Here is a 57,016-nt window from a genome sequence, read left to right on the forward strand (position 1 = left end):
CGGTGGACGTGTTTGAGGAGCGCAGCGACGAGTTCGTCCACCGCCCTGGCGGACGAGGCAGATCCGGGAAGTCCGGCCACAGGCCGGACCGCTGGTTGGGGCGCATGTAGCCTGCTGGCTTCCCGGACAGCGTGCTGCCGGAAAATCACCGGACAGCGTGCTGCCCGAAGATCAGTTTTAGCCTAGGCCCACATCATGGCCCGCAGTCGGCTCCGCTGCCGCTTTGAGTTTGCGCAGCAGGATCGGCGCCAGCAGCACCAGCACCGCCAGAACCAGGAAGGTCAGTGACAGGGGGCTCGTGATGAACACGGACGGATCCCCGTTATTGATGGCTAAAGAGCGCCGCAACTGCGTTTCCGCCATCGGGCCCAGAATCAGGCCGATCAGCAGCGGGGCGATCGGAAAATCGTAGACCCGCATCACATAGCCTGTGACCCCGATCACGAACATGATGAGCAGATCCATCCAGGAAGTCGACAGCCCCCAGACGCCGACCATGGTAAAGACCAGGATGCCGGCGTACAGATAGGGGCGGGGGATCAGCAGCAGACGCACCCAGATGCCCACCAGCGGCAGGTTCAGCACCAGCAGCATGACATTGCCGATATACAGCGACGCGATGATCGCCCAGACCAGATCGTGACTGTTGGTGAAGAGGAACGGCCCCGGCTGCAGCCCGTAGCTTTGGAAGGCTGCCAGCAGCACGGCAGCCGTGGCGGAAGTCGGCAGGCCCAGGGTCAGCAGCGGCACCAGAATGCCGGCTGCCGCCGCATTATTGGCGGCTTCGGGGCCGGCCACGCCTTCGATGGCGCCGTGGCCGAATTCATCGGGCTTTTTGCACAATTTGCGTTCCGTCATGTAGGACAGAAACGTCGGGACTTCCGTGCCGCCGGTCGGCAAGGCGCCGATGGGAAAACCGAACAGCGTACCGCGCAGCCAGGGCTTCCAGGATCGCTGCCAGTCTTCCTTGGTCATCCAGGCCTTGCCCGACAAGGGATTGATCTGCGGCGGCATGCTGCGGTAGCGGCTGGCGACGTACATGACTTCGCCTACCGCGAACAGCGACACCAGCACGACGGTCAACTCGATGCCGTCCAGCAGCTCGAACGAGCCGAAGGTCAGGCGCGCCTGACCTGTCTGCGCGTCGATGCCGACCACACCTAGCGCCAGACCAAGCAGCAGGGCGATCAGGCCGCGTACGCGAGAGCTGCCGAGCACCACCGAGACCGACATCAGGGACAGTACCATCAGCGCGAAATAGTCGGCGGCAGTGAAGACAAAGGCCAGTTCAGCCACCAGAGGCGCGAAAAAGGTAATGCCCAGCGTCGCCAGCGTGCCGGCGACGAAGGAACCGATGGCGGCGGTGGCCAGCGCCGCCGCGCCACGCCCGGCCTTGGCCATTTTGTTGCCCTCGAGCGCAGTCATCATGGAACCGCTTTCGCCGGGGGTATTGAGCAGAATCGAGGTGGTGGAACCACCGTACATGGCGCCGTACAGCACCCCGGCAAACATGATGAAGGCAGCCGTGGGGGCGATTTGCACGGTGACCGGCAGCAGCAGGGCGATCGTCAGGGCAGGGCCGATCCCGGGCAGCACGCCCATGGCGGTCCCCAGGATCGAACCCAGAAAGGCCCAGAACAGATTGATGGGTTCCAGCGCGACGCTGAAGCCCGACATCAATGCGGAAAATGAATCCATGAATCACTCGCCCAGAAAGGGAAATACAGGGCCGAGGCTGACGCCTAGCGAAGAAAATCCGTACCAGCAGAGCAGGCCCAGCACCAGACCGATACACGCGTCCATCAGGATGCGGCGTGAGCCGAAGGCGCGTGTGACCAGGGCGAAGCTGATCATGGCCGTCAGGGGGAAGCCCAGCGGCTGCATGGTGAGCAGGGGGACGGCGGCGCCGCTGGCGGCCCAGAGCAGCGCGGGCCAGGACACTTTGGCGTTGGCCTCGGCGTCTTCGGAATCCTGGGGTTCGAAGGACTCGCCGCGCGCAATCTGGATGAGCAAGATGACCCCCAGCAGCACCAGCAAGCCCCCGATCACGATGACGAAGAAACCGGGGCCAATCGCGGCGTAGCCGCCCAGCTGCGGCAGACTGCGCCCCTGGAAAAACCACAACAGGCCGATGGCGACGATGACCAGCCCCAGCCACCAGGGACGCGAAGTCTTGGGTGCCATGATGCTTATTTGATCAGGCCGACGGATTCAAGCACCTTTTTCTGGCGGACTTTTTCCTGGTCCAGGAACGCGGAGAAGTCATTGCCAGCCAGGTAGGCATCGGTCCAGTTGTGGTCGGCCAGGGCTTTTTTCCATGCATCCGTGGCGTGCATCTTGGCGAAACGGTCCAGCCACATCTGCTTGCCCTTGTCGGACATGCCCGGTGCGCCCACGATGCCGCGCCAGTTGCCGATGACCACGTCCACGCCTTGTTCTTTCAGGGTGGGGACGTCGAGATTGGGCAGGCGTTTTTCAGAGGTGACGGCGATCAGGCGCAGGCGGCCTTGTTCGGCGTAGGGGCCGAGCTCGGACAGGCCGGAGATGGCGACTTTGAGCTGGCCGCCAGCCAGCGCCGTGATCATTTCGGCGCCGCCGTCATAGGCCACGTAATTGAGTTTTTTCGGGTCCAGGGGGATGGTCTGGGCCAGCAACGCTGCGGTGACGTGGTCGACCCCGCCGATGGAGCCGCCGCCGATCGGCATGGCGCCCGGATTGGCAGCCAGCGCCTTGGTGACGTCCTGGATGGTCTTGAGGGGCGAGTCCACCGGCACGGCGATGGCGCCTGCGTCATCGGTCAGGCGCACCAGCGGCGTGACGTCGTCCAGCGTGACCGGGGATTTGTTGAGGATGATGGCGCCGACGATGATCGAGCCCAGGGACATGATGCCGTTGTCGTTGCCTTTGGTCGTGCGCACGAATTCGGCCAGACCGATGGTGCCGCCCGCGCCGCCCTTGTTGGTGACCTGCGAACCATCGGTGAAGATGCCGGTTTCCTGCATGACCTGCAGCGGTACGCGCGCAGCGGCGTCGTAGCCCCCGCCTGCGCCGCCTGGCGCCATGACGATCGCAGGGGCGGCCATGGCCATGGATAGCGGCAATGCCGTGGTCGCGATGGCTGTGCAGAATTTTCGTATGAATGTCATCCGTGTCTCCTGGAATGGGGCGCGATTATTGAGGGGCCAGACGTTGGACTCTTGCGGCGCGATCCTGTTCTAGGATACAGCGGGCCATATGTCAAAACATATCGGGGAAATTCCTCGTTATATAAGGTCTGGCCTGGGTTGGCTGCATCCGTGCGGCTTAGCCGGCACGGCCCAGCAGTGCGTCCAGCTTCACCGCATCCGCCGTGAAGATCCGGATGCCTTCCGCCAGTTTTTCCGTCGCCATCGCGTCCTGGTTCAGCTGTGTGCGGAACGTGACTTCGTTGCTGGCCAGCCATTCCGGCGCCTGGGCTTTGGCGTGCGCCACTGTCAGCGCGGCGGGCAGCGGATCCTGGGATGCCGCCAGTTCCCCCAAAAGCGCCGGACTGATTGTCAGCAGGTCGCACCCCGCCAGCGCCCGGATCTGCCCGATGTTGCGGAAACTGGCCCCCATGACCTGCGTGGGGATGTCGTACGCCTTGAAATACTGATAGATCCGGGCAACCGATTGCACACCGGGATCATGCGCCCCTGCGTTTTCCGCCTCGTTCCAATCGGCCCCGGCAGCCTGCTTGTACCAGTCGTAGATGCGGCCCACGAAGGGCGAAATCAGCGTCACCTGCGCCTGGGCGCAGGCGATCGCCTGCGTCAGCGAAAACAGCAGCGTCAGATTGCAGCGGATGCCTTCGGTTTCCAGCACACGCGCCGCCTGGATGCCTTCCCAGGTCGAGGCCAGTTTGATCAGGATGCGTTCGCGGGCGATGCCGGCGGATTCATACAGCGCAATGATCTGCCGGGCGCGTTCGATGCTGGCCTGAGTGTCGAAAGACAGGCGGGCATCGACTTCGGTCGAGACCCGGCCGGGCACGATAGCCAGGATTTCCCGGCCGAAAGCCACCAGCAGCCGGTCCACCTGTTCCGTCAGCGGCGCCGAAGGGTGGTCGCGCAGCACCCGATCCAGCAGCGGGCGGTAAGCATCCTGCTGCACGGCCTTCAGGATCAGCGACGGGTTGGTGGTGGCGTCTGTGGGCTGGTAGGCCCGCATGGTTTCGAAATCCCCTGTGTCGGCCACGACGGTCGTCAGCGCGCGCAGGGCGTCGAGTTGATGGCTCATGAAGGCGGTACTCTCTGGTAGAAACAGTGAAAGACTCTTACTGTAGACCATTTCCGCCGAGCTGCGCCTCGAGCGGGTCAAGGAGAAACCCGTACGAGACTGTATAATAGGAAGGTTTATATATAGACTTTACAACTGGGGTTATCACTTTGCTGCCGTCACTCTTTCCCGAGGGGTCCACAGGACTCGTTCCAGCAATTCTCGCCTTGGCTGACGGTACCGTGTTTCGAGGCGTGTCCATAGGCGCCGATGGGTCCACTGTCGCTGAAATCGTCTTTAATACGGCCATGACCGGCTATCAGGAAATCCTGACCGATCCCAGCTACAGCGGCCAAATCGTTACCCTGACCTATCCGCATATCGGCAACACCGGCGTCAACGCCGAGGACGTCGAATCCAGCCGGGTGCACGCTGCCGGTCTGGTGGTGCGCGACTGCCCGGCTCGTGTCTCGAATTTCCGGGCGACGCAGTCTTTGCCCGACTACCTGAAAGCCCAAGGCATCGTCGCCATTTCGGGCATCGATACGCGCAAGCTGACGCGTATTCTGCGCGAACGCGGCGCCCAAGGCGCCTGCATCCTGGTAGGCGACGACGTCGAACGCGCCGTGGAAATGGCGCGCGGTTTCGGCGGCATGGAAGGCCAGGATCTGGCCCTGAAGGTCACGACGCCGCAGGCCGGCGCCTGGGTGCAGGGCACGTGGCAGCTGGGGCGTGGCTTCAGCCGCCAGGAAAAGACCGATTATCACGTGATCGCCTACGACTACGGCATCAAGACCAATATCCTGCGTCTGCTGGCAGACCGGCATTGCCGCATTACCCTGGTGCCCGCCACCACGCCGGCTGCCGACATCCTGGCGCAAAATCCGGATGGGGTGTTCCTGTCCAATGGGCCGGGCGACCCCGCCGCTTGCCAATATGCCGTCGATACCTGCAAGGCGGTGCTGGAACGCGGCATTCCCCTGTTCGGCATCTGTCTGGGCCAGCAGGTGCTGGGCCTGACCCTGGGCGGGCGCACGGTGAAAATGAAGACCGGCCATCATGGCGCCAATCACCCCGTGCAGGATCTGGACACCAAGCGCGTGTTCATTACCAGCCAGAACCACGGTTTCACGGTGGATGGCGACAGCCTGCCGGCCAATGCCCGCGTGACGCACGTGTCGCTGTTTGACGGCACGCTGCAGGGGTTCGAACTCACCGACAAGCCGGTGTTCTGCTTCCAGGGTCACCCCGAAGCCAGTCCCGGCCCGCACGACATTCTGGTGCTGTTCGATAAATTCATCGACCTGATGGCGCAGCACAAAGCCCAGTCGACCAAATAACCGATACCGTTCTCTCATGCCCAAGCGTTCAGACATCAAAAGCATTCTCATCATCGGGGCAGGTCCGATCATCATCGGTCAGGCCTGCGAATTCGACTACTCCGGCGCCCAGGCCTGCAAGGCCCTGAAGGCCGATGGTTTCCGTACCATTCTGGTCAACAGCAATCCGGCCACCATCATGACGGATCCGGAAACGGCGGACGTCACCTATATCGAACCCATCACCTGGCAGGCCCTGGAAAAGATCATCGAGATCGAAAAACCCGATGCCGTTCTGCCGACCATGGGCGGCCAGACCGCGTTGAACTGCGCGCTGGATCTGGATCGCAACGGTGTGCTGGCCAAGCATGGGGTCGAGCTGATCGGCGCCAATGCAGCCGCCATCGAAAAGGCCGAAGACCGCCTGAAATTCAAGGACGCCATGACCTCCATCGGTCTGGAATCCGCGAAATCCGGCGTCGCCCACAGCATGGACGAAGCCTGGGCCGTGCAGAAACGCATCGCCGCGGAACTCGGCACCTCGGGCTTTCCTGCCGTGATCCGGCCCAGCTTCACGCTGGGCGGCACGGGCGGGGGCATCGCCTACAACGCAGAAGAATTCGAAACCATTTGCCGTCGAGGCCTGGAAGCATCGCCCACGCGTGAATTGCTGATCGAGGAATCCCTGCTGGGCTGGAAGGAATTCGAAATGGAAGTCGTGCGCGACAGCGCCGACAATTGCATCATCGTGTGCGCCATCGAAAACCTGGACCCGATGGGTGTGCATACCGGTGATTCCATCACGGTCGCTCCGGCGCAGACGCTGACCGACAAGGAATACCAGATCATGCGCAACGCATCCATTGCGGTGCTGCGCGAGATCGGTGTGGATACGGGCGGCTCGAATGTGCAGTTCGCCGTCAATCCGGCCAATGGCCGCATGATCGTCATCGAGATGAATCCGCGCGTGTCGCGTTCTTCCGCCCTGGCGTCCAAGGCCACCGGCTTCCCGATTGCCAAGGTCGCGGCCCGTCTGGCCGTGGGCTACACGCTGGACGAACTGCGCAATGAAATCACCGGTGGCGCGACCCCGGCGTCTTTCGAGCCGACCCTGGACTACGTCGTCGTCAAGGTGCCGCGCTTCGCGTTTGAAAAATTCCCGCAAGCCGATTCCCGCCTGACCACGCAGATGAAAGCTGTGGGTGAAGTCATGGCCATCGGTCGCACCTTCCAGGAAGCCTTCCAGAAAGCCCTGCGCGGCCTGGAAGTCGGCGTAGACGGCCTGAACCAGAAAACCACCGACCGCGAGCGCCTGCAGATCGAACTCGGCGAACCCGGCCCGGAACGCATCTGGTACGTGGGCGATGCGTTTGCCCAGGGCTTCAGCCTGGAAGAAGTCCATCAGTTGACGAAGATCGACCCCTGGTTCCTGGATCAGATCAAGGAAATCGTCGACATCGAACTGGCGCTGGAACAGCGCACCCTGTCCGATCTGGATGACGAGACCATGCGCCGCCTGAAGCGCTACGGTTTTTCCGACCGTCGCCTGGCTTTCTTGCTGGACACGACCGAATCGGAAGTGCGCAAACTGCGTCATCAGATGAACGTGCGCCCAGTGTACAAACGCGTGGACACCTGCGCGGCGGAATTCGCCACGACCACGGCCTATATGTATTCGACCTACGAGGAAGAGGACGAGGCCGCGCCCACCGACCGCAAGAAAATCATCGTGCTGGGCGGCGGGCCCAACCGCATCGGTCAGGGGATCGAATTCGACTATTGCTGCGTGCACGCCGCGCTGGCCCTGCGCGAAGACGGCTTCGAGACCATCATGGTCAACTGCAATCCCGAAACCGTCTCCACCGACTACGACACGTCCGATCGTCTGTATTTCGAGCCTTTGACGCTGGAAGACGTGCTGGAAATCGTCCACAAGGAAAACCCGGCGGGCGTCATCGTCCAGTACGGCGGCCAGACGCCCCTGAAGCTGGCCCGCGCCCTGGAAGCCAACGGCGTGCCCATCATCGGCACCAGTCCGGATTCCATCGACGTCGCCGAAGACCGAGAACGCTTCCAGAAACTCCTGACCAAACTGGGCCTGCGCCAGCCGGCCAACCGCACGGCCCGCACCGAAAGCGAAGCCCTGGCCCTGGCCGGGGAAATCGGTTATCCCCTGGTGGTGCGCCCCAGCTATGTGCTGGGCGGTCGCGCCATGGAAATCGTGCACGAACCGCAAGACCTGGAACGCTATATGCGTGAAGCGGTCAAGGTCAGCAATGATTCGCCGGTGCTGCTGGATCACTTCCTGAACAACGCCACCGAAGTCGACGTGGACTGCCTGGCCGACGGCGAACAAGTCGTCGTGGGCGGCGTCATGGAACACATCGAACAGGCCGGTGTGCACTCGGGCGATTCGGCTTGCAGCCTGCCGCCGTATTCGCTGTCCGCAGAGATCGTGGACGAGATCAAGCGTCAGACCGCGCTCATGGCTCGCGCCCTGAACGTCAAGGGTCTGATGAACGTGCAGTTCGCCATCCAGGATGGCGACGTCTACGTGCTGGAAGTCAATCCGCGCGCCTCGCGCACCGTGCCCTATGTGTCCAAGGCCACGGGTCGCCAACTGGCCAAGATCGCCGCCCGCATCATGGCGGGCCGGTCTTTGGCGGCGCAGGGCGTGTCGTCCATTCCGTCGCCGGTGCACTACTGCGTCAAGGAAGCCGTCTTTCCCTTCGTGAAGTTCCCTGGGGTGGATACCATCCTGGGGCCGGAAATGAAGTCCACCGGGGAAGTCATGGGCGTGGGCGAAACGTTTGGCGAGGCCTTCGTCAAATCCCAGATCGCGGCGGGGGCCTGGTTGCCGGAATCGGGCAAGGTCTTCATCAGCGTGCGCGCTCAGGACAAGCCCCGCGCCGTCGAGGTCGCTCGCGGCCTGGCGGCCATGGGCTTCCAGCTGATCGCCACGCGCGGCACGGCGGCGGTCATCGAGGCGGCCGGCCTGGCGGTCGAGATCGTCAACAAAGTCACCGAGGGCCGTCCCAACATCGTGGACATGCTGAAAAACGGCGAGATCGCCATGGTCATCAACACCGTGGAAGAACGGCGCAACGCCATCGCCGATTCGCGCATCATCCGCACCCAGTCGCTGTCCAACCGTGTGACGTTCTTCACGACGATCGCGGGCGCCCGCGCCGCCGTTGAAGGTCTGCAGTACCTGCGTCATGGCGGCGGTCTGAAGGTCTACAGCCTGCAGGCCATGAACGCCGCGACGGTCGGCTGATGCATCGTGGCGGGCGACACCATCACGTCCGCAGGCCCCGAGTCCCCCGCTGTGCCGGGGGGTTCTGAACAACCCGTCCCGGCGCCATCACCAGGGCGGGTTTTCATGACCGGCGCCAGCAGCGGTATTGGCGCGGCGCTGGCGCATCAGTATGCGGCGCGGGGCGCCGTCGTGGGGCTGGTAGGCCGGCGCCAGGACGCGCTGCAGGCGGTCGCGGATGCTTTGCCGGGACAGGGGCACCAGATGTATGTCCTGGATATCCGGGATCGCGCGGCCCTGCAGGCTGCCGCTCAGGACTTCCTGGCGGGCGGCCCGGTGGACCGGGTGATTGCCTGCGCCGGCATCAGCGTCGGCACCCTGACCGATGCGCCCGAAGATTTCGCCGTTTTCCAGGCGATTTTCGACACCAACGTGCTGGCGATGGTGGCGACGTTCGAACCCTTCATTGCGGCGATGCGGGCGCGACGCAGCGGCGTGCTGGTCGGCATCGGCAGCGTGGCGGGGGTGCGAGGCCTGCCAGGCGCGGGCGCCTACAGCGCATCCAAGGCTGCTGTGCGGGCTTATTGCGAAAGCCTGCGGGTGGAACTCCACGGTTCAGGGGTGCAGGTCGTCACCCTGGCGCCTGGTTTCATCGCCACCCCCATGACGGCGCACAATCCCTACCGCATGCCGTTTCTGATGCCGGTGGACCGTTTCGCAGATCAGGCGGTGCGCGCCATCGAGGCGGGTGATCGGTATCGTGTCATTCCCTGGCCCATGGCTTGGGTGGGGCGCCTGCTGCGTCTGGTGCCCGATGCCCTGTATGACGCCGTGGCGGCGCGGCGCAAGCGCAAGCCCCGCATCGGCGAACATCCCTAGGGGGCCTGCCCGCCGGCGCGTCCGCGTCGCCTTCCAGACCGCTGCCGGCGCTCATGTGGGCGGGCCAATCCCATCTTGCGATGTGTGCAGATAGCACCGTACACTTGCGACGAAATTTCAACCTTCCATCTTCCTCTTCCGGACGGCCTTGGGCCGCACATCCATGACCACTTCCTATTTCCCCCGTTGGCGTCGCGTCTCAGGCACCGCTGACGGCGCCGTGGTGCAGCCCGACGAGACCATGCCCCTGCCGCAGACCGTGGCGATGGGCGCCCAGCACGTTGTCGCCATGTTCGGCTCGACCATTCTGGCGCCGCTCATCATGGGCTTTGACCCGAACATGGCCATCCTGATGTCCGGCGTGGGAACTCTGGTGTTCTTCCTGTTTGTCGGCGGTCGCGTGCCCAGCTATCTGGGGTCCAGTTTCGCCTTCATCGGTGGTGTGATCGCCGTCACCGGCTATGCCGGCAGCGGGCCGAATCCGAATATCGGTGTCGCGCTGGGCGCCATCGTGATCTGTGGCCTGATCTATGCCGGCATCGGCTTGTTGACGATGTTCATCAATGCCCGGCAAGGCGGCGCCGCCGACTGGATCGATCGCTGGATGCCGCCCGTGGTGACGGGCGCCGTGGTGGCGGTCATCGGTCTGAATCTGGCGCCGATCGCCGCCAAAGGCGCGATGGGCGGATCGCTGTTCGATTCCCTGATGGCGCTGTTGACGATTCTGTGTGTGGGCGGTGTGGCCGTCTACACGCGCGGCCTGGTGCAGCGTCTGCTGATCCTGGTGGGCCTGTTCCTGGCCTGCGTCCTGTATGCGGTGTTGAGCAATGGCCTGGGCTTTGGCACGCCCATCGATTTTTCCGCCATCGCGGCAGCGTCCTGGCTGGGTATGCCCAAGATGACGGCGCCCGTGTTCGAAGGCCATGCCATCAGCGTCATCGCGCCGGTCGCCATCATTTTGGTTGCGGAAAATCTGGGGCACATCAAGGCCGTCAGCGCCATGACGGGGCAGAACCTGGACCGCTACCTGGGCCGGGCCTTTCTGGGCGACGGCGTGGCCACCATGATCTCCGGCTCCATGGGCGGCACGGGCGTGACGACCTACGCCGAGAACATCGGCGTCATGACCGTCACCAAGATCTATTCCACCCTGGTGTTCGTGGTGGCGGCCCTGGTGGCGCTGCTGCTGGGCTTCTCGCCTAAATTCGGGGCGGTCATCCAGGCCATCCCGGCCCCGGTGCTGGGCGGCATGGCGGTGGTGGTGTTCGGCCTGATCACGATTGCCGGGGCGCGCATCTGGGTGGTCAACCAGGTGGACTTCAGCGACAACCGCAATCTGATCGTGGCGGCGGTCACCCTGATCCTGGGGGCCGGCAATTTCTCGATCGAACTGGGCGGCTTCAAGCTGGACGGCATCGGGACGGCAACCTTTGGCGCGATCATTCTTTATGCTCTGTTGCGAGGACGCAAGTCGGCGGCTTCTGTTGTGTAAAGCTCAGATTCTGGTGTGGGGTTATCAGCTGGCTGCTTCTGCTGTGCAAACCTGGCTTTGAACCGACGCCGTCCTTCGATGGTGCAGGGGTTGCGGCGGGACAGTCGGCCAGCGCCGAATGCTGACGAAGGGAGGGCGGGGGCAGTCGTCGGACGTGTCTGAGGCCGAAGGCCGAGTTCGTCCGACGCCCGCCCGTACGAGGCAGATTCGGGCAGTCCGGCCACAGGCCGGACCGCTGGCTGGGCCCGCCGCAACCCCTGCACCATCGAAGGACTCAGCAGGAACCGGAACGCGGCATCCGGGACGACCACCAGGGCTTGCATTTTCCCGTCAGATTGCCCACAATAGCCACAACACCCCGGTTTCGGCCGGGGTTTTTTACGAGCATGCGGATTTCGTATCTGGGTCAGCGCAGGGATGGATCCCGCCGCCAGTGGCTGTGAACAGCCCACCGTCCAGGCTGCTCGTATTCAGCATCCCGGGTCGAAAGCATATTTCGCACACCTCCGGATACGGCGACGGGTTTCACCCCCGTCTTTACTTTTTCGTGTTGTCAGGCGCCCCCGCGCATGGGGCGTCTTTTTACTTTGAGTCAGAAAACTATGGCTGCGATCCCTTTGACTGCTCGCGGGGCAGAACGTTTACGAGCCGAATTGCACCGTCTGAAGACGGTGGAACGCCCTGAAGTCATCAACGCCATCGCCGAAGCGCGGGCGCAGGGTGATTTGTCTGAAAACGCCGAATACGATGCGGCTCGCGAACGGCAAGGCTTCATCGAAGGCCGCATCCAGGAACTGGAAGGCTCTTTGTCCAATGCGCAGATCATCAATCCTGCGGATTTGGATGTCGAGGGCCAGGCCGTGTTTGGCGCCACGGTTGAAATCGAGGATCTGGAATCGGGCGAACGCCTGACTTACCAGATCGTGGGCGACCTGGAAGCCGACATTCGCGCCAATATGATTTCCGTCTCCAGCCCGGTTGCGCGCGCCCTGATCGGCAAGAGCGAGGGCGACGTGGTTGAAGTCCGCGCCCCCGCCGGCGTGCGTGAATTTGAAGTCTGTTCCGTCAGCTATCAGTAATCGCCTGCGGCCCGGCGCATCAGCGCGGGCTGCGGCTGCGCCGCGCACCGGCGCGCAGTGTCAGGGCGCTGCCGCTGCTGCGACGCGGAATCCCATGTGCTGCCGGGGCTCGGCTGGCGTCCGATGAACGGCTGCGGCGGGCGCTTGGGCGTCCGGCGTCTTCGACCTGGCCGCGACGGCGGGCATCGGCTGCCTTCACGTCGGGTTCGCCCGCTTTGCGCGATGTCTTGGGGGCGGCGGCTTTGCCGGCCCCAGGGTGCGCCGCCTGTTTTTTGGGCACATAAGGGTCGGATTTTTTGCGCACGGCGCGGGTGGCGTTTTCAGCCGCTACCGCTGCTTGTTGCGCAAGCACGTCGGGCCGGTAGATAATCAACGTCTTGCCCAGATGATGCACTGCAGCGCATGACAGGGCGTCACAGATGGCTTCCAGCATGGCGTCGCGATCCGGGCGCTCTGCGCCGGACACGCGGACCTTGATCAGTTCGTGGGCCGTCAGGCTGCGGTCGATTTCACCCAATACGGCATCCGTCAGGCCCTTGTCGCCAATCAGGACGACGGGATGCAGGGGGTGGGCAGCGGCCCGCAAATCGCGTCGCTGCTGGGGGTTTAGTTCAAGTTTCGGCATACTGGAATTGTACGGGAATGGCCAAGAAAAAATTCTCTAAAGCCTGGGTACAGCGTCATATTAACGACCCGTACGTGAAAATGGCGCAACAAAAGGGTTACCGGGCTCGCGCCGCCTTCAAATTGGCGGAAATCCTGGACACGGAAAAGCTATTGCGCCGGGGCGATGTCGTCGTCGATCTGGGCGCGACGCCGGGCAGCTGGTCGCAACTGGTGCGGGAACGCCTGCTGGCGTCCGGCGGGGGCATCGATGGGCGCATTCTGGCCCTGGATCTGCTGCCGATGGAACCCATCGCCGGCGTGGAGTTCATCCTGGGTGATTTTCGCGATGACCAGGTTCTGCATCAATTGCAGGATCGTCTGCAGGGGCAGGCGGTAGACCTTGTGATTTCCGATATGGCTCCCAACCTATCGGGTGTGGCCTTGGCGGATTCCGCCCGAATCGCGCACGTGTGCGAATTGGCGCTGGAATTTTCCTGTAATCATCTGAAACCGGATGGCGCTCTGGTCGTCAAGGCCTTCCACGGCAGCGGCTTTTCCCAGATCGTGCAGCTTTTTAAGCAGCATTTTGTACGAGTGGTGGAACGCAAACCCAAGGCATCGAGGGATGCCTCGTCGGAAACCTTTCTGGTTGCCCGAGGTCTGAAATCACCGCGCTGAGCGGCTGCCGGGGCTGGACACCCGACTGCTGGGGCAGAGGGGTGGATTCAGGTAGAATGAGACATTGACGAATTTGTCAGCTTGTTGTAACCACGCATTCGGGCGGGTGCCGGGCGGGCAAGCAGCAAAACCCAGGAGATTCGCTTTGAACAACTCGTTTTCCAAGATCGCGGTCTGGCTGGTGATCGCGCTCGTGCTCTTTACGGTGTTCAAGCAGTTCGACGGACGCCCGATGGCGGGCAGCGACACTGTCACCTACACGCAGTTCATGAATGACGCGCGCGCCGGCCGGATCAACAAGGTCGACATCCAGGGCGACACGATCTACGTGACGCCGGAATCCGGTCGCGCCTATAGCCTGACCTCGCCAGGCGACCTGTGGATGGTCCCCGAACTGGTGAAAGACGGCGTGCAGGTGTCGGGCAAGGCCCGCGAAGAACCCTCTTTCCTGGCCAGTCTTTTCATTTCCTGGTTCCCGATGCTGTTGCTGATCGGGGTCTGGGTGTTTTTCATGCGTCAGATGCAGGGTGGCGGCAAGGGCGGGGCGTTCAGCTTCGGCAAATCCCGCGCCCGCATGCTGGATGAAAACAACAACAACATTACCTTTGCCGACGTGGCCGGCTGCGACGAAGCCAAAGAAGACGTCCAGGAACTGGTTGATTTTCTGCGCGACCCCACCAAATTCCAGCGTCTGGGCGGTCGCATTCCGCGCGGCGTCCTGATGGTCGGCCCTCCGGGTACCGGTAAGACCCTGCTGGCCAAGGCCATCGCAGGCGAAGCCAAAGTCCCCTTCTTCAGCATTTCCGGTTCCGATTTCGTCGAAATGTTCGTGGGCGTGGGCGCAGCCCGTGTGCGCGACATGTTCGAAAATGCCAAAAAACAATCCCCCTGCATCATCTTCATTGATGAAATCGATGCCGTGGGCCGCCAGCGCGGCGCTGGTCTGGGCGGGGGCAACGACGAACGCGAACAGACCCTGAACCAGCTGCTGGTCGAAATGGACGGTTTTGAAACCGGCCAGGGCGTGCTGGTGGTGGCCGCCACCAACCGGCCCGACGTGCTGGACCCGGCTTTGCTGCGTCCGGGGCGCTTTGACCGCCAGGTGGTGGTGTCGCTGCCCGATATCCGTGGTCGCGAACAGATCCTGAAAGTCCACATGCGCAAGGTCCCCATCGCCCAGGACGTGGACGCCAACGTGCTGGCGCGGGGCACGCCTGGGTTTTCCGGCGCCGATCTGGCCAACCTGATCAACGAGGCTGCGCTGTTTGCCGCCCGACGCAATGGCCGCACGGTCGACATGAACGATCTGGAAAAGGCCAAGGACAAGATCATCATGGGCGCGGAACGTCGCTCTTTGATCATGCCCGAAGAAGAACGCCGCAACACCGCCTACCACGAATCCGGCCACGCGCTGGTGGCCCGCATGCTGCCTAAAACCGATCCGGTGCACAAGGTCACCATCATCCCGCGCGGTCGCGCTCTGGGCGTGACCATGCAGTTGCCGGAAGGCGATCGTTACAGCATGGATAAAGAACGCCTGCTGAACACCATCGCCGTCCTGTTCGGGGGCCGTATTGCCGAAGAAGTCTTTATGAATCAGATGACGACGGGCGCGTCCAACGACTTCGAACGCGCGACCGCGATCGCTCGCGACATCGTCACGCGTTACGGCATGACCGATTCCCTGGGGCCGGTCGTTTACGCCGAAAACGAGGGCGAAGTCTTTCTGGGCCGCAGCGTGACCAAGACCACGCACGTGTCCGAAGCCACCATGCAAAAGGTCGATGCGGAAATCCGCAGCATCATCGACGAGCAATATCGCATTGCGCGGGATCTGATTGAATCGAATCAGGACAAGATGCACGTCATGGCCAAGGCCCTGCTCGAATGGGAAACCATCGACGCCGAGCAGATCGAAGACATCATGTCGGGGCGTCCGCCGCGCCCGCCGCATGCGTCTTCCTCTGGCGGGGATACGCCGCCACAGACGCCGCCGTCGGCTGGGCAGGCGCCTGCCAACCCGGACAATGATCCTGCCACGACGCCCGTCTGATCGGCTTATTGTCTGACCTCTATGGTTGCCACTCTTCAATGCGGGCGTTTCCAGTTGTCTCTGGAGCGCCCGTTGGTCATGGGGATCGTCAACGTCACCCCGGACTCCTTTTCCGACGGTAATGCGCATTTTCAGGCCGATCAGGCGATCGAGCATGGACTGCGTCTGATCCAGGAAGGCGCCGACCTGCTGGACATCGGGGGGGAATCCACGCGCCCAGGCGCCCAGGCCGTTTCAGTGGGCGAAGAACTGCACCGCATCCTGCCGGTGATCCAGGGCCTGCGCGATGGCGGCGTGCCTTTGTCCGTGGATACCTGCAAGCCCGATGTGATGCGGCGCGCGCTGCAGGCCGGGGCGGATATGATCAACGACATCGGCGGGTTTTCGGCGCCTGGTGCATTGGACGCGGTGAAAGATGCGGATTGCGCTTTGTGCCTGATGCATATGCGCGGGGAACCCCGCACCATGCAGCAGGACCCGGTCTATGACGACGTGGTGGCCCAGGTGCATGATTATCTGACGGCGGGTGCGCAGCGTCTGCGCCATGCGGGGATTGCCGCTGATCGGATCGTGCTGGATCCGGGGTTTGGTTTTGGCAAGACAGTGGCGCACAATTACGCCTTGCTGCGCCATCTGCCGCAGGTCATGGGCAGCGATTACCCCAGCTTGCTGGGGCTGTCGCGCAAATCCATGATTGGCGCCGTCACCGGCCGGCCTGCCTCGCAGCGGCTGGGCGGCAGCATTGCGGCGGCGTTGGCGGGGGTGGCGCGAGGCGCGCATATTGTGCGGGTCCATGATGTGGCGGACACCGTCGATGCCCTGCGGATATGGTCGACGGTCGAACAACCGTCTGTTGAATAGGAGTCCGTGCATGAGCGCACGCAAGTATTTCGGGACCGATGGGGTCCGTGGTGTGGTGGGCGGCGAACGCATCAATGCGGAATTCGCGCTACGCCTGGGATATGCGGCCGGCTGCGTGCTGGCTCGCGGAGCAGTGACGACGGGCCGTCCGACGGTGGTCATCGGCAAGGACACGCGGATTTCCGGCTACATGCTGGAATCCGCCCTGGAAGCCGGTCTGTCCGCCGCGGGCGTCGACGTCTTGCTGGCGGGGCCGATCCCCACACCGGCAGTGGCCTATCTGACGCGCGCCTGGCGCTTGGCCGCCGGCATCGTCATCAGCGCTTCGCACAATCCGCATTACGACAATGGCATCAAATTCTTTTCCTCGGCGGGCACCAAACTGCCGGATGCCACCGAGGCCGCTATCGAGGCCATGCTGGAACAGCCCGTGGGCTGTGCGGATTCCGCCGGCCTGGGCCGGGCGCGGCGCATCAGCGACGCAGCCGGGCGTTATATCGAATTCTGCAAGAGCACCTTTCCCAACGAACTGGACCTGCAGGGCCTGAAGATCGTCGTCGATGCGGCCAACGGCGCGGCATATCACATTGCCCCCCCGGTGTTCCGGGAACTGGGGGCCGACGTCAGCGTCATTGGCTGCGAGCCCGACGGCTTCAACATCAATGAAAAAGTTGGCGCCACCCACCCGGAAACCCTGGTGGCGACAGTGCTGGCCCAGGGGGCGGATTTCGGCGTTGCGCTGGACGGTGATGCCGATCGCCTGCAGATGGTGGACGCCTCCGGGCGCCTGTATGACGGTGATGAGCTCTTGTACGCCATCGTGCGCGATCGGGCCAAATCGCACCCCATCGAGGGGGTGGTGGGCACTTTGATGAGCAATTTCGGCCTGGAACGCCGCCTGAAAGAATTGCGCATTCCGTTCGAGCGCGCCCAGGTCGGCGATCGCTATGTGCTCGAAGTCCTGCGCAAGCACGGCTGGTTGTACGGCGGCGAAAGCTCCGGCCATTTGCTGTGTCTGGACAAGCACACCACCGGAGACGGCATCGTGGCAGCCCTGCAGGTGCTGGCGGCGGTGCGGCATGCTCAAGTGCCACTGGCGGCGCTGGTGGCTGATCTGAAGATGTATGCGCAAAAAATGGTCAATGTGCCCCTGACGCCAGGCCTGGACTGGCAGTCTCACGCCGGTTTGCAGGCCGCGACGCAGGCGGTGCGCGCCGCCCTGGGGGATCGCGGGCGGGTCTTGATCCGCGCCTCGGGCACCGAGCCCAAGCTGCGTCTGATGGTGGAAGCCGACGATGCCGCCTTGGCTGACGAAAGCGTGCGCCAGCTGGTGGCCGTCAAACTGAGCTGATTCCAGTCTGTCTTATGGGTGTCACATTGTTCGGGCACAATCGTCCCCATTCCGTAGCTTGCTGGAGATCTTCATGCTCGTCCGTCATGCCTTGCCGCAAGCCGCGCCGATGGAACAAATAGATTGGCCTGGCGTCGAGGCGGGCGGCCTGACCCTGAGCATCGCCCGCACGCAGACCGAACTGGAAGCCCTGCAGCGCTTGCGCTTTCGGGTCTTCACCGAAGACCTGGGCGCATATTTCCCCCAGGCGGAAGGCGATCGGGACGTGGATCGCTTCGACCCCTGGTGCATGCATTTCATGGTGCAGGATGTGACCACGCAGCAGGTCGTGGGCACCTACCGGCTGCTGACGCCGGAATCCGCCGTCCGGGCGGGCGGCTACTATTCCGAATCGGAGTTCGATCTGGAGCCGCTGCAGGCCCTGCGCCCCTGGCTGGTGGAAGTCGGTCGTTCCTGCATCGATGCGCGATTCCGCCACGGCACGGCCATCATGCTGCTGTGGTCGGCCCTGAGCCAGGTGATGATGCAGGGGGGCTATCGCTACATGCTGGGCTGCGCCAGCGTCAGTCTGCGCGATGGCGGCGCCACGGCATCCGAGGTCTGGCGCCGGGCGCAGGCCCTGATGGACCGCCATCCCGATGTGCCGCAGATCCGGCCCTTGCATCCTTATCCGGTAGACCGTCTGGACAGCACGCTGCCGGCACGGGTGCCGCCCTTGATCAAGGGCTATCTGAAGCTGGGTGCGACCATCTGCGGCGCGCCTGCCTGGGATCCCGATTTCCATACCGCCGATTTTCCCATTCTGCTGGACCTGGAATGGTTGGATGCCCGCTACCGGCGGCATTTCGGTATGGAGTGACGGCCTGTGCGCGGCTGTCGTCGGGCCTTATTGCTCGACGACTTCCAGGGTGAATCCCGCTTTGCGCCAGACGTCGATCTCGCCTTTCAGCAGGAAACCGCTGAGCGGATGATCCGCCAGCCAGCCTTCGGGTACCGACAAAGCCAGATGCTGGGCGTTTGCCGTCAGTTTGAAAGGCCGTGTGTCGCGGGCTTCCCGGCGGCGCAGCAGCAAGACGGCCAGCCGCAGGCAGCATAGGGCCAGCCATTGTTCGCGGGTGGGTGTATAGGATCGGACCTTGGACAGCTTGCCCTGGTGGCCCAGCGCCAGAAAGGCCAGCAGCTGCTGGTCGTCGTGTGAAAAGCCCGGCATGTCGGCGTGTTCCAGAATGTAGGCGCCATGCTTGTGATAGTCGTTGCGCGCGATCGCCAGGCCGATCTCGTGCAGTTGCGCGGTCCAGCCCAGGGCCTTGCGCAGCTCGGTCGTCGCCAGTTGACGGCTGTCCAGGCCCAACTGATCGAACAGGGACAAGGCGGTCTGTTGCACCTGGTCGGCCTGGTCGGTGTCCAGTTGGTAGCGGCTGCTCATCTGGCGCACCGTCGCGTCGCGCTGATCGCGGTGGGAATCGCGGCCCAGCAGATCGTGCAGCACCCCGATGCGTAGCGCGCCGTCGCCGGCGTCCATGCGCGTGATGCCCAATTCCTGGAAGGCCGCCATCATGATGGCCAGGCCGCCCGCCAGCACCGGGGCGCGTTCGGCTTTCAGGCCGGCCCAGTCCTGCAGATGCACCTGCCCGGCCTTGATCAGCGCGGCGGCCAGGCGGTCCATGCCGTCCAGGGTGATGCTGCGGTCGCTGAAGCCATTTTCCACCAGGATGGCCAGCAGCCCCTTGGCGGTGCCTGACGAGCCGTAGGCTTCCTGCCAGCCGATGCGGCGGTAGCGGTGGGTGATGGATTCGATGGTGCTGCGGGCAGCCAGAATGGCCCGGTGCATCCGGGCTTTGGTGATCAGGCCGTTGGGAAAGAAGAGCCGCGTCCAGGTCGTGCAGCCCAGTTGCAGCGAGGCCAGCTGCAGGGGCTGCTTGCCCTGGCCGATGATGAACTCGGTAGACCCGCCGCCGATGTCGATCACCAGGCGCCGGTCATCCGTCAGGGGCAGGTCCTGAATGACGCCCAAGTAGATCAGCCGGGCTTCTTCCTGGCCGGAAATGACTTCGATGGGAAATCCCAGGGCGCGTTCCGCTTCGGGCAGGATTTCAGCCGCGTTGCGCGCCACCCGGAAGGTATTGGTGGCTACCGCCCGCACATTGGCAGGCGAGAATCCCTGCAGCCGCTCGCCGAAACGCTGCAAGGCGGCGATGGCCTGGGCCACGGTCGCAGCATTGATGCGCTGATGCTCGTCCAGTCCGTTCGCCAAGGCGACCAGCTCGCGCAGTTTGTCTTCTGTGTAGAGCTGGGTGCCGCCGTCGTGACGCACGATGCGCCCGATGGAGAGCCGGAACGTGTTCGAGCCGAGGTCAATCGAAGCCAACCGGTCGTCCATGGGGATACCTGAGAATGTCACACTGTGCGATTATAGTGGCCGTAACATGACAGGATTGGGAGTCCCCATGCACGGCGTCGACGCATCGCCACCTTTATTGAATCGCGAACTTTCGGTATTGAAGTTCAACGAGCGGGTATTGTCCATGGCAGAACGCCTGGACGTGCCGCCGGTTGAGCGGCTGCGTTACCTGTGCATCGTGGGGTCGAACCTGGATGAGTTCTTTGAAATCCGCATGGCCAGCCTCAAAGAACAGCAGCGCCAGACGCCGGAATTGATAGGCGCCGACGGCATGACGCCGGGCGAGGCCTTCGACCGGGTGCAAAGGGCGGCCCATGCCCTGGTGGATCGGCAAAACCGCCTGCTGACCGGCGAGGTCATGCCCAAGCTGATGGAATGCGGCGTGGGCTTGATCTATTCCACCGGCTGGACGGATCTGCAGCGCGAATGGGCGTATGGGGTGTTCCAGCGCGACGTCATGCCGCTGTTGACCCCGATCGGTCTGGACCCGGCGCATCCCTTTCCCAGGGTGTACAACAAAAGCCTGAACTTCATTGTGTCGCTGAGCGGCGAGGACGCCTTTGGCCGCGAGGGCCACATCGCCATCGTGCAAGCGCCCAGAGCCTTGCCGCGCATGATGAAGGTGCCCGCCGAAATCGCCGGCATCCCCGACGGCTTCATGCTGCTGACCACCATGATCAACGCCTTCGTCGGCGATCTGTTCCCCGGCATGGACGTGCAGGGCTGCTATCAGTGGCGGGTGACGCGCAATAGCGATCTGTTCGTGGACGAAGAAGAAATCACCAATCTGCGCCAGGCCTTGCAGGGCGAATTGTCGCAGCGCAATTTCGGGGCGTCCGTGCGGCTGGAAATCGCCCACGCCATGCCGCCCGATCTGGAACTCTTTCTGCAGCGGGAATTCAATCTGGGTCCCGCCGATACCTATCGCGTCAACGGTCCGGTCAATCTGGGGCGACTGATGCAATTGTGCAATCGGGTGGGGCGCGCCGATCTGGAATATCCCGTGTTCCGCCCCAGAGTGCCGGCGCCCTTCGATGGCGATCTGGAACGCCCCGATGCCCTGTTTGCCGCCATTGCCGCTCGCGATCATTTGCTGCATCACCCCTACCAGTCCTTTCAGCCCGTGCTGATGTTCCTGCGGGCTGCCGCTCTGGATCCGCAGGTGGTGGCGATCAAGCAGACCATCTACCGCACGGGCGAAGATTCCGAACTGATGGGGCTGCTGCTGTCGGCGGCCCGCGCCGGCAAGGAAGTCACCGTCGTGGTCGAACTGATGGCGCGTTTCGACGAGCAGACCAACATCAACTGGGCAGCGCGCCTGGAAGAAGTCGGCGCGCACGTCAGCTACGGTGTGGTGGGCCACAAGACCCACGCCAAGATGGCGTTGGCCCTGCGCCGTGAAGACGGTCGCATCCGCCGCTACGGCCACCTGGGGACTGGAAACTATCATCCGCGCACGGCCAAGCTCTATACCGATTTCGGCTTGCTGACGGCCAATCAGGCCATCTGCGAGGACATGGATCAGGTCTTTTCCCTGCTGACGGGGCTGGGCGCGCGGCGCGAATTGAAGCTGCTGCTGCAATCGCCCTTCACCCTGCACGACACCGTGCTGAACCTGATTCGCTCGGAAACCGAATTCGCCCGGGCCGGCAAGCGCGCCCGCATCCGCGCCAAGATGAATTCCCTGCTGGAACCCACCGTCATCCAGGCGCTCTACGAGGCCAGCCAGGCGGGGGTGCGCATCGATCTGATCGTGCGCGGCGCCTGCGCCCTGCAGGCGGGGGTGCCGGGGCTATCCGAACGCATTCGGGTGCGGTCCGTGATCGGACGCTTTCTGGAGCATTCCAGGGTGTTCTATTTCTACCAGGACGGGGCCGAGCCGCTGTACCTGTCGTCCGCCGACTGGATGGACCGCAATTTCCTGCGGCGCGTCGAACTGGCCTTCCCCGTGCTGGACAAAACCCTGCGCCGCCGCGTGATCGACGAGGCCTTCACCTTCGCCTGGCGCGACAACCAACTGGCCTGGGCAGCCCAGCCCGATGGCCGCTACCTGCGCGTGCGCAACCGCCGCGCCCCTGTGAACCTGCACCAACACCTGATGGCGAGATTGGGATGAGGCCGGACATAGGACAGTCCTGAGGACTGTCCTATGCCTGCCGAATCCGAGCGGCTTGCAAGCCGCGAGGTGGGGGAGCCGTGGCCCGAGCGGCTTGCAAGCCGCGAGGTGGGGGGCTGGAATTGTCATCAAACTGTCACCTCCGGTCTTTATCATCCCGTCCTGACGGATCAGAAACCGTCATCTCTCACCATCCTCACAGGAATTTTCCATATGTTCAAACGGATGCTGGTTCAATGCGCGACGGGCCTGACGCTGATGGCAGCCGCCGGTGCGACCGCGTTTGCCGCCGACTTGACGGGGGCGGGGGCTTCTTTCCCCTATCCGATCTATGCCAAGTGGGCTGCTAAATATCAGGAAGTCAGCGGTCACCGCGTCAATTACCAGTCGATCGGTTCCGGCGGCGGGCAGCAACAGATCATCGCCAAGACAGTCGATTTCGGCGCCTCGGATGATCCCATGAAGCCCGATGCCTTGCAGGAAAACGGTCTGATTCAGTTCCCGGCGGTGGTCGGCGGGACCGTCCCGGTGCTCAATGTCGAAGGCATCCAGGCAGGCCAGCTGAAGCTGACCGGTCCGGTACTGGCGGACATCTTCCTGGGCAAGATCAAGAAATGGAACGATCCGGCCATCGCCGATCTGAATCCGGGCGCCGAGCTGCCTGCCAAGGGCATCGTCGTGGTGCACCGTTCGGATGGGTCGGGCACGACATTCGGCTGGACCAATTATCTGTCTCAGGTGTCGCCGGCCTGGAAAGAGCAGGTCGGTCAGGGCAAGGCAGTCAAATGGCCCACGGGACAGGGCGGCAAGGGCAATGAAGGCGTGGCCGCCTACGTGCGTCAGCTGAAGAATTCCATCGGCTATGTCGAGTATGCCTACGCCCATCAGAACGGTCTGGCCTGGGCCCAGTTGCAGAACCGCGAAGGCCAGTTCGTGCAGCCGTCCCAAAAGACGTTTGCCGCCGCTGCCGCCCATGCTGACTGGTCGTCTGCGCCAGGCATGGGGCTGGTCCTGAACAACGAGCCGGGCGCCGAATCCTGGCCGGTGACGGCTGCGACCTTTATCCTGGTCCACGCCAAGCAGGAAGATCCGAAAAAAGCGCACGAAGTGCTGGCCTTCTTTGACTGGGCCTGGCGCGAGGGTGCCACGATGGCCAGCGAGCTGGACTATGTGCCGCTGCCTGATGCCGTGACGCAGCAGATCCGCGACCTCTGGACCCAGAAGATCCGCGGCGCGGACGGGGCAGCCGTCTGGCCCTGATCGTCTCGCTCATCGCCCCGATGCGCCGCCCGGACCCGCCGGGGACTGGGATCAGTGCAGGGGCTTGCCGCGGCGGGCAGTCTGATGACTGCCCGTTTGTGGGAAAATACGGTTCTTTGAATCCTGATCGGCTCGTCTGGCGACAGACGGCACTTTTTCACCGAAAGTCCCCCTCATGATCACACAACACCGCAGCCTGCTGGTGGACGCCGGATTCCGGCACCTGACGCGGGCATTCGCGTTCCTGGTTTTCATCCTGCTGGCCGGTATCCTGGTGTCGCTGGTGTATGGCAGCCGGGACACGCTGGTCCGGGATGGCTTGGCCTTTTTGTGGACCAATGACTGGGACCCCGTCAAACAGCATTACGGCGCGCTGGTGCCCATCATGGGGACGGTCATCAGCGCCTTGCTGGCCTTGCTGATCGCCGTGCCGGTGTCTTTTGGCATCGCCATGTTCCTGACCGAACTGGCCCCGGCCTGGGTGCGCCGGCCCCTGGGGATCGCCATTGAAATGCTGGCGGCGATTCCGTCCATCATCTACGGCATGTGGGGCCTGTTCGTGTTCGTGCCGCTGTTCCAGGAACACGTGCAGCCCCACATAGTGGATTTCTTCGACGGCATCCCGGTGCTGGGCGACCTGTTTGCCGGGCCCCCCATGGGGATCGGCCTGTTCACCGCCGGGCTGATCCTGTCCATCATGGTGATTCCCTTCATCACCGCCGTCATGCGCGATGTCTTCGAGCAGGTGCCGCCCCTACTGAAGGAATCCGCCTACGGCCTGGGCAGCACCACCTGGGAAGTCGTCTGGAAAATCGTTCTGCCCTATACCAAGCACGGCGTCATCGGCGGCATCATGCTGGGTCTGGGGCGGGCATTGGGTGAAACCATGGCCGTCACCTTTGTGATTGGCAATGCCTTCAACCTGCCGTCCTCGATCTTTTCGCCGTCGAACTCCATCGCCTCGGCGCTGGCCAACGAATTCAACGAGGCGGGCGGGCTGCAGAAATCGGCCTTGCTGGAACTGGGGCTGATCCTGTTCCTGATCACCACCATTGTTCTGGCTTTGTCGAAGTTCATGCTCTTGCAACTGACGCGCAAAGAAGGCGCTCATCACTGACCTGCCCATGCCCGCACCCGATTCCCCCATCGTCCTGAATAATCCGATCTACCGGCGCCGGCGGCGGTTCAATCGCCTCATGCTGGGCCTGTCGAGCCTGGCCTTGGGGTCGGGGCTGTTCTGGCTGGCCTGGATCATCGCCACCCTGCTGATCAAGGGCGGCGGCGCGCTGTCTATGACCCTGTTGCTGGAAAGCACTCCGCCTCCCGGCGAGGCTGGGGGCTTGCTGAACGCCATCGTCGGCAGCGTGCTGATGTCGGCGGTCGGGACGCTGATCGGCACCCCGATCGGTGTGTTGGCGGGCACCTATCTGGCGGAATACGGTCGCCGGGGGTGGCTGGCGCCGGCCACCCGTTTTCTGAATGACGTGCTGCTGTCCGCCCCGTCCATCGTCATCGGTCTGTTCATCTATGCCGTGTATGTGGCGCAGGTCGGGCATTACTCGGGCTGGGCCGGGGCTTTCGCCCTGGCGATCCTGGTGATCCCCGTGGTTGTGCGGGCGACCGACAATATGCTGTGCCTGGTCCCCAACAGCTTGCGCGAAGCCGCCGCCGCTTTGGGCTGCCCGCAGTGGCGGGTGGTGGTTTTCATTTGCTACCGGGCGGCCCGTTCAGGCATCATCACCGGCATTTTGCTGGCCGTGGCCCGCATCGCCGGCGAAACCGCGCCCCTGCTGTTCACCGCCTTGAACAACCAGTTCATGTCCCTGAACATGAACGCGCCGATCGCCAACCTGCCGGTGGTGATCTTCCAATACGCCGCCAGTCCCTTCGAGGACTGGAACCGCCTGGCTTGGGCGGGCGCTGCCCTGATCACCCTGCTGGTACTGGGGATCAATATCGCCGCTCGTAGCCTGTTCCGCAAATAATCTGTCTTCGCCCACTATGATCCTGTCCACGACCGCCGCCCCGGAACGCACCAAACTGGCCGTGCGCGACCTGAATTTCTACTACGGCAGTTACCATGCCCTGCGCGACATCAATATGGACATCGCTGAAAACAAGGTGACGGCGTTCATCGGCCCGTCGGGCTGCGGCAAATCGACTTTGCTGCGCACCTTCAACCGCATGTTCGAACTGTATCCCGGCCAGCGGGCCCAGGGCTCTATCGAACTGGACGGCGAAGACTTGCTGAATTCCCGCTTGGACATTTCCCTGATCCGCGCCAAGGTCGGCATGGTGTTCCAGAAGCCCACGCCGTTCCCCATGAGCATCTACGACAACATCGCCTTCGGCGTGCGTCTGTTCGAGCGGCTCAGCAAGGGCGAAATGGACGAGCGCGTGGAATGGGCCCTGACCAAGGCGGCCCTGTGGAACGAGGTCAAGGACAAGCTGGGCCAAAGCGGCAACGGCCTGTCCGGCGGCCAGCAGCAGCGGCTGTGCATCGCCAGGGGCGTGGCCATCAAGCCCGAAGTCCTGCTGCTGGATGAACCCTGCTCGGCCCTGGACCCGATTTCCACCGCCAAGATCGAAGAGCTGATCGCCGAACTGAAGGACGACTACACCGTCGTCATCGTGACGCATAATATGCAGCAGGCCGCCCGCTGCTCGGATTACACCGCCTACATGTACCTGGGCGAACTGATGGAATTCGGCCCCACCGACCAGATCTTCATCAAGCCCTCCCGCAAAGAAACCGAAGACTACATCACGGGGCGGTTTGGATAAATCCGGACACGCAATAGCCCCTGCGGGCTATTGCGCGCCAGAATTATCCGAGCGGCCTGCAGGCCGCGAGGTGGATAAGGCCGGACCAGAATCGGTCCCCTGCGGACCGATTTGCGCCTGCCGCATCCGAGCGGCTTGCAAGCCGCGAGGTGGAGGGATGCGCCAAACCAAAGATGTCTCTGTCGCCCCCCATTCACCCTCTGTTCATTTCCCTTCCGCTATCCTGCCCCCATCGAATCTGAAAGGGGCTTGTCCTATGCAACGTCGTCACGTATTGGCTGCCGTCCTGGCTCTGGGGGGGGTGTGGGCCACAGGCGCGCAGGCGCATAATCATGATCGTGAAAAAGCGGAACGCCTGCAGGCGATGGGTGAAGTGCTGCCGCTGCAAACCGTGCTGGCCCAGGTCGCCAAAGATTATCCAGGACAGGTTCTGAAGGTCGAATTCGACGAGGACGACGGATGCAAGCGGGGTGAAACCTGTCCGGATCGCTGGGTCTACGAACTCAAGATCCTGCAGGATGGCGGGCGTTTGGTCAAAATCAAGGTCGATGCCCGGACCGGGCAGGTATTATGGGTGGGGCGCCGTCCCTTGCACAAAGAAGGATCCCACTGATGAGACTGCTGGTAGCCGAAGATGAACCCTTGTTGGCGTCGCAGCTGAAAGCCGCTCTGGAATCCGCTGGCTATGTCGTGGACGTGGCTTCGGATGGCCCCGATGCGCAACATCAGGGGATGACCGAACCTTATGATCTGGTCGTGCTGGACCTGGGCCTGCCGGGGCGTGACGGCCTGTCGGTCCTGCGGGCTTGGCGCGACGCCGGTCGGCAGGTGCCTGTCCTGATTCTGACCGCGCGTGACAATTGGCACGACAAGGTGGCCGGCATCGACGCCGGGGCCGATGACTACCTGACCAAGCCCTTTCACCTGGAAGAACTGCAAGCGCGGGTGCGCGCCTTGCTGCGCCGGGCGGGCGGTCATGCCAGCACGGATATCCATTGCGGGCCGCTGACGCTGGATACGCGTCAGGCGCGCATCCTGCTGGATGGTGCGCCGCTGGACCTGACCAGCCACGAATACCGTGTGCTGGCTTATCTGATGATGCATCAGGACGAAGTGGTGTCCCGCAGTCAGCTGGTCGAGCATATCTATGCCCAGGACTTCGATCGGGATTCGAATACGATCGAGGTCTTTATCGCCCGCTTGCGGCGCAAGATTCCCGCGACCCTGATCCAGACCGTGCGCGGGCTGGGTTATCGCCTGGACGCGGCTGCCGCGCCATGAGACGGCTGCGGGCGCCCTACCGGTCTCTGCGCCTCAGGCTGCTGGCCGGGGTGCTGGCCTGGGTGCTGCTCAGCGTGGCCGTGGCGGGGTGGGGGATCCAGCAGTTGTTTCGCCAGCATATCCTGGCTCAGCTGCAGTCTGAATTGACGATCCATCTGGATCAATTGACGGCTGCCCTGCAGATCGGCGAGGACGGTCGGATCGCTCTGTCGCCGCTGCCCAGCGATCCCCGTTTCAGTCATCCCTTCTCGGGCCTGTACTGGCAGATCTCGGCGCCGACCCAGCATGACAAACCCGCCCAGATGCTGCGTTCCCGGTCTTTGTGGGACAGTTACCTGCCGGACGCGCCTGCCGAGCTGCAGCCGGGGCGGGATTTACGCACGACGGCGTCCGGTCCGGGTGATGCGCACTTGCAGGTGCGGATGCGCGAGATCGAGCCCGCCGAGGGGCCTTTTGACACGTTGGTGCTATCGGTGGCGGCGGATCGGGCCTTGTGGGCCGAGCCCATCAGCCGTTTCGACCGCATGCTGGGCATGGCGCTGGGCGTGCTGGTGCTGGGCATGCTGGTGGCGGCCTGGATGCAGGTGTCGTATGGCTTGCGCCCGCTGGTCCGTCTGCGCGGTCGGCTGGCGGATGTCCGCGAGGGACGGGCCGACCGGATCGTTGGCGCATTTCCGACCGAGATCCGACCGCTGGTCGAGGATTTCAATCAGGTCTTGCAGCGCAATGAACAGAGCCTGGAGCGCGCCCGTCAGCAGGCCGGCAATCTGGCTCATGCCCTGAAAACGCCGCTGGCGGTCATGTCCAATGCGGCAGCCGCCGCAGACCCTGCTTTGCCCCAGTTGGTGGTCGAGCAGGTCGACACAGCTCATCGCCAGGTGGATTATCACTTGGCCCGCGCGCGGGCGGCGGCCGCCGTGCGCGTGACAGGCTTGCGCAGCCCCATTTTGCCGTTGCTGCAAGGGCTGGTGCGGGTGATGCAGCGGGTGCATGCCGAACGCGGCCTGCGCTACGAACTGGATGGCGTCGATGCCGATCTGGCTTTTCGCGGTGAAGCCCAGGATTTTCAGGAAATGCTGGGCAATGTGCTGGACAATGCCGGCAAATGGGCTAGCCATCGGGTGTGGGTTCGCGCCAGCCGCCGCGATGGCGAATTGGAGATCCGCGTCGAGGATGACGGCCCCGGCTTGAGCCCGGAGCGGGCCGAGACGGTGTTTGAACGGGGCAAGCGCGCGGATGAGCGCACACCGGGATCCGGGTTGGGGCTGGGGATCGTACGCGATCTGGCGGACCTGTACGGCGGCTGGGCCAGGATCGAGAAAGGGGCTCTGGGCGGCGCCTGCGTGGTGATCACGTTGCCGGCGGCGTAATCGAATGAACAAGGCGCATTCGGCGCCCCGGAAACGACACTGCCCGCCGAAGCGGGCAGTGTCCGTGCGGGTCGGGAATCAGTTCCAGCGCCCGCCGCGACCGCCCAGGCTGTAGGACCCGGCGCCCAGCAGAGCCACGGCGACGCCGGCGAACAGGAACATGCCCTGCAGTTCCAGCGCCCAGCCGCCGCTTTTGCCGATGGCGAACAGTTCGCCCATGTGGACCAGAACGATGGCGAACAGCATGTTCAGGGCGATGATCAGACCGCCTGCGCGAGTCCACAGGCCCAGGATCAGCATCACGGGCGCCACGACTTCGCCGATGTACACGCCATAGGCGATGAAGCCGGGCAGGCCGCGAGCATCCAGCATGCCGGCAATCCAGCCGACGCCGCCATCCAGTTTTGCCAGACCGTGCAACAGGATCAGAATGCCCAGTGACAGACGCAGTACCAGTTTGCCAAGATCATCGGTAGATGTGGAAGACATGGAGGGTTCCTTGATTGTGTTGGTCGGGGCGACATGATTCGAACATGCGACCCTCTGCTCCCAAAGCAGATGCGCTACCAGGCTGCGCTACGCCCCGACTGAATCAGAACGGCAGATTCTACCATGCGTGCCAGGGTTATTCGGGTCGGCTGTGCCGCAATTCCGGCAGCGTATGGGCATGGTGGCGATAGGCCCAGGTGGGCCACAGCGCGTGGGCCAGGGCGATACGCGTCAGCGCGGGATCGGATTCCAGGGCAGTATAGCTGTCGGGTGCCGCGTAGCGGAAGAACAGCGGCTGTTGCTGGGGTGCCAGCACCGCGAGGGTGTCGCCGCGCAGGTAGCCGTAATGGTCCTCGTACTGCATCATGGCGCGCCCCCCGGCATCCTGGCGTGTCAGGTCGTGGCCGATCATGGGGTGGGCATCGTCGATGCCGATCAGGGACAGCAGGGTGGGCGGCAGATCGATCTGGCTGATGATGCGTTCATCGCGGCGCGGTGCGATGTCTGCGCCCAGGATCAACGCGGGGATATGGAAGTGGCGCAAGGGAATGCGCTGAGCGCCGCCGACGCGGGCATCGTGATCCGCGACGATCAGAAAGACAGTGTCCTGCCAGTAGGCGCTGGCCTGCGCCTGCTCGAAGAACCGACCGATGGCCCAGTCGGCGTAGCGCACGGTGTTTTGCACGGTGGCAGGGTCGCCTTGGACCGGAATCCGGCCTGCCGGGTATTCCCAGGGCGTGTGGTTGGTGACGGAAAACGCCAGATGCAGGGTGGGTTGCCCGTCATCCTGCGACAGCAGCGTGTGCAGCTTGTCGAACATATCCTCGTCGCTGGCGCCCCAGGTGCCGACGAAGGCCGGGGATTCGAAGGTCGGCAGGTCGTGCAGTTCGTCAAAGCCGTTGCCCAGGAAGAAGCTCTTCATATTGTCAAAGTGCGCTTCCCCGCCATAGATGAAACGCGAACGGTAGCCATGTCGGCGCAATAACTGGGCCAGGGTGAAAAAGCGGCTTTGCGCGTCAGTCAGGCGCAGGGCGGCGTCGGACAGGGTCGGCGGAAAGCCGGCGGTCACGGCTTCCAGGCCGCGCACGGATCGGGTGCCGGTCGCGTAGGCGCGGGTGAAGTTCCAGCCGGTGGCGGCCAGCGCGTCCAGGCAGGGGGTCAGACCTGCGCCGCCCAGATTGCCCACGTACTGCGCTCCCAGGCTTTCCTGGACGATCAGCACCAGATTGCGCGGTTTCGCCGGCTGCCGGCTGGCGGCCTGATGGTGCAGGGTCGGGATGTCCGGCGGGCCGGGCGGGATGCCGGCCTGTTCCTGGATGATCGCCTGCAATTCCTGATCGGGCAGATCGCCGTATACGTCGGCGGCGGATCGCTCGTTTTTGATGGCGTACAGGGCGAACAGCACGTTGTACAGGGAATTCAGGGGCAGGGTGTTCAGCAGGCTGTCGCCGCACCAGGCGACCGACGCCGGGTTGATGGGGCGGTGTCCCAGGGTGCCGCGGATGGCCAGCACGATGGCGGCGCCGATCAGCAAGGTCATCCCGATGCGCCAGGGCCAGGCGGGCAGGGGGGTGGGCTGGGCCTGGGCGAATAGCGCGTGGCCCAGCCAGGCGGCCAGCGCCAGCGCGATCAGGGCGGCGCCCAGCACCAGCTTATAGCCCTTCCAGAGCATGCCAAAGACTTCTTTGGGATATTTCAGATAGTCCAGGTACAGGCGATTCGGGCGGCTATCGTATTCCTGGATGAACTGGGGGGTGGAGATTTCCAGCAGCGCGAACAGCAGCCAGACCCCCTGCAGCCACAGACCTGTCAGAAAAATCGCAGTGGGATGGTCGCCCACCCAGGGTGCCAGCAGCAGTGGAATGCCGGCCCACATGGCGATCTGATTCAGATCGATGCGCAAGCCCCAGCGCAGGATCGGCCAGGGGCCGCCGGCAGCACGCACGCGCGGCCATAGCCAGGCGGTCAGCAGCAGGCGGCTGGCGGTGAGCAGCAGCAAAAGCGCCAGGATGAAGATGCCGATCTGGGTGAACATGCCGTGTCCTTGTCTTGCCCGGTCAGGGGACCAGGGCGATGCCGATGCGCACTTGCGGATCGCTTTTTTGTCGATAGCCCAACAGGGTTTCGCCGTATCCCTGGAAATACTGGACGTACAGGTGGCCGTTCATGTGCAGGAAGGTCCGTTGCAGCGGCCAGGCGGCTTCCAGCTGGGTGGCGTGCCCGCCGCTGCCCCGGCGGTACAGGCCGGATAGTACCAGGCCATTGTCCTGCGCCCAGCGCAGTTTCCAGTCGACGTAGCCCAGATAGTCCTGGTAGCGCATGTCTGGGTCGGTCGCAAAGTAGGCCTTGATCCGCGGCTGGAAGCTCAGGCGGCTGCCGCCGTCGAAACGGTAGCTGATTTCCGGCTGCAGGTAGGCGTCGTTCAGGGAACGCGAGTCGTCATCGTCCTTGCCGTTGGATTTGTGCTCGATGCCCGTGTTCACCCCCAGGGACCAGCGTTTGTCGGCGGTTTCCCAGAGCGATTCCTGCGCCCAGAACAGGCTGGGATTGTAGGTCGTGTCGATAAAAGGAATGGAATCCGAATGCAGATCCCACAGGGAAGTCTGGGTATAGCCGATGTACCAGTTGTCCATGAAGCTGGGGTGGGCCGGATCGGCGGGGCTGAAGGGCCGGTATTTGAAGCTCAACTGGAAGCGGGCGTTGGCGCCGTCGTTGCGGCCCAGTGCGAAATATACGGGCTCGTAGGGTGATAGCGCGTTGCGGAAGGTTTCAAAAGGGGACAGGCCGGCGGTGCTTGGTCCTGGGACCGGGGCAGAGGTGTCCGCCAGGGGCATCGGCGCTGCTGCCGCTGTCTGGATGCCGTCGGATGCATGGCCGACCTGCAGCGCCAGCAAGGTGTCGTCCGCGCCTTGGATGGTCAGGGTCACCAGCCCTTTGGCATCGCTGGGGACCGTGCCGGTCCAGGCCATGCGGGTAAAGGTATTGGCGGGCAGGTCAGCCGTATTGGCCGAAGTCCGCAGTTGAAACTGGGCCGGTGTGCTGCGGCCCTGCGCATCCGTCCATTGGCCGCTTAACGAGGCGGGGATGGGGCTGGCCAGCAGATTGCCGGTGTCGTTGACCAGCAGGCCTTCCAGGTCGACCACCGCCCCGGCGACGGCCTGGGGACTGCTTAACCGCAGGACGAGTTCAGCCTGTGCGGCAGGGGCCGCAGCGAAGCTCAGCAGGATCAGCAGGGAAAATACGGGGAAAAACCGGGGCGCGCGCATGGTGATAGTTGGAAGAGGACTCTTGCCCGGCACTGTAGCATTTGCGTGCCTCGGCCTAGCGGCTTGCGATCAGGAAAAATCTGGGAATCGGTAACAGAACGGCACCGTCCGCCTGGGCCGGGTAGTCCGGCGCCAGAGCGTCGCGGTAGTCCTGTAGAAAGGCGGCATGGTCCTGCGGGGGCAGCAGCGCCAGGAAGGGCCGCAGGGCGCTGCCTTTGAACCATTCCACGATGGCATCCACACCGCCGGGCAGGACGTGCCAGTAGGTGGTGCGCCAGATGTCCACCCGCTTGCAGTGCGGGGTGAGCAGGTCGTAATACCAGGTGGCCGGGTGGCGGGGGAAGCGGGTGCTGCGTTCGTCGCCGACGCGGTCTGCCCAGCGCGGGCTGGCAGCCACCTGGCGCATCACGGTTTTGACCGGCTCATCCTGATTGTCGGGCATCTGGACCGCCAGACTGCCGCCTGGCGTCAGGCAGGCCGCCAAGTGCGGAAACAGCGCCGCATGATCCGGAATCCACTGCAGCGAGGCATTGGCCAGGATCAAGTCATAAGGGTCGTCTGGCTGCCAGGCAGCGATGTCCGCCTGCTGAAAGCGCAGGCCGGGCAGCCGCTCGCGGGCGGCTGCCAGCATGTCGGACGAGGAATCCACGGCGGTGATGGCCGCATCCGGGCAGTGCTGCTGCAGGATCTCTGTGGAATTGCCTGGGCCGCAGCCCAGGTCCGCCGCCCAGGCGACTTCTTTCCGGGGTACCGCCGACAACAGATCCCGGACGGGGCGGGTACGTTCGTCTTCAAATAAGGTGTATTGCTTGGCCGACCAGCTCATGATGCGTTCCTCCTGGGGGATACTTTACGTCACCTTTGCATCCGTCGCTTCACCCGGATGGCCCCGGTCAAGCCCCGATAGACCTGTTCGCTGGTCTGGCCATGCGGGTGGGGGTGGTACCAGTACAGGCCTTCGACATCATCGGGGATCTTGAAGCGGTAGGTATGATTGGCCCCCGGCGCCACGGGGTCGCCGGGGTTGCTGTCCTGGTCGGGCCGCACGGGCAGACCGTGCCAGTGGATCGTGGTCGGTTGGGACAAATGATTTTGCAGCGTGATCTCGGCCTCGTCACCGGCATGCAGCGCGATCAAGGGACCTGGAAATTGACCGTTATAGGTCCATGCCTGGGTCGTGACGCCGGGCATCAGTTCGATGTCGGCGGGGGCGGCGACCAGCGTCGCCTTGAACAGGCCGGGCCGGGCGGCGGTGTTGGCCAGCATGGCCGGTGCGGCGAAAGGGCGGCCGGACGGGATGGCGTCGCTGGTCGCCAAGGCGTCATTGAGACATGCCAGAGGCCGATGCGTCGTGCCGCAGCGGGGCGCCGGGGGCGTGATGCAGGGCCTCTGCGCCCGGTGCGGATCGCGCCCCGGATGCCAAGGCCAGGCCGACCGAACCGGCCAGACTCGTCAGGAAGGTTCTGCGTCTCATGAATTCGCTCCTGGGTGTGGACTTGCGCCATCTGCGGCATCAGGTATCGAGCAGACAGTTTTCCAGTCTGATCCTTGCCATGGGGGTAAGGTCAAGGCGAATTTTGCTGTATGTATTGCGGCCCCGGGCGGGGCTGTTGGTGTTTGTCTGGCCCGCCCTACTGGATTCGAACCAGTGACCTACGGCTTAGAAGGCCGTTGCTCTATCCAACTGAGCTAAGGGCGGTCATGCGGGGCATCGGCGGGCCGCTGGAGCGCGGCTGCTGCGGAGTGCCTGCGAACCCTGAATTCTAACGTGCAATCCGGGTCGGTGTTTTCCCTGATCCGAGGCGGCGTGGTCGACAATGTAAGGTCTCCGTAAGACCCGGCCTCTACCTTGCTTGGCGATAAGACCCCATTGCCATTACATAAGTAGGAGACCGACATGGGAAACCCGTTGACACAAAACATCGTGTCCAACCCGAAGTATCAGCATCTGCGCCGTACCCGGCTGCGTTATGGCTGGACGCTGACCGTTGTGATGCTGATCGTGTATTACGCCTTCATCGGTGTAATTGCCTTCGATAAAGAACTGTTTTCTCTCAAGCTGGGCGCCGGCGTCATGACGTGGGGCATCCCGGTCGGCTTCGGGGTCATCATCTTCAGCGTGCTGATCACGGGGCTGTATGTGCGTCGCGCCAACAGCGAATTCGACCGCCTGACGCGCGAAATCGTGCAGGAGTCCTGAGCATGAAGCGGACAACTCTGCGCGCAGCCGGTGCCCTGGCTTTGATGGCGGCACTGGCGGGCACGGCTCATGCCGCCGGCGGCGATCTAGGCGAATTGAAGCAGCAGCCGACCAACTGGACCGCGATCATCATGTTCGGCGTGTTCGTGCTGCTGACCTTGTGGATCACGAAATGGGCGGCTCAGCGGACCCGGTCGGCGGCTGATTTCTACACGGCGGGCGGTGGCATCACCGGCTTCCAGAACGGTCTGGCCATTGCGGGCGACTATATGTCGGCGGCGTCCTTTCTGGGGATTTCGGCAGCCGTGATGATCAACGGTTACGACGGCCTGATCTATTCCATCGGGTTTCTGGTGGGCTGGCCGATCCTGACCTTTCTGATGGCGGAACGCCTGCGTAATCTGGGCAAATTCACCTTTGCCGATGTGGCGGCCTATCGCTTCAGGCAGGGGCCGATCCGGGCCTTTGCGGCGTCCGGCACGCTGGTGGTCGTGGCTTTCTACCTGATCGCTCAGATGGTTGGCGCCGGCCAGTTGATCAAGCTGCTGTTCGGTCTGGAATACTGGATCGCCGTGGTGGTCGTGGGCGTGCTGATGATGGTCTACGTGCTGTTTGGCGGCATGACGGCCACGACCTGGGTGCAGATCATCAAGGCGGCTTTGCTGTTGGGCGGCGCGACCTTCATGGCCCTGATGGTGTTGGCGAACTACGGTTTTTCGCCCGAACGCCTGTTTGCGGCGGCGGTCGAGGTCAAGACGCTGGCGGCCATGGATGCCGGCAAGGATGCGGCGCAGGCCGGGTCTTTGGGGCAGTCCATCATGGGGCCGGGTAATTTCATCAAGGACCCGATCAGCGCAATTTCCTTTGGCATGGCGCTGATGTTCGGCACTGCGGGTCTGCCGCATATCCTGATGCGCTTTTTCACCGTGCCCGATGCTCGTGAGGCCCGTAAATCGGTGTTCTGGGCGACGTCCTGGATCGGCTATTTCTATGTCCTGACCTTCATCATCGGCTTTGGCGCCATCGTGATGGTGTCCACCAATCCGCAGTTCCTGGATGCGGCCGGCACCTTGATCGGGGGCGGCAATATGGCCGCCGTGCACCTGGCCGATGCCGTGGGCGGCAATGTCTTCCTGGGCTTCATGTCGGCGGTAGCTTTTGCCACGATTCTGGCCGTGGTGGCGGGGCTGACCCTGTCCGGGACGTCCGCCGTGTCGCACGATATCTATGCGACGCTGGTGAAGAAGGGCAATGCCACGCATGCGCAGGAAATGAAAGTGGCCAAGATCACCACCATCATCCTGGGCATCATTGCGGTGGTGCTGGGCATCGCCTTTGAAAAGCAGAACATCGCTTTCATGGTGTCCCTGGCCTTTGCCGTGGCGGCGTCCGCCAATTTCCCGGTGCTGTTCATGTCGGTGCTCTGGAAGGGCTGCACCACGCGCGGCGCCATGATCGGCGGCTTTGCCGGCCTGATCAGCGCAGTGGGACTGACGGTGGTGTCGCCGTCCGTGTGGGAAGCCACGCTGGGCAATCCGGCGGGTTCCGCCTGGTTCCCGTATGCTTCGCCGGCGCTGTTTTCCATGACCATCGGCTTCCTGTCGATCTGGCTGTTCTCGGTCACGGATCAGAGCGAACGCGGTCGCATCGACCGGGCTGGTTTCGAGGCGCAGACCGTGCGCAGTGAAACCGGCATCGGCGCGGCGGCGGCCAGCGCCCACTGATCGATCGTCGCGCCGACATCGGGCCGCCTGAGGCGGCCCGATGTGCTTTGCGCCTCGCAGTATCATGAACTCCCTGACGCCCTTTGGAAGCCTTCTCATGGATTCGCATTCGCCCGACCCCGCCGCTATGGATATGTCATCCTGGCGCGAACAGACCGTCGTCCTGCATGGTGATGCCGCCTGCCATCATGATGCGGCGGTGGTGCCGCCCATTCATTACAGCGCGACATTCCGGGCCGAATCGGCAGAAGCCTTTTCCGCGATGGCGACCAGCACGCGGCCAGCCAATTTCTACACGCGCCACGGCAATCCGGTGAACAAGCACGTCGAGGCGATCCTGGCCGAACTGGAAGGCACCGAAACCGCCTTGCTGGCCGGGTCCGGCATGGGGGCGATCTGCACCGCCATCCTGGCGCTGCTGAAGGCAGGGGATCATGTCGTGGCCCAGCAGCGCCACTACATGAACACGTCCAAGCTCTTTTCCGAAGTCCTGACCCGCTATGGCGTCGAGGTCAGTTTCTTTGACCAGACGGATCTGGACAGCCTGACCGCAGTGCTGCGGCCCGACACCAAGCTGATCATGGTCGAAACCCCGGTCAACCCCAGCCTGTCGATCACGGATCTGGCGGCGGTGGCGCAGATCGCCCGCTCGCGCGGCATTCTGACGGTGGCCGACAACACCTTTGCGTCGCCCCTGAATCAACGCCCGCATGATCTGGGGATCGACATCGTCGTGCACAGCGCCACCAAATATCTGGGCGGGCACAGCGACATCATGGCGGGGGCCATTTGCTGCAGCCAGACGCTGGCCGAGCAGATCTGGAAAATGCACGTCACGCTGGGGGCGGTGCTGTCCCCCATGGACGCCTGGCTGTTGCTGCGCGGCTTGCGCACCTTGTCCTTGCGCATGGAACGCATCAACGCCAATGCCCTGGCCTTGGCGCAGTGGCTGGAAGCCAGACCGGAAGTCGAACGGGTGTGGTATCCGGGGCTGCCCAGCCATGCGCAGCATGCGCTGGCGGCTCGCCAGATGAAAGGCTTTGGCGCCATCGTGGCGTATTCGATCCGGGGCGGCTACGCCGTCACCCAGCAGTTTGTATCCGCGCTGAAACTGGCGACCCAGGCGGTCAGCCTGGGCGGGGTGGAAACCCTGGCCGTGCATACGGCGTCGATGTGGGCCAGTTCCATGAGCGAAGCCGAGATGCGGGCCGCCGGTATCGAACCCAATTTCGTGCGCATGTCGGTCGGGGTGGAGCATATCGACGATCTGAAAGCCGATCTGGCGCAGGCGCTGGAGCAGGCCAGGACAGCGGCCTGAGGCCTGCTGGCCGGCAGGGGGCGACCCGGTGGGCGCGGCCCCCCTGGGCCGGGTGGGGCTTAGTTCAGGCCGGCCTTGTCCAGCCCGTATTGTTTGTCTGCCGAGCCCGGCACCGACCGGAACGCCACCCCCAGGCGGTTCCAGCCATTGATGCCGACGACCAGGAATGTCAGGTCGGCCAGTTCTTGCTCGGACAGCTGTGCGCGCACCTGCTTGAACAGCTCGTCGGAGATGCCGTGGGGCGGCAGCTGGGTCAGGGCCTCGGTCCATTCCAGGATGGCTTTTTCCTTGGCGTCGAACAGCGGCGATTCGCGCCAGACGGCGACGTGATGCAGCCGCAATTCGCGTTCGCCCGCGAGTTTGCCTTCTTTGACGTGCATGTCCACGCAAAAGGCGCAGCCATTGATCTGCGAAGCGCGCAGCGTGACCAGATGGCCGATTTTGGCCAAAAATGGGTTTTTATGCAGCGTCTGGCTGAATTCGGAATATTTTTGGGCGGCTTCGGGCGAAGCCTGAAAATAATTGAGACGTTGAGTCATGGTGTCGATCCGAAAGGGTTCATCAAACGAACTTTTTCATTCTGCACTGTTTTGGTCCTGATTGCTGCAAAGCCCTTATGGCAAGCAGGCCTGGCCATATAAGGTCAGGGTATTACAGGTATGGGCTGGCCAGCCAGATGATGCGGTTGCGCAACTGCTTCAGAAAGGGGATGGCGTTCAGGGATTCCCGCGTGACAAGGTCCGCCTGGGCGATTTCGCCGTCGATGCGCTCGGCGATCTGGCGGGCCATCGCGGAATCGTAGATTTCCATGTCCAGCTCGAAATTCAGCCGCAGGCTGCGCGGGTCCATATTCGACGAGCCCACATAGGACCAGCCCTCGTCGATGGTGATCAGTTTGGAATGATCGAAATTGCCCCGACTGCGCCAGATCCGGCAGCCGCCGGCGATGACCTGCGCCAGCTGGGCCGTCATGGCGTAGTTCACCAGCCGCAGATTATTGCGCCCGGGGATCACGATATCCACCTGAATGCCTCGGCGGGCCGCGGTGTTCAGGGCGCCCATCAAGGTCTGGTCGGGCAGAAAATAGGGGGATTGAATGCGCACGCGCCGTTGGGCGACGGCCAGCGCGCCCAGCAGCACATTGTGCGTGGCGGCGATGAAGCGGTCCGGGCTGGACCGGACGCAGCGGGCAGGCACCTGCGGCTGCGGCGCTTCGGCGGTGCGCAAGCACCAGTCCTCGATGCGCAGCCGTTCGCGGGTAGTGAATTCCCAGTCGTTGGCAAAGACTGCGAACAACTGCGTGGCCGCCGGCCCTTCGACGCGGAAATGCGTGTCGCTGGCGGCGTGGCGCCCGGCCAGGGATGTCATGAAGCTCTCGCGGATGTTCATCCCGCCCATGAAGCCCAGGTGACCATCGACGAACAGGATCTTGCGGTGGCTGCGCAGGTTGGCGTAAGGCATGCGCAGGCCCAGCATATTGGACATGAACAGTTCCGTGCGGATGCCGTAGCGGCGCAGCAGGTGGATGATGGGCGGGCGGGAATATTTGGATCCCACCGAGTCGATCAGCACCCGGATGACGATGCCCCGTTCGTGGGCGCGGCGCAGCGCCTCGGCAAACTGCAGGCCGATCCGGTCGTGGTCGAAGATATAGCTTTGCAAGGCGATGCAGTGTGCGGCCTCGTCGATGGCCTGCAGCATGGCGGGGTAGGCTTGGTCGCCGCTGTCGAGCAGGGTGATGTGATTGCCGCCATGCAGGGGAAAGCGGCTGACGCGGTCGCATAGCACCCGCAGTGATGCGAACTGCGGACCGGCCAGCGGGGCGATATCGCCGGCAGGTTCGCTGGCGTGATTGACGTAGTCCTTGATCAGCCGGCTGCGCTGGGTGGACAACTGGTCGTGGCGGATGCGGTTGATGCCGGCCACCAGATACAGAAAGGGTCCCAGAAAGGGCGACATCAGGACGACCCCGACCCAGGCGATGGCGGCGCGCACGTCGTTCTTGTTCATGGCCGCGTGAATGGCGGTGAAGATGCTGATCGTCAACGATATCGCGGCAATCAGATGCGGCCAGTAATCGGTCAGGAATTGGGTGATGGCCAGCATGGTTCAGCTTCCGTCGGCGACGGCGGGACGCTGTTGCAGCGATTCCAGCCAGTCGGGGTTGGGGTGTCCCTGGCCAGCGTATTGCTGATTGCGGGAATTCGCGCGCCAGACCCCGCCGCCGATGCCGGGTACGGGTTCGGTCCGGTACCAGAACCAGCGGCCATCCTCGTCCTGTGCGGCCCAGTTCCAGTCCGGCGGCGCAGTGGACCAGTCGGGGTGAGACAAGGACGGGGCAGGACGATTCGGGCTCATGGGGTTCCGGGCGGGTAGGGCAGTTGCAGGCGCCCCGTACCAGCGCCTGGGGCGCCAAGGCGACCGTCAGGCCCGGCTAGTGCGCGGCGACCAGATTCTGACGAATCTTGTCATAACCCAGGTTGAAAAGAAACCCGTAGGGCAGGTAGAACAGCACGAAGCCGATATCCAGCACCAATGCATGCCACAGGGAAATGTCCAGCCACCAGGCGACGAAGGGAATGGCGATGATGATCAGGCCGCCCTCGAAGCCGCAGGCGTGGCCCACGCGCACCCAATAGGTGCGGTCAAATCCCCAATGGGCCTGCAGGCGGTCGAACAGCCAGTTGTAGAGCATGTTCCAGAGGACGGCGATGGTGGCGATGACGGCGGTCAGGACGCTCATGTCCATGATGGACCGGCCTGTGATCCAGGCCGCCAACGGGGCGGATATGCCGATAGCCAGGACTTCGAACGTGAGCGCGTGAAGAATGCGCTCGGACAGTGATCGATGATGAATCTGCATGCGGGATGCTTGCGATGGAGGCAGTGTCGTCACTGCATTCATGCATCACAGGCGGGGTCGTCCCCGCCTGGCCGGAAAACCGGAAGATAGATGGGGTGACCGATGGGGCTCGAACCCACGACAACCGGAATCACAATCCGGGACTCTACCAACTGAGCTACGGCCACCGCCGAAAGAAGAGGAATTCTAGCATGGTTAAAAACCTTTTGCTGAAATGCGGGTAAGCCCTTGATCAGCGCTGCATTTTCGGTCATGTTATGGGTTGTGGCTTGATCGGGCCGGCTCAGACAGTCGGGCCTCTTTCCAAGGAAGCGCTATATGGCACATATTTTCGTCGTCCACCCCGAAAACCCGCAATCGCGCCTGTTGCAACAGGCCGCCGACCTGCTCTCCGAGGGGGGGCTGGTTGCTGTCCCGACGGATTCCAGCTATGCCGTTGTCGCCAGGTTGGACGACAAGGCCGCCGCCGACAGCCTGCGGCGCCTGCGCGGCCTGGATGATCGCCATCACCTGACCCTGCTGTGCCGCGATCTGGCGGAAATCAGCCATTTCGCCAAAATCGAGAACACCCACTACCGCTTGCTGAAACTGGCGACGCCCGGCCCTTGGACCTTCATCCTGGAAGCCACCAAAGAAGTTCCCCGCCGGGTCTCGCATCCCTCGCGCAAGACCATCGGCATCCGGGTGCCCGACCACCGGGTGGCGCGTGCCTTGATCGAGGCCGTCGGGTCGCCGCTGCTGTCCACCACGCTGATTCCACAGGGCGAGGCCCTGCCGCTGAACGACGCCCAGGACATCCTGGCCCGCTACCAGCACGATCTGGCCGCCATCGTCGATGGCGGCGCCTGCCCCTTCGATCCGACCACCGTCATCGATCTGACCCAGGATGCCCCGCAGGTGGTGCGGGTGGGGCGCGGCGATCCGGCCACGCTGGGGCTGCAATAGCGGTTATGCTTGCGGGGATTGTCGGCGCGGGCCGACTCCCTTGTCTGCCGTTTCATGGATCAACTCATCCAGACCATTACGGTCTACGCCCTGCCGGTCTTGCTGGCCATCACGCTGCACGAGGCTGCTCACGGCTATGTGGCGTTGCTGTTCGGCGACCCGACAGCCAAACAGGCGGGCCGCATCAGCCTGAATCCGGTGCGTCATATCGACCCCATGGGCACCATCGTCGTGCCTCTGGTGCTGCTGCTGGTCACGCGCTTCATGGGCGGCGGCCTGCTGTTTGGCTGGGCCAAGCCGGTGCCCGTCGACTGGAGCCGCCTGCGCCGACCGAAACAGGACATGCTGTGGGTGGCGCTGGCCGGGCCGGCGTCCAACCTGCTGCAGGCGGTCCTCTGGGTGCTGTTCTGGCGCTTGATGCTGTCCACGGGCATCGCTCAGGGCAACGATAGCTTCTGGGTCCTGATGGCCCATGCCGGCGTGCAGGTCAATCTGATCCTGATGGCGTTGAATTTGCTGCCGCTGCCGCCGCTGGATGGCGGGCGTATCGTCTTCAGTCTGTTGCCTCCGCGTCTGGCTTGGCAGTACGGTCGGATAGAACCGTATGGGGTGGTCATCCTGATCCTGTTGATGATGATGGGATGGCTCTGGCCCCTGATGGTGCCCTTGCTGAAATTTGGCGAATGGATCGTCAACGGATTTTTGTAAGTCAGGCGCGCGAATCCGGTAAACTTGCTTTTTTCACCGCCTGGGATATCGCCTGGGCGTTTTTCGGAGACATTCTTCATCATGGCCGGTGCGGATTCATCCCTTCCAGTTTTTCAGGGCAGTATGGTCGCCCTGGTCACGCCCATGCATCCCGATGGGCAACTGGACCTCGATGCCTTTCGAAAGCTGATCGACTGGCATATTGACCAGGGGACCGACGCCCTGGTGGTGGTCGGGACGTCGGGCGAATCGCCCACGGTCACGGTGCAGGAACAAGCCGAATTGATCGAACTGGCGGTGCGCCATTCCAACGGGCGCATCCCCGTCATCGCCGGCACGGGCGGCAATTCCACCGCCGAGGCCATCGAACTGCAGCGTCACGCTTATGCGGCGGGCGCGGTGGCGGGGCTGACGGTGGTGCCCTACTACAACAAGCCTTCCCAGGAAGGCCTGTACCAGCATTTCCGCGCGATCGCCGAATCCGTTGAACTGCCCAGCATTCTGTACAACGTGCCTGGCCGCACGGTGGCTGATCTGTCCAATGACACCATCCTGCGTCTGGCTCAGGTGCCTGGCATCATCGGCGTGAAAGACGCCACGGGCAGTATCGCCAGGGGCGCGCAGCTCATCGCCGCCGCTCCGGCGGGTTTCCACGTCATCAGCGGCGACGATGCCACGGCGGCTGCCCTGATGCTGCTGGGCGGGCGGGGCAATATTTCCGTCACGGCCAACGTCGCGCCGCGGCTGATGCACGAACTGTGCGCCGCCGCGCTGCGCGGCGACGTACCCGAAACGCGGCGTTTGAATACGCTGCTGGCAGCGCTTAGCCATGTGCTGTTCCTGGAAGCCAATCCGATCCCCGTGAAATGGGCGGCGGCTGAAATGGGCCTGATTCAGCTGGGCTATCGCCTGCCTTTGACGCCTTTATCCGATTCCTTCCGCACGGTGGTGCGCCAAGCCTTGATTGATGCAGGTTGCCTCTGACATGATGATGAAACGTATGCCGCTTTCCCTGGTCAGCATCGCGCTGATCAGTTCGTTGGCTGGTTGCTCCACACTTGGGCAGTTGACCGGACAATCCGAGTCGATTGAATACAAAAGCACGGTGACGGGCGATCCGCTGTCGATCCCGCCTGATCTGACGCAGGCCAGCGACAATACCCACTACAAGGCCCCCGAGGGCACGGCCAGCCTCAGCGCCTATTCCGCCAGCCAGCGCAACCAAAGCGCCAATCCGGCGGATCGTGTGCTGCCCCAGTCCGCCGGTATCGAGGTCATGCGCGACGGCACGTTACGCTGGCTGGTCGTCAGCGAAGCCGCCGAAACCCTGTACCCGAAAATCATCGAATTCTGGGGACAACAGGGGTTCACCATCCAGTCGCAAAACCCCAAGGTCGGCCTGATCGAGACCGACTGGGCTGAAAACCGCGCCAAGGTCCCCGAGGGCTGGCTGCGCAGCGCCTTGGGCAGTGTGCTGGACCAGGTCTTCGATAGCGGCGAGCGCGACCGCTTCACGACGCGCCTGGAACGTGTCAATGGCAAGACCGAGGTCTACATCAGCCACCAGCACATGGAAGAAACCCCCACGATCGACGGCACCGCGTTCAAATGGGTCTTCGGCAAAGAAGATCCGGGTCTGAACGCCGCCATGCTGGCGCGTTTGATGGTGTATCTGGGAACGGATCAGCAAAAGGCCGCTCAGGACATCAAGAACGCGTCCCAGGATACCGGCGCCGGCACCACGGCCCAACTGGCTGACGGACAGGCATCGCTGATGGTGAATGAATCCTTCGACCGCGCCTGGCGGCGTGTCGGGGTGGCCATTGATTCGGCCCGCTTCACCGTCGAAGACCGCAACCGCGATCAGGGCGATTACTACATCCGCTATCTGGATACCGACACCGGCGAACAGATCCAGCAGCAGACCGTCTTTGGTCGCATGTTCGGCACCCGCAATGCCGCCGAACCGCAAAAGCTGCGGGTCCATCTGGCGCAGCAAGGCGGCGGCACCCAGGTCACCGTGCTGAACCAGGACGGCCAGCAGATGACCGACGCGACGGCGCGCCGGATTCTGTCGGTGCTGGACAATAACCTGAAGACTACACCGTAGGCTTCCCGACCGCCTCCGCCAATGCCACTGCATCCGCTCCGGCATATAGGCGGAGCGGGCCCGCCGGGTCGTTCGCCGCGCGCCACACGGCTTGCACCACATCCGCCGTGTGGGTGACCGGTTCAGTCGACTGTCTCCATCCCTCGAAGGTGCGCTGTGCCAGGGTGGAATAGGCATCGGGGATGCCTCCCATCCGGCGCTGGGAGTTCTCGCCGAAGCGAGTCTCGGGCGCTCGGCCTGGCAGTACCAGGCTCACGCGCACATTGAACTGCCGGAGCTCGAGCGCCAGCGATTCGGTGAACGCATTGACCGCCGCTTTGCTGGCGGTGTACACGGACAGTAGGGGCAATGGCTTCAAGGTCACACTTGACGTGATATTCACGATAGCGCCGGTGTTGCGCTTTCTGAACTGAGGCAGCAAGGCCTGGGTCATCGCAATCGTGCCGAAGGTATTCGCTTCGAATACCTCTCGCACGGTATCGATCGATGTGCCTTCCAACGCATTCAGTGTTCCGATCCCCGCATTGTTGACCAGAACGTCGATAGGTCCGGCGGCTTCCACCGCTAGGCGAATGCTTTCTGGATCGGTGACATCCAGGGCAAGCACATGCAAGTGTTCGGAGGTGGGCAGCAGTTCCTCGCGCGGCGAGCGCATCGTGGCGACAACTTTCCAGCCGTGGCGGAGGAAGTGTTTGGCCGTTTCGAGGCCGAAGCCGGATGAGCAGCCAGTAATCAGGACTGTTTTCATGGGATCCCAGTAAGTGAGTGTGGTACAGCAAGGATAGAGCCTCGTATCCGGATCTGCTACAGTAGAAAATCCATTTATTTCTTCTTATAGTCCAGTAATGATCGATCCATTCGCTGAAGTGGTCATGCTGTTGCAGCCTGAGGCTCCGTTCTCGAAGGTCGTCAGCGGGGCGGGGGCCTGGCGCGTGAGCCGCGAAGAATCCGGCCAGACTTTTTATTGCGCGATCCTCGAAGGTTCGTGCCTCATCCAGGCTGACGGACATGAGCCGATCACGCTTCAGGAGAATGATTTCATCCTCATTCCCTCGGCGCACCATTTCGCGATGTCGAGCCTCGAACCCCCACCAGAAGGTATGGACGCCACGCCGGTCGCATTGCCCGATGGTGAATTCAGGTTGGGTGCCACGAGTGCGCCTGCCGATGTCCGATACCTTGTCGGCTATTGCGTCTTTGGAGCGTCTGACGCGGCTCTGCTGGTGTCGCTCCTTCCTCGACTTCTCCTCGCGCGTGGCGGGCAGAGGTTGGTGACTCTGGTCCAGCTCGTGGCGGACGAATGCCGCGCGCGCCGCCCTGCGCGCGATGTCATCCTGACCCGTCTGCTGGAAGTGCTATTGGTTGAAGCGCTCCGGGCTGGCTCAGGGGGCATTGCTTTGCCCGGGCTTTTGCGTGGGCTTGCGGACGAGCGGCTGTCGGTTTCGATACGGTGGATGCATGAAATGCCGGCCCGATCCTGGTCGGTCGATCAGTTGGCGAAAGAAGCGGCCCTTTCGCGCTCGGCGTTCTTTGAGCGATTCAACCGCATCATGGGGATGACTCCGATGGAGTACCTATTGACTTGGCGGATGGCGTTGGCCAAGAACCTGCTGCGGCGCAGTGAATGCGGCCTTGCCGAGATCGCAGAGCGCGTAGGATACAGTTCTGTGAACACATTCAGCGTGGCCTTCACTCGCCATGTCGGGCTGCCGCCAAGGCGCTATGCGCGACAGAATCCCGATCTCAGCCAAACTTGAAATTTATCGGTTGTCATGGTGCCATGGCCGGCAACTGCCGCCTCTTTGCGCCAGGAGAAGCATCATGCGGATGCTTGCAGAGCAGCCGTCTCAGGCACCGCGTCGGCATGCTTCGTCTGGCCGAACCAGGCCAGTTCCGTTCCCAGCGCCGTGACCTCGCCCACCAGGACCAGCGCAGGGGACTGCACCCGATGTTCGGCGGCAGCGGCTTCCAGCGTGTCCAGTGTGGCGAACAGGGTACGCTGTTCCGGACGGGAACCGTTTTCCACCAGGGCGCAGGGGGTGTCCGGCGCCAGGCCGTCTTCCAGCAATTGGCTACGCAGCACGGACAGGCGGTTCACACCCATGTAGTACACCCGGGTCTGGCCGTCGGCGGCATCATCCCCCGATGCTGGCGCGGTTCGCGCGCGGCGGTGCGCGGTGGCCAGTGTCAGGGATTGCGCATGATCGCGGTGTGTCAGCGGGATTCCCGCATAGGCGCCGCAGGCCAGCGCCGCGGTGATGCCGGGCACGACTTCGTAGGCGATGCCGTGGCGCTTCAGATGCTGCAGTTCCTCGCCCCCCCTGCCGAATACCAGCGGGTCGCCGCCCTTCAGGCGCACCACGCAGCGGCCCTGCCGGGCGTGGGACACCATCAGGGCATGGATGCGCGCTTGGGTGGTTTCGTGCGGACCGCCCAGCGTTTTGCCCACGTCGATCACCTGCGCGTCGCGCCGCGCCAGCGCCAGCACTTCCGGGCTGACCAGACGGTCGGCCAGGATCACATCGGCCTCGTTCAGGGCGCGCAGGCCGCGCAAAGTCAGCAGGCCGGGATCGCCAGGGCCGGCGCCCACCAGCAGCACCTTGCCGACCGGGGCCTGAGTGGCCTGGGCCAGGGCCTGGTCCAGCGCCGCTGCGGCCTCGTCGGGCCGGCTGCGCCGCAAGGCGCTCAGGACCGGGCCGTCCAGCAGCCAGTCGTAGAAATCCCGCCGCGCGCGCAATTCAGGGCGGGCCTGGCGGATGGACAGACGCTTGCGTTGCGCCAGCGCCGCCAGTGCGCCCAGCGCCGGGTCGAACAGGGATTCGATGCGTTCACGCAGACGCCGGGCGATGACCGGGGCGCTGCCGCCGGATGAAATGGCGATGGTGATGGGCGCCCGGTCGACGATGGCCGGCACCTGAGCGCTGGACAAGGCCGCGTCGTCCACCACATTGCAAAACAGGCGCCGGGCGGTGGCGGCATCCGCGATGGTCCGATTCAGCTGCGTGTCGTTGGTTGCTGCGATCACCAGCCAGGCCTCGTCCAGCCAGGCCGGGTCGAAGGGCGCCAGGCGCAGTTCGATGTCACCCGCCTGCGCACGGGCCTGAACCTGGGGGTGAGCCGCATGGGCGCCGACGATCACGCGGGCGCCGGCTGCCAGCAGCAGGTGAATCTTGCGGTCCGCGACCGGACCTGCGCCGATCACCAACACGGTGCGGTCTTTCAGATCGGTGAAGAGAGGAAATAAATGCATGGTCACACGATTCCGGTACGCACCAGGAAATTGCCAAAGGCTTCCTGCGGCTGACGTCGTTGGGCGTAGTCGCCGAACAGGGCGTCCAGGCTGCCCAGGATTTCGTGTTCGTCGATGTTTTCCCGATACAGGCTGTTCATCCGTTCGCCGACGAAATCGGCCCCCAGCCGCAGGTCGTAGCGGCCCAGCGCCCGCCCGACCAGGGCGATTTCACCCAGGTACGGGCGCGAGCAGCCGTTCGGGCAGCCCGACAGGCGCAGCAGAATCGGTTCGTCGCGCAGGCCGTACTTGTCCAACAGGGCTTCCAGTTTGGGCAGCAGCACAGGGGCATAGCGCTCGCTCTCGGCCATCGCCAGGCCACAGGTGGGCAAGGCCACGCAGGCGATGTGGTGGCGGCGGATACCGCTTTGCTCCTTGTAGCCGTCCAGACCGTATTCCTGCACCAGCGCGTCGATGGCGGCGCGGTCGGCGTCGTCCACATTGGCGATCACCAGGTTCTGATTGCAGGTCAGGCGGAATTCACCCGTCAGGATTTTGGCGATCTCGCGCATGCCGGTTTGCAGGCGCAGCCCATCCCGGTCCCACAAGCGGCCAGAGGCGATATACAGGCCCAAATGCCAGCGGCCATCCTCGCCGCGTGACCAGCCGTAGCGATCGCCGTTGCGCTCGAACTGATAGGGGCGGGCGTCTTGCAGCGTGCGACCGCTGCGGATCTGGATCTGTTCGCGAAACCAGGCCACGCCCAGGCGGTCCACCGTGTATTTCAGGCGCGCGTGCTGGCGTTCCTGGCGGTTGCCGTGGTCGCGCTGCAGGGTGACGACCGCTTCGGCGACGGCGATCAGATCGTCCGGTGCGACGAAACCCACCAGCGACCCCAGGCGAGGATACGTGCTGGGATCGCCCGCCGTAGCGCCCATGCCACCGCCGACTGCGACGTTAAAGCCTTGCAATGCGCCGTTCTCGATGATGGCGACCAGGCCCAGATCGTTGGCGAACACGTCGCAGTCGTTGGTCGGCGGGATCGCGACGCCGATCTTGAACTTGCGCGGCAGGTAGGCGGAATTGTTGCCGTAGATGGGTTCCTCGTCCCCGGCCTCGCCCACCTGCTCGCCGCCCAGCCAGATTTCCGCGTAAGCCGTGGTGCGGGGCAGGAAGTGATTGGACAGACGCAGCACCCATTCCTGAATCAGGGCGTGCTGGCTGGACAGGTGCGGATTGACCGAGCTGATCACCTGGCGGTTGACGTCGCCGCAGGCGGCAATCGTCGTTGCGCGGGCGTCATGGATGCCCTGCATGAAGGCTCGCAGATTGCGTTTCAGGATGCCGTGCCATTGGAAGGTCTGGCGCGTGGTGATGCGCAGACCCCGGGTGGCGTATTGCTGCGCCAGCGCGTCCAGCGCCAGCCATTGCTGCGGCGGGATGACGCCGCCCGGCAGCCGGGCCCGCACCATGAAGTCATAGGCAGGCTCCAGTTTCTGTTTGCGCCGTTCGTCGCGAATGTCGCGATCGTCCTGCATGTAGCTGCCGTGGAACTTCAGCAGTTTGGTATCGGATTCCGGAATGGCGCCCGTGACCGGGTTGTTCAATTCCTGGGCGATCGTGCCGCGCAGGAACCGGCTGCCGGTCTTGATGTTTTCCAGGGGAGAGAGGGGGGAAATGCTCATCTTCGATGCTTCATGTCAAAAAGGGGGCCTGAGGGCCGGCGGCCCTGCAGGTCGTCAGAGGGCGGGCGGTTCAGTACACGTCCCGTGCGTAGCGGCCCTGGGCCGACAGTTCGTCCAGCCATTGCCGGGCGCCTTCTTCGCTGAGGCCGCCCTGATCGCGGGCGATGTCCAGCAAGGCGGCCTGCACGTCGCGGGCCATATGGTCTGCGTCCCCGCAGACATAGACATGCGCGCCGGCCTGGATCCAGTCGTAGACATCGGCGCCGCGTTCCAGCAGCCGGTGCTGCACGTAGATCTTGTCGGCCTGGTCGCGGGAAAAGGCCAGATCGATGCGGTCCAGCTGGCCGTCCTTCAGCGCCTGCTGCCATTCGGTCTGATACAGGAAGTCGCTGGTGAAATGGGGGTTGCCGAAGAACAGCCAGTTGCGGCCTGATGCGTCGGCGTCCGCCCGCGCCTGGACAAAGGCGCGAAAGGGGGCGACACCGGTGCCGGCGCCGATCATGATGATGTCGCGGGCGGGGTCGGTCGGCAGACGAAAACGCGTGTTTTCCTCGATGAAGATCGGCACCGTGTCGCCTTCGGCGCGTTCGGCCAGGAAATGCGAGGCCACGCCCCAGCGGGACTCCGCTTCGTGTTCAAAGGCGACGTGCGCCAGCGTCAGGTGGACTTCGTCTTCCGCCGTGGTGGCGCAGGAGGCGATGGAATACAGTCGCGGCGCCAGCGGGCGCAGGGCGGCGACCAGATCCTGCGCGGTCCAGCGCACCGGCCAGGCGCGTACCGCGTCGATCAGTTGGTGGCGCGCCATATAGGCCGACAGCGCATCCCGGGATTCAGGCTGCAGCAGCGTCGTCAGTTCGGCCTGGGCGGCGCGTTCGGCCAGCGCGGTCAGGAAGGGGCGGGTCAGGACGGTCAGCTCGCGATAGCGGCCCAGCCATTCTCCCAAGGGGCGTTGGACGCCTTGATGATCCACGGTTTCGGCGGCGTTCAGGCCGGTGGCCTCCAGCACGCGGGCGACCAGGGTGTCGTCCTGCACCGGCCAGACGCCCAGCGCATCGCCGGGTTCGTAGTTCAGTTTGCTGCCTTCCAGCGACAGTTCCAGGTGGCGGATGTCCTTGTCGCTGTCGCGCCCGGTGATCGGCTGGTTCAGCAGCACTTCCGCCTGAAAAGGATGGTCTCGGGTAAATTTTTCGGCTTGGGGGCGCAGCGGCGTGACCGTAGCCTGGGCCGCGCCGGGCGCGCCGGCTTTCAGCGCCTGGCTGGCTTGTTCCAGCGCCCGGGACTGCCAGGGGCCGGCAACGGTCTCGATGTCCAGATCGGCAGCGCCGGCGTCTTGCAGGCGCTGGGCGCCCAATTCAGCCAGCCGGGTGTCGATCTTCTGTGAAATTCCGCAGAAAGACGGGTAGCTGGAATCCCCCAGCCCCAGGACGGCGTATTTCAGTTTCGGCAGTTTCGGCGCCCGTTTGCCCAGCAGGAACTCGACCCAGGCGATCGAGTCGTCGGGCGGATCGCCGTCTCCCTGGGTGCTCATGACGATGTACAGCAGCTGTTCGTCTTTCAGTTCCTTGGTTTTGTATTGATCGGCCCGTACCAGACGCGCCGTCAGCCCCTGGGCCTGGATCTGATCATGCAGCTGCGTCGCGATGCGCTTGGCATTGCCGGTCTGGCTGCCGTACAGAATGGTCAGCCGCAGGGCGGCGTCCGGTGCGGGCGCCGCCGCCACCGTCAGGGGCGGGGCGGCTTCTCGCGCCGGCTGGCGAGCCTGGGCAACCCCGGCGAAATAACCCGACAGCCAATGCAGGCTGTTGGATTCGAGCGTGTCCGCCAGTTCGGCGATCAGTGAGTGATGGGCATCGGGCAGATAGTTCGGCGCGAGCATGGCGTGGCCTTGTCGAAACGAAAGAAGCGTCCATTCTGGGACGCTTCGGTCATGTCGGGAACGATCAGATGCTTATGTTTTTATGCGGATATAAGTAAATGAGGGAAAGGCCAGGGTCCGCCGGGTCCAGGGGCGACTGGTCTGCCGGCAGCGTGCGTGTCAGGTATCTTCCCAGTGCGCCCAGCCTTCCTGCAGCCATTCGTCCAGCAGCGCCAGGGTGTCAGGGCTGAGTGCTTGCAGATCCGCGGCAGGCAGGCTGCGCTGATCCGCCAGGGCGGCCAGCGCTGGCTCGCACGCCAGTTCGGCGACCTCGCCATTGATGAACAACTGCGGTCCGCTGTACATCAGGCGGGTGCAGCGGTCCAGCGCCAAACGACCGGTGTCGGGGACCGCAGTCGCCAGGGAAACCGGCTTGTCTTGCGGATCGAACAAAGCGCTGTCGGGCAGGTTCGTCAGCCATTGGCCCAGGAAGCGGGCGGCGACGGCCTCGTCCAGGCGGATGCGCCGCAGTGTGTCCAGCGTGGCCTGAATCAACCGGTCCGGCAGCGCCGCCGGCTGCCGGGTGGCCGGTGTATCGGCGTCGGTATACAGGGCGGATAGATCGGGTCCCGGCAGGCAAGGGTGCCCGTACAGGCCCGGATCGCCCAGGTGCTGCGCCGACAGTTGGTCGGCTGCCGATTCCAGCAGGCCCCGTGCCAGCGTCGCCTGGTTGGGCACGCGAAAGCCGATGGACAGCGTCATGCAGCCGTTGCCGACCGCCACGCCGTCATGACAGACATGCGGCGGCAGGTACAGCATATCGCCGGGTTCCAGGATATCGTCGGCATCCGGCTGAAAATCGGCCAGGATCTTCAGGGGCAAGCCCGGGACCAGGCTGCGGTCTTCCTGATTGCCGGTCCGCCAGCGCCGCCGCCCCCGGCCCTGCAGCAGGAACACGTCGTAGCTGTCGACGTGCGGCCCCACGCCACCGCCATCGGTGGCGATGCTGATCATCAGGTCGTCCAGTCGCGCATCGGAAATGAAGCGGAATTGCCGCAGCAAGGCGGCGGATTCGTCGTCGTGCAGGTCCACGCCCTGCACCAGCAGCGTCCAGTTGGGTTGAGACGCCGGGGGAAAGCCGCGAAACGGTCCGTGTTTCAAGGACCAGCCTTTGTCGCCGTGAGTGATCAGACGGGATTCGACTTCCTCGCGCCGGGCCAGGGTCTGCACGTCGCGGATCGTGATCGATGGCTGAAATCCGGGAATGGCCTGGCGGATCAGCAGCGGTTTTTTCTGCCAGTAGTCGCGCATGAATTCGCGGGGCGTCAGGCCGCCCAGCAGGGAGGTGGGCTGGTCGATGTCGGGGGTGGGGTAGGCGCGAGACATGGTGCGGTCTCCTGGCAGAATCTATGGCGGCGAGCACGCGCCGCCACAGAGAAATCGGATGGGGTCAGTGTAGGGGCAGACCGTTGAAAATCAAAGAAAGTCGCGGCGCAGCTGATAGATCAATTCCAGCGCTTCGCGGGGGCTGAGCTGGTCGGGTTCCAGCGCCTTCAAAGCGGCTTTCAGTGGAGCGTCCGGGTCCGCTTCTTCTTCCTCGACCTGCTGGATAAACAGCGACAACTGCGAATCCGCCCGGTTGCGGGCTTCCAGTTCGGCCAGTTCCTTGCGGGCGTGGCGGATCACCACTGGCGGGATGCCGGCGCGCTGCGCCACGTGCAGGCCGTAGCTCTGGCTGGCCGGGCCGGGGCGCACTTCGTGCAGGAAGACCACCCCGTCGGGCGCGTCGGCGGCAGCCAGATGCACGTTCAATACCCCGTGCGTTTTTTCCGGCAACCGGGTGATTTCGAAATAGTGCGTGGCAAACAGCGTCAGCGCCCGGTTATGCGTCAGCAGCCGGTAGGCGATGGCCCAGGCCAGCGCCAGCCCGTCGTAGGTGGATGTTCCACGCCCGATCTCGTCCATCAGCACCAGGCTGTGCGGGGTCGCAGCCGCCAGGATGACGCCGGCTTCCATCATTTCCATCATGAAAGTCGAACGTCCGCCTGCCAGATCGTCGCCTGCCCCGATGCGCGTGAAAATGCGATCGAGCGGGCCGATGCGCGCGTGACTGGCCGGCACATAGCTGCCCAGGCGAGCCAGCAGCGCAATCAACGCCACCTGGCGCATATAGGTGGATTTCCCGCCCATGTTCGGCCCGGTGATCAGCAGCATGCGGCGTTCCTCGTGCATGCGGCAGTCGTTGGGCGTGAAGGTCTCGATGCTGTGCTCGACCACCGGGTGGCGGCCAGCCTCGATGTCTAGGCATACGTCCTCGCACAGTTCGGGGGCGGTCCAGCCGTGGTGGCGGGCATGGTGCGCCAGCGCCGCCAGCGCGTCGATGCGGGCCAGTGCCGCCGCGCTGGCGGCCAGTGCCGCCGCGTAGTGGGCGGCCTGTTCCAGCATCTGTTCGAACAGCATTTTTTCGCGGGCCAGGCCGCGCTCGCGGGCCGACAGGACCTTGTCTTCCCAGGCTTTGAGTTCCGGCGTGATGTAGCGTTCGGCGTTCTTCAGCGTCTGGCGGCGTCGGTAGTCGTCGGGGACTTTGCCCGCCTGGCCGCGCGTGACCTCGATGAAAAAACCGTGCACCCGGTTGTATTCCACCCGCAGATTGGCGATGCCGGTGCGTTCGCGTTCGCGGGTTTCGATTTCCATCAGGAACGCGCCGTTGTCCCCGGCCAGCTGGCGCAGCGTGTCCAGTTCCGTGTCGTAGCCATCGGCGATGACGCCGCCGTCGCGGATCATCAGCGCCGGTTCGGACGCAATGGCCTGGGTCAGCAGATCTGCCAGCGCTGCATCTACCGGGACGGCCTGCAGGCTTTGGGCCAGCAGCCCGTCTGCCTGGAAGCTGTCCAGCGCCTGGGCGGCCAGGGGGGGCAGCGTCCCCAGCGCATCGCGCAGACTGGCCAGTTCGCGCGGACGGATCGTCCCCATCGCCAGCCGGGTCGCCATGCGTTCCAGATCGGGCAGGGCGCGCAAGCCGTCGCGCAGGCCATGCAGCGCTTGGTCTGGGGCAGCCAGCATCTGCGTGATCGCGTCTTGGCGCGCCTGCGCCTGCGGGTTGTGGCGCAGCGGCGCCTGCAGCCAGCGGCGCAGTTGGCGGCTGCCCATCGGCGTGCGGGCATGATCCAGCGTGCTGAACAATGTCGGTCCCTCGCCGCCGTTCAGCGGTTCGGTGATTTCCAGATTGCGCCGCGTCGCCGGGTCCAGCACCACATAGTCGCCGCCGGCATCCACGGCCAGACTATGGACGTGGCTGAGCGTCTGTGATTGCGTGGCGCCCACATAGCGCAGCAGAGCGCCGGCGGCGCACATCGCCAGCGGCAGGTGGTCCAGACCGAACGCCCCCACGTCGGCCACCCCGAAATGCCGCAGCAGCGTATCGCGCGCACCATCGGTGTCGAAGTGCCAGTCCGGCACCCGGCTGATGGTGGTGTCCAGGCCGGATGATTCCAGCGCCTGGGTATCCGCCTGTTCCGCGCAGACCAGCTCGACCGGGGCGATGCGCCCCAGTTCCGTATCCAGCAGTTCCGGCGTGCATTCGCAGGTCTTGAATTCGCCGTTGGCCAGATTCATCCAGGCCAGACCGATCTGGTCTTTGCCCTGGCGGCGGCTCGCCGCCCATGCCGCGATCACGCGGTCTTCGCGAGCGGGCAGCAGGGCCTCGTCCGTCAAGGTGCCGGGCGTGACCACTCGCACGATCTTGCGTTCCACCGGCCCTTTGCTGGCCGCCGGATCCCCCACTTGTTCGCAAATCGCAATGGATTCGCCCAGCGCCACCAGCCGCGCCAGATAGCCTTCCATCGCGTGATGCGGCACCCCCGCCATCGGAATCGGTGTGCCGTTGGACGTGCCGCGTTTGGTCAGCGTCAGGTTCAGCAACCGCGCCCCGCGTTCCGCGTCGTCATAGAACATCTCGTAGAAATCCCCCATGCGATAGAACAGCAGATGCGAGCCCGCCTGGGCTTTCAACGTCAAATACTGCTGCATCATGGGGGTGTGGCCGGAGAGATCTGGGGTGGTCATGCTAGGGGATCGGTCTGTGTGGATTGAGGGGGCAGGGGGTATTATCGTTCATGGAGGAGGATCGCAGTTGTCGTTGCAGTGGCGACACTCGGCACATCGTCTGGAGCGCTGAACTCATCCTACTTCACGGTGGGCACGATCTTGCCCTGGATATGCCCGCGCGCCGCGCGTGCAAGGGCCAACCTGAATGGCGAGGAATAGTTTGATCTGATTGCGGCACTCGCCTGGCTTCGAGAACAGCCAGCGCACGCACCGCGCGCTGACCGCATCCTGAGTGTGATTGCCAGTGCGATCCTGGTGAGTCCTGCTTGCGTCGACACGTCGAAGGGCCGTATCAATCGAGACGGATAGGTAGCAGCTAGAGTGGAAGACGGAGAGCAGAAATTTAAGGAACTGTATGTTTCGATAGAGACGAGCCAGCGCCATGATGTGCCTGATGCAGTGATCAATGGCGGTGGTGTGAGCCATTGGGGAGATCGTGATCCGGGCCGAAACATGATTGAGCAGGCCGAGGCCCAAGGGATGTCCCTGGAGCAATTTGCTTTGAAGTTCACTCGTACCCGGGTGCCAGCCAGTCAGGCTGGCGCTGGTACTCGGTGTTGGGGTTTACGGTGGAGAAGTGATGGGAAGCTATCTATGTGGGCAAAGATTCAATGGGTTGTAACGTTTCCAGCACAGTCTGTAATTGAGGATTCAGTTCAGCAGTGCGCAGGTCGAACGCCGTTTGAAGATTTAGCCAGGACTGCGCATCACCGCCGAAATAGTGGCTGAGCCGCAAGGCCGTATCAGCCGTGATGCCGCGCCGTTCGAGCAAGATGTCATTGATGCGGGAAGGGGTACAAGAAGATGGCGCGCCAGGGCATTGGCACTCATGTGGAGGGGTTTCAGGTAGTCCTCGCGCAAAACCTCGCCGGGGTGTACTGGCCGCATGCCGTTTTTGATCATGGTGTCGTCCTTGAACGCTCAAATGCCAAGCTTGCTGATAGGAGTAGCAGAGTTAGTGATAGTCCACGATTTCGACTTTCTCAGGACCCTTGTCGGTCCATATAAAGCAGATACGCTATTGAGCGTTGATGCGAATGCCGTGCCATCCCGTTCGATCGTCCATCTTCAAACGACAATTACCATGGCATCACCCCACTCGCTTGTTTGCCTAACACTATAACTGCCATCTCCTGTGTCACACCAATCCCTCCTAATGTCAAAATTGTCCTACTTGAGTAGAACTTGCTGTTCTACTAAAATAGAACTTATCGAGTTTTGGGTAAACGTAAACAGGAGGCGTCCATGCTTCAAACTCTACGCAAGGCGGGCGGCTCGCTTGTAATGACCGTCCCCAAGGTATTTGTTGATCAGAACAGCCTGATCGACGGTTCTCAGGTTGAGCTTCATCTTCAGGGAAAGAAAATGACTGTCGAGGCACCTAGCCGACCGCACTATAGGCTGGCCGACTTGATGGCAGAAATGCCCGAAGGGCTGCCTCGTGCCGAGGGCTGGGAGAAAATGCCTGCCGTTGGGCTGGAGAACGGTTAATGGC

The 57,016-nt window shown here is 63.5% G+C and carries 50 protein-coding genes, 3 tRNA genes and 1 pseudogene (1 of these 54 cut by a window edge); 28 read left to right on the forward strand and 26 right to left on the reverse strand.

Features of this window, described 5'->3' with window-relative positions; all coding sequences use genetic code 11:
* Positions 1–177: 177 nt before the first annotated feature.
* The 4 genes from WBF69_RS00980 to tal form a co-directional block, all read right to left on the reverse strand.
* Positions 178–1,698 (reverse strand): tripartite tricarboxylate transporter permease, encoded by a 1,521-nt coding sequence (locus tag WBF69_RS00980; protein WP_424260312.1) that lies wholly within the window; start codon positions 1,696–1,698, stop codon positions 178–180.
* Between the two features lie 3 nt (positions 1,699–1,701).
* Complete coding sequence (locus WBF69_RS00985; RefSeq protein ID WP_424260314.1) at positions 1,702–2,184, reverse strand: tripartite tricarboxylate transporter TctB family protein; 483 nt, start codon at positions 2,182–2,184, stop codon at positions 1,702–1,704.
* A 5-nt stretch (positions 2,185–2,189) separates the two neighbouring features.
* Entirely contained in the window at positions 2,190–3,146 is a 957-nt protein-coding gene (locus tag WBF69_RS00990; RefSeq protein WP_424260316.1) for a tripartite tricarboxylate transporter substrate binding protein, read from the reverse strand.
* 157 nt (positions 3,147–3,303) lie between these two features.
* The gene (gene tal / locus WBF69_RS00995) at positions 3,304–4,257 is read right to left on the reverse strand and encodes a transaldolase (RefSeq protein WP_424260318.1); all 954 of its coding nucleotides are present in this window, start codon (positions 4,255–4,257) and stop codon (positions 3,304–3,306) included.
* Between the two features lie 149 nt (positions 4,258–4,406).
* Here tal and carA point away from each other — a divergent pair, with 149 nt between their 5' ends.
* The 5 genes from carA (at position 4,407) to greA (ending at position 12,261) form a co-directional block, all read left to right on the forward strand.
* Positions 4,407–5,576, forward strand: coding sequence for a glutamine-hydrolyzing carbamoyl-phosphate synthase small subunit (gene carA / locus WBF69_RS01000; RefSeq protein ID WP_424260320.1), 1,170 nt, complete (start codon positions 4,407–4,409; stop codon positions 5,574–5,576).
* A gap of 16 nt (positions 5,577–5,592) precedes the next feature.
* The gene (gene carB, locus WBF69_RS01005; protein ID WP_424260322.1) at positions 5,593–8,832 is read left to right on the forward strand and encodes a carbamoyl-phosphate synthase large subunit; all 3,240 of its coding nucleotides are present in this window, start codon (positions 5,593–5,595) and stop codon (positions 8,830–8,832) included.
* Positions 8,833–8,883: 51 nt separating this feature from the next.
* A complete protein-coding gene (locus WBF69_RS01010; RefSeq protein ID WP_424260436.1) occupies positions 8,884–9,690 on the forward strand; it encodes an SDR family oxidoreductase in 807 nt (268 codons plus the stop codon).
* A gap of 163 nt (positions 9,691–9,853) precedes the next feature.
* The gene (locus WBF69_RS01015; RefSeq protein ID WP_424260324.1) at positions 9,854–11,182 is read left to right on the forward strand and encodes a solute carrier family 23 protein; all 1,329 of its coding nucleotides are present in this window, start codon (positions 9,854–9,856) and stop codon (positions 11,180–11,182) included.
* A gap of 602 nt (positions 11,183–11,784) precedes the next feature.
* Complete coding sequence (gene greA, locus WBF69_RS01020) at positions 11,785–12,261, forward strand: transcription elongation factor GreA (protein ID WP_424260326.1); 477 nt, start codon at positions 11,785–11,787, stop codon at positions 12,259–12,261.
* A 19-nt stretch (positions 12,262–12,280) separates the two neighbouring features.
* Here greA and WBF69_RS01025 read toward each other — a convergent pair whose 3' ends face one another.
* Positions 12,281–12,886 carry a YhbY family RNA-binding protein gene (locus WBF69_RS01025; protein ID WP_424260328.1) on the reverse strand — a complete coding sequence of 202 codons (606 nt, stop codon included), beginning with the start codon at positions 12,884–12,886 and terminating at the stop codon, positions 12,281–12,283.
* A gap of 17 nt (positions 12,887–12,903) precedes the next feature.
* Here WBF69_RS01025 and WBF69_RS01030 point away from each other — a divergent pair, with 17 nt between their 5' ends.
* From WBF69_RS01030 to WBF69_RS01050, 5 genes are all read left to right on the forward strand, one after another.
* Positions 12,904–13,545 (forward strand): RlmE family RNA methyltransferase, encoded by a 642-nt coding sequence (locus WBF69_RS01030; RefSeq protein WP_424260330.1) that lies wholly within the window; start codon positions 12,904–12,906, stop codon positions 13,543–13,545.
* Between the two features lie 145 nt (positions 13,546–13,690).
* A complete protein-coding gene (gene ftsH, locus WBF69_RS01035) occupies positions 13,691–15,598 on the forward strand; it encodes an ATP-dependent zinc metalloprotease FtsH (protein ID WP_424260332.1) in 1,908 nt (635 codons plus the stop codon).
* 21 nt (positions 15,599–15,619) lie between these two features.
* Positions 15,620–16,459 carry a dihydropteroate synthase gene (folP, locus tag WBF69_RS01040; protein WP_424260334.1) on the forward strand — a complete coding sequence of 280 codons (840 nt, stop codon included), beginning with the start codon at positions 15,620–15,622 and terminating at the stop codon, positions 16,457–16,459.
* Between the two features lie 10 nt (positions 16,460–16,469).
* Positions 16,470–17,810, forward strand: coding sequence for a phosphoglucosamine mutase (glmM, locus tag WBF69_RS01045; protein ID WP_424260336.1), 1,341 nt, complete (start codon positions 16,470–16,472; stop codon positions 17,808–17,810).
* A gap of 73 nt (positions 17,811–17,883) precedes the next feature.
* Positions 17,884–18,669 carry a GNAT family N-acetyltransferase gene (locus tag WBF69_RS01050; RefSeq protein ID WP_424260338.1) on the forward strand — a complete coding sequence of 262 codons (786 nt, stop codon included), beginning with the start codon at positions 17,884–17,886 and terminating at the stop codon, positions 18,667–18,669.
* A gap of 27 nt (positions 18,670–18,696) precedes the next feature.
* On the opposite strand, the gene WBF69_RS01055 is transcribed toward WBF69_RS01050, so the two are convergent.
* Positions 18,697–20,190 (reverse strand): exopolyphosphatase, encoded by a 1,494-nt coding sequence (locus tag WBF69_RS01055; RefSeq protein WP_424260340.1) that lies wholly within the window; start codon positions 20,188–20,190, stop codon positions 18,697–18,699.
* A gap of 67 nt (positions 20,191–20,257) precedes the next feature.
* Here WBF69_RS01055 and ppk1 point away from each other — a divergent pair, with 67 nt between their 5' ends.
* From ppk1 to WBF69_RS01095, 8 genes are all read left to right on the forward strand, one after another.
* On the forward strand, positions 20,258–22,327 hold the full coding sequence (ppk1, locus tag WBF69_RS01060; protein ID WP_424260342.1) for a polyphosphate kinase 1: 2,070 nt from the start codon (positions 20,258–20,260) through the stop codon (positions 22,325–22,327).
* Positions 22,328–22,540: 213 nt separating this feature from the next.
* A complete protein-coding gene (pstS, locus tag WBF69_RS01065; protein WP_424260344.1) occupies positions 22,541–23,587 on the forward strand; it encodes a phosphate ABC transporter substrate-binding protein PstS in 1,047 nt (348 codons plus the stop codon).
* A gap of 175 nt (positions 23,588–23,762) precedes the next feature.
* A complete protein-coding gene (gene pstC / locus WBF69_RS01070) occupies positions 23,763–24,704 on the forward strand; it encodes a phosphate ABC transporter permease subunit PstC (protein WP_424260346.1) in 942 nt (313 codons plus the stop codon).
* A gap of 7 nt (positions 24,705–24,711) precedes the next feature.
* Positions 24,712–25,572 carry a phosphate ABC transporter permease PstA gene (pstA, locus tag WBF69_RS01075; RefSeq protein WP_424260348.1) on the forward strand — a complete coding sequence of 287 codons (861 nt, stop codon included), beginning with the start codon at positions 24,712–24,714 and terminating at the stop codon, positions 25,570–25,572.
* A gap of 16 nt (positions 25,573–25,588) precedes the next feature.
* Positions 25,589–26,371: a phosphate ABC transporter ATP-binding protein PstB gene (pstB, locus tag WBF69_RS01080; RefSeq protein WP_424260350.1), complete on the forward strand. Its 783-nt coding sequence runs from the start codon at positions 25,589–25,591 to the stop codon at positions 26,369–26,371.
* A gap of 256 nt (positions 26,372–26,627) precedes the next feature.
* The gene (locus tag WBF69_RS01085; protein ID WP_424260352.1) at positions 26,628–26,984 is read left to right on the forward strand and encodes a PepSY domain-containing protein; all 357 of its coding nucleotides are present in this window, start codon (positions 26,628–26,630) and stop codon (positions 26,982–26,984) included.
* Positions 26,984–27,652 carry a response regulator transcription factor gene (locus tag WBF69_RS01090; protein WP_424260354.1) on the forward strand — a complete coding sequence of 223 codons (669 nt, stop codon included), beginning with the start codon at positions 26,984–26,986 and terminating at the stop codon, positions 27,650–27,652. Before WBF69_RS01085 ends, WBF69_RS01090 begins: the two co-directional genes overlap by 1 nt.
* The gene (locus WBF69_RS01095) at positions 27,649–29,022 is read left to right on the forward strand and encodes a sensor histidine kinase (protein ID WP_424260356.1); all 1,374 of its coding nucleotides are present in this window, start codon (positions 27,649–27,651) and stop codon (positions 29,020–29,022) included. The genes WBF69_RS01090 and WBF69_RS01095 overlap by 4 nt, the downstream gene beginning before the upstream one ends.
* A 78-nt stretch (positions 29,023–29,100) precedes the next feature.
* Here the strand turns inward: WBF69_RS01095 and WBF69_RS01100 are convergent, their stop codons facing one another.
* The 8 genes from WBF69_RS01100 to WBF69_RS01135 form a co-directional block, all read right to left on the reverse strand.
* Entirely contained in the window at positions 29,101–29,511 is a 411-nt protein-coding gene (locus tag WBF69_RS01100) for a DoxX family protein (RefSeq protein WP_424260358.1), read from the reverse strand.
* A 20-nt stretch (positions 29,512–29,531) separates the two neighbouring features.
* Positions 29,532–29,608 (reverse strand) — tRNA-Pro (locus WBF69_RS01105).
* Positions 29,609–29,647: 39 nt separating this feature from the next.
* Positions 29,648–31,546, reverse strand: a complete 1,899-nt coding sequence (locus WBF69_RS01110) for an LTA synthase family protein (protein ID WP_424260360.1) — start codon at positions 31,544–31,546, stop codon at positions 29,648–29,650.
* A gap of 22 nt (positions 31,547–31,568) precedes the next feature.
* Positions 31,569–32,777 (reverse strand): phospholipase A, encoded by a 1,209-nt coding sequence (locus tag WBF69_RS01115; protein ID WP_424260362.1) that lies wholly within the window; start codon positions 32,775–32,777, stop codon positions 31,569–31,571.
* Between the two features lie 55 nt (positions 32,778–32,832).
* Positions 32,833–33,603 carry a trans-aconitate 2-methyltransferase gene (gene tam / locus WBF69_RS01120; protein ID WP_424260364.1) on the reverse strand — a complete coding sequence of 257 codons (771 nt, stop codon included), beginning with the start codon at positions 33,601–33,603 and terminating at the stop codon, positions 32,833–32,835.
* A 29-nt stretch (positions 33,604–33,632) separates the two neighbouring features.
* Positions 33,633–34,043 carry a multicopper oxidase domain-containing protein gene (locus WBF69_RS01125; protein ID WP_424260366.1) on the reverse strand — a complete coding sequence of 137 codons (411 nt, stop codon included), beginning with the start codon at positions 34,041–34,043 and terminating at the stop codon, positions 33,633–33,635.
* 55 nt (positions 34,044–34,098) lie between these two features.
* The gene (locus WBF69_RS01130; RefSeq protein ID WP_424260368.1) at positions 34,099–34,251 is read right to left on the reverse strand and encodes a hypothetical protein; all 153 of its coding nucleotides are present in this window, start codon (positions 34,249–34,251) and stop codon (positions 34,099–34,101) included.
* Between the two features lie 148 nt (positions 34,252–34,399).
* A tRNA-Arg gene (locus WBF69_RS01135) sits at positions 34,400–34,476 on the reverse strand.
* Between the two features lie 198 nt (positions 34,477–34,674).
* On the opposite strand from WBF69_RS01135, the gene WBF69_RS01140 reads away from it, so the two are divergent.
* The 3 genes from WBF69_RS01140 (at position 34,675) to WBF69_RS01150 (ending at position 38,019) form a co-directional block, all read left to right on the forward strand.
* Positions 34,675–34,977 carry a DUF485 domain-containing protein gene (locus WBF69_RS01140; protein WP_424260370.1) on the forward strand — a complete coding sequence of 101 codons (303 nt, stop codon included), beginning with the start codon at positions 34,675–34,677 and terminating at the stop codon, positions 34,975–34,977.
* A 2-nt stretch (positions 34,978–34,979) separates the two neighbouring features.
* On the forward strand, positions 34,980–36,701 hold the full coding sequence (locus WBF69_RS01145; protein ID WP_424260372.1) for a cation acetate symporter: 1,722 nt from the start codon (positions 34,980–34,982) through the stop codon (positions 36,699–36,701).
* A 97-nt stretch (positions 36,702–36,798) separates the two neighbouring features.
* Complete coding sequence (locus WBF69_RS01150) at positions 36,799–38,019, forward strand: trans-sulfuration enzyme family protein (protein ID WP_424260374.1); 1,221 nt, start codon at positions 36,799–36,801, stop codon at positions 38,017–38,019.
* 59 nt (positions 38,020–38,078) lie between these two features.
* Here the strand turns inward: WBF69_RS01150 and WBF69_RS01155 are convergent, their stop codons facing one another.
* The 5 genes from WBF69_RS01155 to WBF69_RS01175 all read right to left on the reverse strand — a co-directional run bounded on the left by WBF69_RS01155 (position 38,079) and on the right by WBF69_RS01175 (position 41,049).
* Complete coding sequence (locus WBF69_RS01155) at positions 38,079–38,558, reverse strand: carboxymuconolactone decarboxylase family protein (RefSeq protein ID WP_424260376.1); 480 nt, start codon at positions 38,556–38,558, stop codon at positions 38,079–38,081.
* Positions 38,559–38,670: 112 nt separating this feature from the next.
* Positions 38,671–40,125, reverse strand: a complete 1,455-nt coding sequence (locus WBF69_RS01160; RefSeq protein ID WP_424260378.1) for a phospholipase D-like domain-containing protein — start codon at positions 40,123–40,125, stop codon at positions 38,671–38,673.
* Between the two features lie 3 nt (positions 40,126–40,128).
* Entirely contained in the window at positions 40,129–40,377 is a 249-nt protein-coding gene (locus WBF69_RS01165; RefSeq protein ID WP_424260379.1) for a hypothetical protein, read from the reverse strand.
* Positions 40,378–40,453: 76 nt separating this feature from the next.
* A complete protein-coding gene (locus tag WBF69_RS01170) occupies positions 40,454–40,882 on the reverse strand; it encodes a multidrug/biocide efflux PACE transporter (RefSeq protein ID WP_424260381.1) in 429 nt (142 codons plus the stop codon).
* Positions 40,883–40,973: 91 nt separating this feature from the next.
* Positions 40,974–41,049: transfer RNA gene (locus WBF69_RS01175), tRNA-His, on the reverse strand.
* A 151-nt stretch (positions 41,050–41,200) separates the two neighbouring features.
* On the opposite strand from WBF69_RS01175, the gene WBF69_RS01180 reads away from it, so the two are divergent.
* From WBF69_RS01180 to bamC, 4 genes are all read left to right on the forward strand, one after another.
* Complete coding sequence (locus tag WBF69_RS01180) at positions 41,201–41,827, forward strand: L-threonylcarbamoyladenylate synthase (RefSeq protein ID WP_424260383.1); 627 nt, start codon at positions 41,201–41,203, stop codon at positions 41,825–41,827.
* A gap of 54 nt (positions 41,828–41,881) precedes the next feature.
* Entirely contained in the window at positions 41,882–42,535 is a 654-nt protein-coding gene (locus tag WBF69_RS01185) for a site-2 protease family protein (RefSeq protein WP_424260385.1), read from the forward strand.
* A gap of 81 nt (positions 42,536–42,616) precedes the next feature.
* On the forward strand, positions 42,617–43,519 hold the full coding sequence (dapA, locus tag WBF69_RS01190) for a 4-hydroxy-tetrahydrodipicolinate synthase (RefSeq protein ID WP_424260387.1): 903 nt from the start codon (positions 42,617–42,619) through the stop codon (positions 43,517–43,519).
* 1 nt (position 43,520) lies between these two features.
* Positions 43,521–44,645 (forward strand): outer membrane protein assembly factor BamC, encoded by a 1,125-nt coding sequence (gene bamC / locus WBF69_RS01195; RefSeq protein ID WP_424260389.1) that lies wholly within the window; start codon positions 43,521–43,523, stop codon positions 44,643–44,645.
* Here bamC and WBF69_RS01200 read toward each other — a convergent pair.
* Entirely contained in the window at positions 44,635–45,393 is a 759-nt protein-coding gene (locus tag WBF69_RS01200) for an SDR family oxidoreductase (protein ID WP_424260391.1), read from the reverse strand. The genes bamC and WBF69_RS01200 overlap by 11 nt on opposite strands.
* Before the next feature lie 97 nt (positions 45,394–45,490).
* Between WBF69_RS01200 and WBF69_RS01205 the strand changes: the two genes are divergently transcribed.
* Complete coding sequence (locus tag WBF69_RS01205) at positions 45,491–46,402, forward strand: AraC family transcriptional regulator (RefSeq protein WP_424260393.1); 912 nt, start codon at positions 45,491–45,493, stop codon at positions 46,400–46,402.
* Between the two features lie 62 nt (positions 46,403–46,464).
* Here WBF69_RS01205 and cysG read toward each other — a convergent pair whose 3' ends face one another.
* The 6 genes and pseudogenes from cysG to WBF69_RS01235 form a co-directional block, all read right to left on the reverse strand.
* Positions 46,465–47,895 (reverse strand): siroheme synthase CysG, encoded by a 1,431-nt coding sequence (gene cysG / locus WBF69_RS01210; RefSeq protein ID WP_424260395.1) that lies wholly within the window; start codon positions 47,893–47,895, stop codon positions 46,465–46,467.
* A gap of 2 nt (positions 47,896–47,897) precedes the next feature.
* A complete protein-coding gene (gene cysI / locus WBF69_RS01215) occupies positions 47,898–49,559 on the reverse strand; it encodes an assimilatory sulfite reductase (NADPH) hemoprotein subunit (RefSeq protein WP_424260397.1) in 1,662 nt (553 codons plus the stop codon).
* Positions 49,560–49,629: 70 nt separating this feature from the next.
* Positions 49,630–51,435 carry an assimilatory sulfite reductase (NADPH) flavoprotein subunit gene (locus WBF69_RS01220; RefSeq protein WP_424260399.1) on the reverse strand — a complete coding sequence of 602 codons (1,806 nt, stop codon included), beginning with the start codon at positions 51,433–51,435 and terminating at the stop codon, positions 49,630–49,632.
* Positions 51,436–51,594: 159 nt separating this feature from the next.
* The gene (locus WBF69_RS01225; protein ID WP_424260401.1) at positions 51,595–52,800 is read right to left on the reverse strand and encodes a JmjC domain-containing protein; all 1,206 of its coding nucleotides are present in this window, start codon (positions 52,798–52,800) and stop codon (positions 51,595–51,597) included.
* A 90-nt stretch (positions 52,801–52,890) separates the two neighbouring features.
* Positions 52,891–55,479, reverse strand: coding sequence for a DNA mismatch repair protein MutS (gene mutS / locus WBF69_RS01230; protein ID WP_424260403.1), 2,589 nt, complete (start codon positions 55,477–55,479; stop codon positions 52,891–52,893).
* 634 nt (positions 55,480–56,113) lie between these two features.
* Positions 56,114–56,424 (reverse strand): annotated as a pseudogene (locus tag WBF69_RS01235) (HigA family addiction module antitoxin).
* 342 nt (positions 56,425–56,766) lie between these two features.
* On the opposite strand from WBF69_RS01235, the gene WBF69_RS01240 reads away from it, so the two are divergent.
* Positions 56,767–57,012, forward strand: coding sequence for an AbrB/MazE/SpoVT family DNA-binding domain-containing protein (locus WBF69_RS01240; RefSeq protein WP_424260405.1), 246 nt, complete (start codon positions 56,767–56,769; stop codon positions 57,010–57,012).
* Positions 57,012–57,016 carry the start of a type II toxin-antitoxin system PemK/MazF family toxin gene (locus WBF69_RS01245; protein WP_424260407.1) on the forward strand. Its footprint extends 343 nt past the window's final position, so the window shows 5 of its 348 coding nt (coding positions 1–5); the start codon lies at positions 57,012–57,014; the stop codon falls past the right edge of the window. The genes WBF69_RS01240 and WBF69_RS01245 overlap by 1 nt, the downstream gene beginning before the upstream one ends.

This window comes from Castellaniella sp., from assembly GCF_049673105.1.
GTDB lineage: Bacteria > Pseudomonadota > Gammaproteobacteria > Burkholderiales > Burkholderiaceae_B > Castellaniella.

Bases quoted from the DNA above. Each gene is read 5' to 3' on its own strand.
- WBF69_RS00980 (WP_424260312.1), bottom strand. From the start codon at position 1,698: ATGGATTCATTTTCCGCATTGATGTCGGGCTTCAGCGTCGCGCTGGAA.
- WBF69_RS00985 (WP_424260314.1), bottom strand. From the start codon at position 2,184: ATGGCACCCAAGACTTCGCGTCCCTGGTGGCTGGGGCTGGTCATCGTC.
- WBF69_RS00990 (WP_424260316.1), bottom strand. From the start codon at position 3,146: ATGACATTCATACGAAAATTCTGCACAGCCATCGCGACCACGGCATTG.
- tal (WP_424260318.1), bottom strand. From the start codon at position 4,257: ATGAGCCATCAACTCGACGCCCTGCGCGCGCTGACGACCGTCGTGGCC.
- carB (WP_424260322.1), top strand. From the start codon at position 5,593: ATGCCCAAGCGTTCAGACATCAAAAGCATTCTCATCATCGGGGCAGGT.
- WBF69_RS01015 (WP_424260324.1), top strand. From the start codon at position 9,854: ATGACCACTTCCTATTTCCCCCGTTGGCGTCGCGTCTCAGGCACCGCT.
- greA (WP_424260326.1), top strand. From the start codon at position 11,785: ATGGCTGCGATCCCTTTGACTGCTCGCGGGGCAGAACGTTTACGAGCC.
- WBF69_RS01025 (WP_424260328.1), bottom strand. From the start codon at position 12,886: ATGCCGAAACTTGAACTAAACCCCCAGCAGCGACGCGATTTGCGGGCC.
- WBF69_RS01030 (WP_424260330.1), top strand. From the start codon at position 12,904: ATGGCCAAGAAAAAATTCTCTAAAGCCTGGGTACAGCGTCATATTAAC.
- folP (WP_424260334.1), top strand. From the start codon at position 15,620: ATGGTTGCCACTCTTCAATGCGGGCGTTTCCAGTTGTCTCTGGAGCGC.
- glmM (WP_424260336.1), top strand. From the start codon at position 16,470: ATGAGCGCACGCAAGTATTTCGGGACCGATGGGGTCCGTGGTGTGGTG.
- WBF69_RS01050 (WP_424260338.1), top strand. From the start codon at position 17,884: ATGCTCGTCCGTCATGCCTTGCCGCAAGCCGCGCCGATGGAACAAATA.
- WBF69_RS01055 (WP_424260340.1), bottom strand. From the start codon at position 20,190: ATGGACGACCGGTTGGCTTCGATTGACCTCGGCTCGAACACGTTCCGG.
- ppk1 (WP_424260342.1), top strand. From the start codon at position 20,258: ATGCACGGCGTCGACGCATCGCCACCTTTATTGAATCGCGAACTTTCG.
- pstS (WP_424260344.1), top strand. From the start codon at position 22,541: ATGTTCAAACGGATGCTGGTTCAATGCGCGACGGGCCTGACGCTGATG.
- pstC (WP_424260346.1), top strand. From the start codon at position 23,763: ATGATCACACAACACCGCAGCCTGCTGGTGGACGCCGGATTCCGGCAC.
- pstA (WP_424260348.1), top strand. From the start codon at position 24,712: ATGCCCGCACCCGATTCCCCCATCGTCCTGAATAATCCGATCTACCGG.
- pstB (WP_424260350.1), top strand. From the start codon at position 25,589: ATGATCCTGTCCACGACCGCCGCCCCGGAACGCACCAAACTGGCCGTG.
- WBF69_RS01085 (WP_424260352.1), top strand. From the start codon at position 26,628: ATGCAACGTCGTCACGTATTGGCTGCCGTCCTGGCTCTGGGGGGGGTG.
- WBF69_RS01090 (WP_424260354.1), top strand. From the start codon at position 26,984: ATGAGACTGCTGGTAGCCGAAGATGAACCCTTGTTGGCGTCGCAGCTG.
- WBF69_RS01095 (WP_424260356.1), top strand. From the start codon at position 27,649: ATGAGACGGCTGCGGGCGCCCTACCGGTCTCTGCGCCTCAGGCTGCTG.
- WBF69_RS01100 (WP_424260358.1), bottom strand. From the start codon at position 29,511: ATGTCTTCCACATCTACCGATGATCTTGGCAAACTGGTACTGCGTCTG.
- WBF69_RS01110 (WP_424260360.1), bottom strand. From the start codon at position 31,546: ATGTTCACCCAGATCGGCATCTTCATCCTGGCGCTTTTGCTGCTGCTC.
- WBF69_RS01115 (WP_424260362.1), bottom strand. From the start codon at position 32,777: ATGCGCGCGCCCCGGTTTTTCCCCGTATTTTCCCTGCTGATCCTGCTG.
- tam (WP_424260364.1), bottom strand. From the start codon at position 33,603: ATGAGCTGGTCGGCCAAGCAATACACCTTATTTGAAGACGAACGTACC.
- WBF69_RS01125 (WP_424260366.1), bottom strand. From the start codon at position 34,043: ATGCTGGCCAACACCGCCGCCCGGCCCGGCCTGTTCAAGGCGACGCTG.
- WBF69_RS01130 (WP_424260368.1), bottom strand. From the start codon at position 34,251: ATGAGACGCAGAACCTTCCTGACGAGTCTGGCCGGTTCGGTCGGCCTG.
- WBF69_RS01140 (WP_424260370.1), top strand. From the start codon at position 34,675: ATGGGAAACCCGTTGACACAAAACATCGTGTCCAACCCGAAGTATCAG.
- WBF69_RS01145 (WP_424260372.1), top strand. From the start codon at position 34,980: ATGAAGCGGACAACTCTGCGCGCAGCCGGTGCCCTGGCTTTGATGGCG.
- WBF69_RS01150 (WP_424260374.1), top strand. From the start codon at position 36,799: ATGGATTCGCATTCGCCCGACCCCGCCGCTATGGATATGTCATCCTGG.
- WBF69_RS01155 (WP_424260376.1), bottom strand. From the start codon at position 38,558: ATGACTCAACGTCTCAATTATTTTCAGGCTTCGCCCGAAGCCGCCCAA.
- WBF69_RS01160 (WP_424260378.1), bottom strand. From the start codon at position 40,125: ATGCTGGCCATCACCCAATTCCTGACCGATTACTGGCCGCATCTGATT.
- WBF69_RS01165 (WP_424260379.1), bottom strand. From the start codon at position 40,377: ATGAGCCCGAATCGTCCTGCCCCGTCCTTGTCTCACCCCGACTGGTCC.
- WBF69_RS01170 (WP_424260381.1), bottom strand. From the start codon at position 40,882: ATGCAGATTCATCATCGATCACTGTCCGAGCGCATTCTTCACGCGCTC.
- WBF69_RS01180 (WP_424260383.1), top strand. From the start codon at position 41,201: ATGGCACATATTTTCGTCGTCCACCCCGAAAACCCGCAATCGCGCCTG.
- WBF69_RS01185 (WP_424260385.1), top strand. From the start codon at position 41,882: ATGGATCAACTCATCCAGACCATTACGGTCTACGCCCTGCCGGTCTTG.
- dapA (WP_424260387.1), top strand. From the start codon at position 42,617: ATGGCCGGTGCGGATTCATCCCTTCCAGTTTTTCAGGGCAGTATGGTC.
- bamC (WP_424260389.1), top strand. From the start codon at position 43,521: ATGATGATGAAACGTATGCCGCTTTCCCTGGTCAGCATCGCGCTGATC.
- WBF69_RS01200 (WP_424260391.1), bottom strand. From the start codon at position 45,393: ATGAAAACAGTCCTGATTACTGGCTGCTCATCCGGCTTCGGCCTCGAA.
- WBF69_RS01205 (WP_424260393.1), top strand. From the start codon at position 45,491: ATGATCGATCCATTCGCTGAAGTGGTCATGCTGTTGCAGCCTGAGGCT.
- cysG (WP_424260395.1), bottom strand. From the start codon at position 47,895: ATGCATTTATTTCCTCTCTTCACCGATCTGAAAGACCGCACCGTGTTG.
- cysI (WP_424260397.1), bottom strand. From the start codon at position 49,559: ATGAGCATTTCCCCCCTCTCTCCCCTGGAAAACATCAAGACCGGCAGC.
- WBF69_RS01220 (WP_424260399.1), bottom strand. From the start codon at position 51,435: ATGCTCGCGCCGAACTATCTGCCCGATGCCCATCACTCACTGATCGCC.
- WBF69_RS01225 (WP_424260401.1), bottom strand. From the start codon at position 52,800: ATGTCTCGCGCCTACCCCACCCCCGACATCGACCAGCCCACCTCCCTG.
- mutS (WP_424260403.1), bottom strand. From the start codon at position 55,479: ATGACCACCCCAGATCTCTCCGGCCACACCCCCATGATGCAGCAGTAT.
- WBF69_RS01240 (WP_424260405.1), top strand. From the start codon at position 56,767: ATGCTTCAAACTCTACGCAAGGCGGGCGGCTCGCTTGTAATGACCGTC.